This is a genomic window from Romboutsia sp. LXY-2 (assembly GCF_056171995.1).
Genome location: NZ_JBKFGI010000011.1, coordinates 173015 through 226709, shown reverse-complemented (window position 1 = coordinate 226709; position 53695 = coordinate 173015). Strand labels below are relative to the sequence as shown.

Here is a 53695-nt window from a genome sequence, read left to right as displayed (position 1 = left end):
TTTAATTATAATTACTAAATTCAAATTGTTGGAACGCCGTATGAGGGGAAACTCTCACGTACGGTGTGAAGGAGGGGAAAAGATGGAGATAACTTCAAAGTCTTACCTATTCCTATACCGTTCAGTAGAACTAGAACTTGAACTTTCTCAAAAAGGGAAAGACGAGATGCTAAAAATGGTTCAAGATATATCTAACATGGTAAACATCCACTATATAAGACAAAAAGAACCAAAAGGATTAGGACATGCTATCCACTGTGCAAAGAGCTTCATCGGAAACGAGCCTTTTGTAGTACTTCTTGGAGATGATATAGTAGATGCAGATACTCCATGCCTAAAGCAACTTATAAACTGCTACGACGAATATAAAACATCTGTACTTGGTGTTCAACAAGTTAAAACAGAAGATACATGTAAGTACGGTATACTAGATGTAAAACACATAGAAGATAGAGTATACAAAGTAAAAGACATGGTCGAAAAGCCAAACGTAGAAGAAGCACCATCAAATATAGCTATACTAGGTAGATATATAATAACTCCAGCTATCTTTGATATACTAGAAAATCAAGAGCCTGGTAAAGGTGGAGAGATACAATTAACAGATGCTCTTCAAACTTTAGCAGATCAAGAAGCAATCTATGCATACGACTTTGAAGGAAGAAGATATGATGTAGGTGACAAATTAGGCTTCTTAGAAGCTACAATAGATTTTGCACTTAAGAGACCAGAACTTAGAGATGATTTAGTAGCATTCCTAAACAGTAAGTTTGAACCAAATAAAACAGCAAATAATGAAGATAGTGCAATAAAAGAAGTTGCAATAGATTCAGAATAAGAAATATATTATAGCTAAAGATCATATCTTTAGCTATAATATATTTTAAGGAAATTTATATTTCGATAATTTTTGATATAATACTAAAAAATATTTTTAAGTTATATCAGAACAAACTAATGTAAAGAGGGAGAAAAGATGAAGTCATTTAAAAAGATAGCTATAGCCCTAATCTGCACAATATTTGTCATAGGTCTTACTGGATTTGGGTATGTATACTACAAGTTAAACTCAATATATGTAAAAGAAGAAGCTATTAAATTAGAGAAAAAAGAGAAAGAAGAAGCTAAAATAGTTGATGGTGTAACTAACATATTACTTGTAGGTACAGATGGAGAAAAGGTAGAAAAAGGGAATAGATCAGACTCTGTAATGCTTGTAACTATAGATAGTGTTAAGAAAGATATAAAGATATCTTCTATAGCAAGAGATACATATGTAGATATACCTGGATATTCAACTGAGAAACTTACACATGCATATGGATATGAGGGGATAGATTTACTTAAAGAAGTATTTAAAGTAAACTTTGATCTGGATATAGACAAGTATATAGCAGTTAACTTTGTGTCATTTATGGATATAATAGATGAGCTTGGTGGAGTAGAAGTAACTGTTGAAGAAAAAGATATAAATGAAGTAAACAAATATATTGATGGATGTTTTGATTACTACTACAGTAGAAAAGATAAAATGGAAAAAGAATATATAACAGAAGCTGGCACTCAGAGATTAAATGGATATCAAGCTCTTGCTTTTAGTAGAATAAGATACACTGATAGTGCTTATGCAAGAGACAATAGACATAGAGAAGTAGCCGAAAGTGTATATGAAGAATTTTTAACAAAAGGTCCTAATGAATATAAAAGATGTGCTGATATTTTATTAGCTAATACTAAGACTAATATAAGCCCTATGGAAATGATGAACTTAGGATATACTGTATTAAAGATAAATGACAAAGAGATAGAACAGTTCCAATTCCCTATGGAAGAACACAGAAATGGACATATAATAAGCAAGGAAAAAGGCTGGGTACTAGAGTGGGATAAGGAACCTAACTTAGAAGCTTGGCACAAGTTTATATATGGTGAAGATAATAAATAATAATATAATTTTTAAAATAAGTCACTTAACATGTGTTTTGCTAAGTTCGTAGAAAAATATCTACGAACTTTTTTTATCATTTATTAAAGTATCAATATAAATATTAGATGAAGGAGCTAGAATATGAATAAAAAAATATTAATTACAGGAGGAGCTGGCTTTATAGGTTCTAACTTGATTAAGTATATGGTTAATAAATACCCTGAATATAGCATAGTAAATTTAGATTTATTGACTTATGCAGGAAATCTAGATAATTTATTAGATATTGAAGATAAGGTAAATTATAAGTTTATAAAAGGAGATATTTCTGATAAAAGTTTTGTATTTAACTTATTTGAGGAAGAGAGATTTGATATAGTAATAAATTGTGCAGCAGAGTCACATGTTGATAATTCTATAAAAGATCCTGGTATATTTATTATGACAAATGTTATTGGAACACAGGTATTATTAGATGCGAGTAGAGAGTATGGAGTTAAGAGATTTCATCAAATATCAACAGATGAAGTGTATGGAGATTTACCACTAGATAGACCAGATTTATTATTTACAGAGGATAGTATTATTAACCCTAGCTCACCCTATTCAGCATCAAAAGCTAGTGCTGATCTATTGGTTTTATCATATTTTAGAACTTATGGTATGGATGTTACTATATCTAGATGCTCTAATAATTATGGACCTAATCAACATAATGAAAAGTTAATACCTCTTATGATTAAGAAGATTATTAACGATGAAAAGTTACCTATATATGGTGATGGAAGAAATGTTCGAGATTGGTTACATGTTTATGATCATTGTAGCGCTGTTGACTTAATAATTCATAAAGGTAAGGCAGGAGAGGTTTATAATGTTGGTGGAAATAATGAAAAGACTAATTTAGAGATAGTAAAGATCTTGCTAAATGTGCTTGGAAAGTCTGAAGATTTAATTAGTTTTGTCAAAGATAGACCTGGTCATGATATGAGATATGCAATAGATGCTAATAAGATTAAAGAAAAACTTGGATGGAATCAAGTTTATGATTTTGATAAGGGTATACGTGAGACTGTAAAGTACAAATTAATCTAAACTAATTAAAGGACCCCTTATGAGTCGTTTTTTATTTACATCTATAAAGGTAGGCTTGGATTAGATACAGATGCTAAGGTGTTGTATACGTTTATTGATGGGAACTTGGTGTATAAAGCATTGTCAAAATATTAGTTATTAATATATCATTTGTGCCTTATTAAGACATAGGGGATTAATAATAGAAGATAAATAATTTTTTGTAGGAAAATATATACATCTAATAAATGTATATATTTTCATTTTATGATAAAATAATACTAAGGAAATGATTATAAATATATAGTAGTTGAGGGGTAAGATATGAAAAAACAAGAACAAAAGATAATAGTAGGAGGGGTACTAGTAACGGCTTTAGCTACAGCAGGATTTTGTACAAGCCAGGGTAGCTTAGCATCAGCGGATAACTACAAGAGTCCTCCAGCTCATGTATTAGAGGAAGAACCTAAAGTAGAAGAAGAAAAAGAAGAAGTAGAGGTAACTGAGGAAGAAGCGACACCGGAGGAAGAAGTAGAAGTAGATACAGAATCAGTAAATGATGACGATGAGAGCAATGAAGTGGTAAGGCCAGAGCAAAATGAGAGACCGAATCAAAGACCAACGCCAAACCCTACACCGACGCCAAATCCATCACCAAACCCTACACCAAATCCAACTCCGACACCGGATCCAGAGCCGACACCAACACCAACACCGGATCCAACACCAGATCCTACACCAACACCGGATCCAACACCAGATCCTACACCTACTCCGGATCCAACACCAACACCAGACCCTACACCAACGCCGGATCCAGTACCAACACCAGAGCCGACTCCACAACAATAAAGGTAAAAAATATAAATAGGGACTATGTTTTAACAGTTGACTCTTATAGAATAGAGTCGGCTGTTTTATTTTGTCGTATTTTAGGTTTAAAATGTATTATAATATTAAATTTATGCTATAATAAAATCATTATTATTAGACAGGGGGAGTAAAGACATGATAGATATACATTGTCATATAGTGCCAGGTGTAGATGATGGAGCGAAGACTTTAGAGGATGCACTTTCAATGTTAAAAATAGCAGAAAGCGAAGGAATAAAAAAGATAGTAAATACTTCGCATTATCATCCTCAATTTAAATATACTAAAGGGGAGGAGCTATTAGTAGAAGTAGAAAATTTTAATAAAATCATTAAAGAAAATGGAATAGATGTCGAAGTTATAATAGGTAACGAATTATATTTTGATGATAGTTTTTTAGAGTGTATTGAGAAAAAAGAGTTTTATACTTTAAACAACAGTAGATATGTCCTTGTAGAGTTTTCACCTACTAATTTTCCTAAGAAATTAAGCGAAGTGGTCTATGAGTTTAAGATAAGAGGTTATGTGCCTATACTTGCTCATGTAGAAAGATATAATGATATTCAACAAAATCCAAGCTTATTAACTGAGGCAATAAAAGAAGGGGCACTTATACAAATAAATGCTTCTAGTGTGCTAGGTAAAGGTAGTAGTGAAGCTCATAGAATAACTGAGCTTTTATTAAAAAATAGTATAGTACACTTTGTAGGTACAGATGCACATGGGCCTGAAAGAAGAAGACCTATGATAAGAGAGGCATATGATTATGTATGTGAAGAGTATGGAGAGAAAAAAGCACAAAGATTATTTATAGAAAATCCAAGTAGAGTCATAAATAACGAAGAAGTAGAAATAGTGGTAGAAGAAGAAGACATTAAAAAGAAGAAGTCCTTTTTCTCAAAGTTTTTTAAGAAAAGTAGTTAATTATTTTAGTATTTAATATTAAATATAATTTTATTCTACATTTTTCTACAAAAGCTGCAAAAACATATATACTTTTAAACAGTTTTAATATATAATTAATTTGTTATAAAATTAAATAGGCAAACTTAGAGAAATCCAAGGACGCAAAGCTAAAGGGGCTAAGGTAATATACTATGCTAGCCAGCTGCCGATAAGAGATAATCTTATTGAAGTAACACTTATTTGATAAGTGTTTGTTTTGATGGCAGCTACCTTTATATAAGGTAGTTTTTTTACGCTTAAAAACATGTTATAGGATTATAGACTTCTAAAGGGAGAGCCTATAAAAATATTAAGGAGAATAGTGTGAAAGATAATATTAAAAACATTAAAGCAATTATAATTAGTATAACTTTAACAATAGTACTAGTGCTGACTTTTGCTGCTATATTATTCAAATTGGAAGTGTTAAATCCAACAACATATACAAAAGCATTTGAAGAGAATAAGATATACAGTGAAATCTATGAGGATATAGAAATAGAAATTAATAAGTACGTAGCTGACAATAACTTACCTAAGGGTATTTTTGATGATGTTATTAGTAAAAGTGATGTAGAAGAGGTAGTAAATAATGATATATTCTCTGCTGTGGGATACATAAAAAACGAAATGAAAAAAGTGCCTCCAATAAATATGTCAGTTTATGAATCTAGAGTAGAAGAAAGTTTAAATGAGTATGTAGAATCTGATGAATATAAAGATATTGTAAGAGCAAATTATTATAACAATGATTTTGAAAAATTAGATGTAACTGTGGTAAAACAAGAGATATTAAATGATATTGAAGATAAATTAGCAATTATAGATAACAAAACTTTAGCTGATTCACTAGGAATAATAAAGATGTCTAAGTATGCAAATATATTGGATAGTGGATTAGTGATAATAGCATTAATAGTGGCTGTATTTGTTCTTTGTGGATTATACTTCCCTATTTGGAAGAGAAGAAAGAAAAGAAAGTTTGCATGGATGGGAGCAGCTATGATAGCTTCAGGACTTCTTATGATTATAATAGGTACTGTGGGCTCTATAACTGGAGTGTATGAAAATGTAGCTGTAAATGTGCCTTACTTAGGTACGGTTATAGGAGTTGTAATAAAGGGATTAATAGGTAAGTTTAGATTAACTGGAGCAGTGTTATTAGTAGTTGGGTTATTAACAGCTAGTGTTTATGTAAAGTCTAAGCTTAAGAGAAAAGAAGATCTTTCATTAAAATTTGGATAATATATAAATAAACTCTAGAAATAGAGTTTATTTTTTTTACTTATTAATGGTTAGAAAATTAACATTCAAAAAAATACAATTCAAACATAATATTACAAATATCGACAAATAAAAGTGGTAGAATAGACAAAGAAAATTACTTTTACATTATCAACAATTAGAATTATCAGCAAAAAGGGAGAAAGAAATGATTATAAAAAGAAACAAATTTGCAAAAGTAATCGGTGCAATTTCATTATGTTTAATAATGAACATCTCAGTAGTAGATGCACACTCAGGGAGAACCGATTCTAATGGAGGCCACAGAGATAATAAAAATGTATCCGGTCTTGGAAGTTACCATTATCACCATGGCTATGGTCCACATTTACACACAAATGGTTGCCCATATGGAGGTGGTACAACTAATGGTAGTGGAGGAGTAAGCGGCTTATCAACAGTAAATACAGAAGAAAAAGAAAAAGAATCAGCTAGAACAAAGGGATATAATGATGGTTATAACGCAGGTTATGCAGGGCAGTTAAGCAACAACTCTTACTCAGGGAATTATAGTGATTTATATTCATCAAAATACAGTGAAGGTTATACAGAAGGAACAAAAAAGCTAGAATCAGAAAAAGATGAAGCAAATTCGAAAGGCTTTGAAATAGGGGTTACAGGAGCAACTATAGATACTAGTATATATAGTAATGAGGAATTAAAAAAAGCATATCATGAAGGGTATAATAAGGGAATCAAAGAGTACAAAGATAATAAAATAAAAGAATATAGCGCTATTGGTCTAAAGGATGGTAAAGAGGATAAGCCAAGTATAAATTTAGAAAATATAGATGTAGCGTTTAAAAGAGCATATCAAGAAGCTTATGATAAGGGACAAGTCATATTATCAGAAACTTACATGGAACAAGGATATAAGGATGCATTTAAAAGTACCGAGTACAAATCTCCAGCTTATGAAAATAATAAATATAATAATTGGTACAAAGAAGGTTTTGATAAAGGGATTAAGGATATAGAGCATTTAAAAGAGGTTGGATATAGTGATGGTTATAATAGAAATGAACAGAGAGTACCTGAAGGATTAGGTTATGGAAAAGGCTTATATAATCATTATTATGCTAAAGGAGAAGAAGTAGCAGATAAAGAAGCTAAAGAGGCAACAATGACTTTTAGTGGTGTTGCAGTAGCTGGTTGGTTATTAAGAAGATTTTTAGTAGCTAAGAAAAGTATTATGTAAGTAGAGGTGAATAGTATGTCAATATATAGAAATGTATGTTATAAGGTTGAAAATTTCTTTATAAAGAGAATGAGTAAGAGTGAAAGTGATTTGAAGGAGAATATGAAAAAAGCTCAGCTTTTTAGAGAAAATAAAGAGCGGGATAAGATAGAGAAGAAAAATAGTAAGAGAAAAAATAAGAGATTAGCAGAAGAAGCTATTTAAATAGTAGGCATATTTGCCTACTATTTTTTTACAATCCTTACTCATACACCCTTCTTGCGAAAGTAGTAAACTTAAATCGATCAGGTCTATGCCTAGACTCAGTATACTCAAACAAACTCCCATTATCCAAATACACAAAATTACTAATCACAGCAACCAAATTATTATTCTTCAAATCCAGATATTTCTTATCCAAAACACTACAAGGAACCACAGACACTATCTTCTGAGCACCGCTTATTTTAAGCCCTAACTTGTTTTCTACATACTCATAAATAGAGTTCATAGCATCAGCCTTAGTAATATCTTTTACAATATTAGAATTTAAATAATTAATATCGAGTATAACGTTCTCTGTATCAATATTTCTCACCCTTACCATATATATCACTTTAGTACCAACAGTAAACCCCGATTTATTGCTAAAAGACTCATCTACAATCATCTCTTCAAATATAGGAATATCAGTACTATAATTCAAAGAATTATTAGATGAAACCTCTTTGAAACTTTGTAATCCACCTACTAAAAACTTAAGAGGTTGTTTTTCCATTACAAACACCCCTTTGCCATGTACACTAGTCACATATCCATCTAGTGATAGCATTCCAATAGCTCTCCTAATAGTATTTCTACTTACTGAAAACATATCTTTTAAGTCATTTTCAGAAGGGAGCTTTTGACCGGGCTCATATTCATTAGAGATTATTTTATATTTTAAATCATTATATATATCTATGTATTTACCTACAGCCATTAAACTTTTATTCCTTTCTATATATTTATAAAAGTAATTAATCTATTTTTTATAAAACTAATTAATCTATTATTTATAAACTAACTATTGAGCATTATAGACTTATTATAACAATTTTATGTAAAATAGTCATCAAAGGATGTAAAAAGGCTAAATATATAAACACAAAGCATTAGATAATAGAAAAAGTAGAAAAAAATAAAACTTGTTTAAACAAGTTGTTGACATACTTGTTTAAACAAGTTAATATAATAGTACAAAGAAAACGTTAACAAGGAGGTTTTGAGATGGGAAAATACAAAAATGATGCAATAGAAATCGTAAAACTAATTGGGGGCAAGGAAAACATAGTTAGTGGCTCCCATTGTGTAACAAGATTAAGACTAGTACTAAAAGATGAATCAAAAGCAGACACCAAAGAATTAGAAAAATTACCTATAGTAAAAGGAACATTTACAAATGCAGGTCAGTTCCAGATAGTAATAGGTACAGAGGTAAGTGATTTATATAAAGACTTCGTAGAAGTAGCAGGCATAGAAATAGTAAGTAAAGAAGAAGTAAAAAAAGCAGCGCAAGAAAATATGAACATAGTGCAAAGAGTTATCAGTGGACTAGCTGAAATATTTATACCAATATTACCAGCTATCATCACAGGAGGTCTAATATTAGGATTTAGAAATGTTATAGGTGACTTAGCGGTATTTGGAGATGGAACACAAACACTTACAGCACTGTACCCAACATTAGCAGAAATACACAGTTTCCTATGGATACTAGGAGAAGCGATATTCCACTTCCTGCCAGTAGCAGTAACGTGGTCAACAGTTAAAAAGTTTGGTGGTTCAGAAATATTAGGTATTATATTAGGTATTACATTAGTATCACCACAATTATTAAATGCTTATGGATATGCATCAGCTGCAGCAGAAGGTACTATACCATTTTGGGATTTTGGATTATTCACTATACAAAAAGTAGGATACCAAGCACAAGTTATACCAGCAATAGTATCAGGAATACTATTATCTAAAATAGAAACAAACATGCGTAAAGTAGTACCAGATGTACTAAAAATGATAATAATACCATTCGTAGCGCTATTAGTAACAGTATTACTTTCATACATTATAATAGGACCTATATCTCGTACAATAGGTGATGGAATAGCAATATTCTTCAACAGGTTATTAACAGGACCATTCAAGATAGTAGGAGCAATAATATTTGGTTTAACATATGCACCACTTGTAATCACAGGATTACACCACACATTCATAGCAGTAGACTTACAATTAATAGCAAACGGTGGAACAATGATATGGCCACTAATAGCACTTAGTAACATAGCACAAGGAGCTGCAGCATTTGCAATATACACAGTATGTAAAAATGATCCTAAGATGAAATCAATGTCACTATCAGCTACACTATCAGCTTGGTTAGGAGTTACAGAACCAGCAATGTTTGGGGTAAACTTAAAATATAAATATGCATTCTATGCAGCATTGATAGGATCTGCATCAGCGGCTACAGTGTCTATACTTACAGGAGTATTAGCAAACTCAATCGGTATAGGTGGATTACCAGGATTCTTAGCAATCCAACCGCAATACTGGGTATCATTTATAATAGCAATGGCAGTAGCAGTAGTGGTTTCATTTGTATTAACACTAGCTTTTCACAAAAAGCAACAACTATCAAATAAAAAAAACAAAGCAACAGTTTAATAAATAAAAAATAAATCAATAAATTAATATTAATAAAGATGCTACTATTTAATATTAAAAATATATGAATATATAGAAAAGATAATATAAGGGAACTATTGATATTACATCATTAGTTTCCGTATATTTGTTAATGGAGGACATAAATTATGAACAACAAAGAATGGTACAAAAATAGCGTAGTATATCAAATATATCCAAAAAGTTTTAAAGATAGTAATAATGATGGTTTTGGAGATATCAAAGGAATAATATCCAAATTAGAGTATATAAAAAACTTAGGAGTAGATGTAATATGGCTTACACCGATATATATCTCTCCTCAAAATGACAATGGATATGATATAGCAGACTACTACAACATAGACCCGTTATTTGGATCAATGGAAGACTTTGAACAGCTACTAAAAGAAGTACACAATCGTGACATGAAACTGATACTAGACATGGTAGTCAACCATACATCGATATATCACGAGTGGTTTAAAGAAGCGTTAAAAGGAGAAGATAACCCATATCATGATTTTTATATATGGAAAAAAGGTAAGAACAACTGTCCACCAAACAACTGGGCATCTAAATTTGGTGGCTCAGCATGGAAATACGTAGAATCATTGGATAAGTACTATCTACATTTATTTGATGTGACACAGGCAGACTTAAACTGGGAAAACCCAGAACTAAGAAAGAAAATATACGAAATGATGAACTTCTGGTTAGAAAAAGGAGTAGATGGATTTAGACTAGACGTAATAAACCTATTATCTAAAAACAAAAACTTCCCAGATGACACATTTGAAAGTCCAATGCATGACGGTAGAAGATTCTACACAGATGGACCCAAAATACACGAGTATCTACACGATATAAACAAAAACGTATTTGGAATGCATCCAGGAACAATGACAGTAGGAGAAATGTCATCTACTACAATAGACCACTGCATCAACTACACAAAACCAGAAAACGAAGAAATAAGTATGACATTTAACTTCCATCATCTTAAAGTGGACTACCCAAACGGAGAAAAATGGGCACTAGCACCAGTTGATTTTGACAAACTAAAGGACATCATATTCGACTGGCAAATAGGAATGGAAGAAGGAAATGGATGGAATGCAGTATTCTGGTGCAACCACGATCAACCTAGAATACTATCTAGATTTGGAGATGATGTAAACTATCCACTAGAAAGCGCAAAAATGCTAGCAACATCAATTCACATGCTAAGGGGAACACCGTATATATTCCAAGGTGAAGAAATAGGAATGACAAACCCATACTTTGAAAGCATAGATGAATATAAAGACATAGAAGCAATAAATGCATACCAGAACTTAATAAATAAAGGATGCACAGAAACAGAAGCACTAGAAATACTAAAAAGTAAATCAAGAGATAACTCTCGTACACCAATGCAGTGGGATGATACGAAAAATGCAGGCTTCACAACAGCAAAACCATGGATTAACCTAGCTAAAAACTACGACACAGTAAATGCAGCATCACAAATAAAGGATGAAGAGTCAGTGTATAACTATTACAAAAAACTTATACAACTACGAAAAGACTATGAAGCAATATCAGACGGAACAATAAGGTCAGTATTAAGAAATCATAAAAAAGTATTAGCATATACGAGAGAGTTAGAAGACACAAAATTACTAGTAGTATGCAACTTCTTCTCAGAAGAAGTAGAAGTAGAATTGGACGAAGTAAACATATCACAGAATAGTAAAATATTAATAAATAACTATAAAAATATAATACCAAACAAAAACATGAAGCTAAGACCGTACGAAACATTTGTAATACAAATATAAAAATATATAGCGTCAAAAGGGGCCTCTTGTTTTTAAGTGAAAATATAATAATCCACATATAGTTTGAATTTTATATTGTTAGAAATATAGACAATCTAAGCGGAAAAATGGTAAGATATAGGAGCATATTTTTTGCGGGCGGGCGAGGGAAAAGAAACAAGAAGGAAAGAGGATGGAACAACAATTAAAAATCAACAATCTTAACAAAGAACAAATCAAAACAGAAGTATTAGCAGGAGTTACTACATTTATTGCAAGCGTATACATAATAATAACGAATGCACTAATACTTTCTGATGCAGGGATAAGCCAAGATGCAGCTATGATTGCCACAATATTTACTTGCGCTATATCTACTGTACTTATGGGAGTCATTTCAAACAAGCCCTTTATACTTGTACCAGGAATGGGGATTAACTCTCTATTTACTTATACAATTGTAAATTCTATGGGGCTATCTTGGCAGGAGGCACTTGGTGCTGTAGTTATAAGTGGAATTATATTTACTATTATAGCTAGTACTAAGCTGACACCTATACTTATGAAATCTATACCAAATAGCTTAAAGCATGCTATTACTGTTGGTGTAGGATTTTTTATTCTATTTATTGGTCTTCAAAAAAGTGGATTAGTAGCAGTTAGTGAAAGTACTATGGTAGGGCTTGGTAGTCTAGGAAACAAAGAAACCTTATTAAGTGTAATTACTTTGGTGATTATTTTGACACTAAGTATTAGAAAGGTAAATGGTGGCTTACTTTTAAGTATTATTATTGGTACTGTAATATCTTTAGTTATGGGTGTTACAAGCTTTAGTAATTTGGATTTTGGAAGTTTTAATATGGGAGCTTTTAAGGAAGTGTTTTTAGCTATGTCTTTTGAAAACGCTATTAGCGTACCTTTTGTTATGGCTGTGTTTTCTATTACTATTGTTATAGTTTTTGAAAATATGGGAATTTTATATGGTCAATTAGGTGCTTTAGATGCTGAAGAAGATTTCCAAAAGAGCTTTAGTGTGGCAGGACTTTCAAACATTATTGCAGGTATATTTGGAACTAGTCCGACTATTGTTGCTGCTGAAAATTATTCTGGAATAAGTGCTGGAGCTAAGGGTAAGATTGCAGCTTTTACTTCTGCGGTGTTATTTTTACTGGCTTTATTTTTTATTCCTGTGCTTAAGTTAATTCCTGATGGGGTTATTAGTGCAGTGCTTATATATATTGGTATTTTAATGATTGAGACTTTCTTTGATTTAGAAAAAGGTGATATTGTTGACACTATTGGTGTTGTAATAATCATTAGTATGATACCTTTTACTTATAATATTGTAAATGGTATTAGCTTTGGATTTATTACTTACACAGTCCTTAAGGTATTAAGCGGTAAGTATAAGGAAGTATCACTTCCTATGTATGTGCTTACAGGGCTCTTTACTTTAAGTTTTGCACTTAATATTGTTATGGGTATTACTCATTAAATATATAGCTATGATAAAGAGCTGACCAAAAAAATGGTAGCTCTTTTTTATATATATAAATAAAGTATTATGCAAAATAAAAATATTATTATGCAACTATTAGTTAAATATATATCAAATATTTAAATATGTTCAAGTTTTAAAAATACATTATATATACTTTTGAAAATGTTTATATAATAGCATGTAATTGTTTAAATTGTATAAATAAGGTTAAAAATCTAAATATTTCGTGAAAACGTTTTTGTATTGTCAATCCTCGATTCTGATGATATTCTGTTAATAAATATACAAATTATAACATTTGTGTCTATTAATGACAAAGGAGTGGGGAGTATGTCGCAAAATAACAGCAACACAAAAAAACTTACGTTAGTTCCATTAATACTAATGATATTCACATCAGTATTTGGGTTCTCTAACATGCCAAGAGCATTCTATTTAATGGGGTATTCAGCAATACCTTGGTACGTATTTAGTGCAATATTTTTCTTTATACCATATGCTTTTATGATGGCAGAGTATGGATCTGCTTTTAAAAAAGAAAAGGGTGGAATGTACTCATGGATGGAAAAGTCAGTAGGTCCTAAATATGCATTTATAGGAACATTCATGTGGTATGCTTCTTATTTAATATGGATGGTAAGTGTATCTTCAAGTATATGGATACCTTTATCAAATGCAATAATGGGGTCAGATGTAACTTCAACATGGTCTTTATTTGGATTAAATTCTGTTAAAACATTAGGTATTTTAGGTGTTATTTGGATAGCTATAGTTACATTTGTATCAACAAAAGGGGTAGATAAGATAAGTAAAATAACTTCAATAGGTGGTACAGCTGTAACATTACTTAATGTAGTATTATTAGGTGGTGGTATTTTAGTAGTTGCTTTAAATGGAGGACTAGCAGAACCGATAACTGATATGGTAACTTCATTTACTGTTTCACCAAGTCCATTATACCAAACACCTGTAGCGGTATTATCTTTCTTAACATTTGCAGTATTTGCATTTGGAGGATTAGAGGTATTAGGTGGTTTAGTTGACCAAACTGAAAATGCTGAAAAGACTTTCCCAAAAGGATTAGCAATCTCAGCAATAGTAATATCATTAGGATATGCATTAGGAATATTTGCTTGTGGTATGTTCACTAACTGGGGTGAAGTACTAGGCGGAGATAATGTAAACATGGCAAATGCGACTTACTTATTAATGAGTAACTTAGGACTTCAAATAGGACAAGGCTTAGGATTAAGTGAAGCAGTATCTTTATCAATGGGTGCTTGGGTAGCTAGATTCGTAGGTTTATCGATGTTCTTAGCTTTAACAGGAGCATTCTTCACATTAACTTACTCACCACTTAAAACATTAATACAAGGTGCACCAAAAGAAGTTTGGCCTGGTAAATTAGGTGAAGTTAAAGATGGTATGCCGATAAATGCTATGAAGGTTCAAGCAACTATAGTTATAGTTATGATTCTTATAGTATCATTTGGTGGAGAAAATGCAGCAGAATTCTTTGCTATATTAACACTTATGACTAACGTAGCAATGACAATACCTTATATGTTCTTATCTGCAGCTTTCCCTGCATTCAAGAAAAAGCAATTAGCTGGTAAGTTAGATAAGCCATTTGTTGTTTATAAGTCTCATGGTTTAGCTGTTATTGTATCAGTAGTTGTAACTGCTGTTATAGGATTTGCAAATTTATTTACAATAATAGAGCCAGTATTATCATCATCTAAAGGACTGTCTAAGACATTAACAATGGTAGGTGGACCGTTAGTGTTCTCTATAGTTGGATTTATCTTATATACAGTTTACGAAAGAAGACATGGTAAGAATGATAATAATCCTAAGGTAGATAAGGCAAGTTAATAAATATAAAAATAATTAAATATATATAAAGCGAGAATAGGTAGTCAAAATTGGCTACCTGTTTTTTATTTCTTAATAAAAGTCAGTATACAAAACATGAATTCAAGAGAAAATAAATAAGAAATACATTTGATAATTTGATAAGGAGTTTCTCATATGGTCTTTTATATATCTGTGGTATTAATAGGATTATTCGTATTATGGGGGCTTGTATCCCCAACATCTTTAGCAAGCACAGCAACACTTGCTTTAGCTTTTACAACAAGTAAATTTGGATGGTTGTTTCTTATAGTAACATTTTTAATCTTAGTGTTCATGATATTTTTAGCTTTTAGTAAATATGGACATTTAAGACTTGGGCATGAAGATGATAGACCAGAGTTTAGTAATATAACTTGGTTTGGAATGTTATTTAGTGCTGGTATGGGGATTGGCCTTGTATTTTGGGGTGTAGCAGAACCTCTTGATCACTATTTGTATCCACCAGCAGGAATAGCGTCATTAACACCAGATGCTGCCAATGCTGCTATAACATTCTCCTTTTTCCACTGGGGTTTTCATGCCTGGGCCATATATTCTTTAGTTGGTCTTACTATAGCTTACTTTAGATTTAGAAAGGACAAAAAGTTACTTATAAGTCAGACCTTATCACCAATTATAGGGCAAAAGATAGATTCCATACAGGCTAGATTTATAGATATACTTGCAATAATCGCAACTGCATTTGGTGTAGCCACATCACTAGGTCTTGGAGCTATGCAGATTAATGGTGGTCTTAACAACTTATTTGGACTAAATATAAATATATTAAGTCAAATAGTAATAATAATAATAGCAACTATATTATTTTTACTATCTTCAGCGACAGGACTTGAAAAAGGTATAAAAATACTTAGTAATATAAATGTTGGTATAGCTATGCTTTTGTTAGTATTTGTATTCTTACTTGGACCAACAGCAAATATACTAGAGATTTTTACTAATAATTTAGGGAACTATCTTCAAAATATTGTATCTATGAGTTTAAGATTAACACCATTTAGAGATTCGACTTGGATTGCTGACTGGACATTATTTTACTGGGCTTGGTGGATAGCTTGGTCACCTTTTGTTGGAGTGTTTATAGCAAGAGTATCTAAAGGAAGAACCATAAGGGAGTTTATAGTGGGAGTATTATTAGTACCATCTCTATTTAGTTTTATATGGTTTGCTGTATTTGGCGGAACTGCCTTAAATTTAGAGATGAATACAAATCTTGCACTACTTGAAGCCTTAAAGGTAGATATGAGTTCAACTCTATTTGTAATGTTAAACAGTCTTCCTTTTGGATATATTTTAAGTATAGTAGCAACTGCTTTAATACTCACTTTTTTTGTATCCTCAGCAGATTCAGCTACATTTGTATTAGGAATGTTTAGTACTAAAGGTTCGATGGAGCCATCAACTAAAGTAAAATTAACTTGGGGAATACTTCAAGCATTAGTTGCAGTAGCACTACTTATTAGTGGAGGTCTGCAAGGGCTTCAGACCATGTCAATCGTTACCGCATTACCTTTTAGTATAATACTATTTCTTATGATGGTGTCTTTTGTAATGGAACTTAGAAAAGAGAAAATACATATTGTTCCAAAGCATCATAAAAAACATTAGTATTAATTTAAGTGATAATTTTTATAATTGAAAGTATTTTAATGGAGATAAGTTTGCATTAGAGTTATAGAAAAGTTAAATTTAGTCAGAGTATAGTTAGATATAGTATAAATACATGACAATATACGTGGTGGTATATTGTCATGGTAAGTTAGCGTATAATCAATCTTAAAATGAAGGTTTGTTCGATAGCATTTTAGCTGAATTATCTATGGTATAATATCATCATACCCAGTAAGCTTAGACATGTCATAATTAGCTAACTTTAGTTTAACTAATTCCACAGGAACCCCTAAATATCCAGCCACATTTTTTTCTGACCAGTACTTATATTCCTCAATAAAACTATCAGAAATAAAATACTCAGCACAAACGCTATTAGCCTCTCTCTCGTATTTACCAATATTAAACAAAGAGCGATTATCTAAAAAATGTATAGTTAGGAGATTTGGAGTATTAAATGGATAATAGAATTATAATTGCTTATTTGGATAAGTAAGTTATAGCTATGTATGATATAATTATTATAATATAACGGCAAGGAGTTGAAGATATGAGTGAATTGATATCAAAAGATAGTATACACAGGTCATCAATAAAGTCAAATATATTAAATAGTATAATAATAACATTTGAATATAAGGGACTAAATGATTTAGAAAATAATATTACTAAAATAATAAAAGGCATAGAGAATGAATTTGACTCTTATGATATTATGGAATTACAAGATACTAATATAGATATTAATGAATTTTTAGATAGGGGAAATGAAAATTTTTATAGGAGTAATTGTTTTATAATAAAAACTGAAGATGAAAATGAAGAATTAATAGTGAATAAATATTTCATACAATACAATATAAGTTGTAATAAGTATAAAAAATTCACACATTATAGAGATATAATAAATACAGTAATCTCAAATCTTGTAGAAATAACTCAGTTTTATAAGCCTCTTAGACTTTCACATAGAAAAATAAACTCATGTATAGTAAAAGATGTAAAGAGATTATATAATTACTTTGAAGAAGAATATTTTTATAGTCCGCATTTCAATAAGCAAATTTTAAATAATGATAAATTAGAAGATTTTATAAGTTGGGAGAGTTCTACAAAGGTTTATAAAGATGATCTTGAATTTGAGTTGATAAGTAGGGCTGGGATAGGTGAATACAAAGATAATTTAGCCGTTAGGGTTATTGCAGATATAAAAGGTAGCGCTGATTCTGAATTATTGATCAATGAGAGCGAGTACACAGATTTACTTGATAAAATAAATGAAAATATATTTAATATATTTAAAAATGTATTAACAACAGAATTTTTAAAATCAATGATAGATGAAAGTTGGAATAAAAATATTGTGGAAGGGGTGAATAGTAATGAGTGATTTTAAAGCTAAATCTATAAGCAAATATGATCGCATCATAGAAAAAAATAAAGCTAAAAGTAATACAATAGAGCCCCGAATGCAGAGTTTTAATCTTAACGAGGTGGTATCATACTCTGTAGGTCGTGTAGTACAGCCAAAATATAGAAAAAGAAATATTAAGGCAAGTATCAAGTTGAATAATGGGTAGAATTCAAAAAAAAATTTTAATTAAGGAAAAACTTTATATAGATATATATTTAGTAGGATATAGTGTAGAGGGCGAAAGTATTATATTTATAATATATACAGATGATGAAGTTGACTACGTTGGTGTTATTGATAGTTATGAAGTTGACGGTAAAAATGTAACTATAGATATACTAGAAAAATTAAATATTCAGAAGTTAGACTTATTATGTTGGACACATCCGGATAAGGATCATTCAATAGGTATAGACAAATTACTTAATTTAGTAGACAAAAATTCTAATATAGTAATACCCTATGGCCTTGATAGGATTAAAGGACAATTAAAAGATAATATATTAGATTGTTATAATAAGATAAATCAAATATCTATGGTAAATCAAAATTACTCTGTGATTGAGGTTATGCAAGATACAAAGATGGATAAGAAAAGGGTATATGAGTATATCAATGTAAAACCAACCGATTATGAATTTGATATTATTGCTCTATCTCCACATTCAACAATAAATAAAAAAAGATCACTTAGTAATGCTAAGAAAATAAAGGTAAATGATTATTCAATAGCTTTTTATATTAAATTAGGTGTATGTAATTTTTTATTCGCTGGAGATATAGAGAATCAGTCTCTTAATAGAATATATTTTGAGGAGATGCCAGAAAGCTATGAGTATGTAAAAATACCACATCATGCATCTAAAACATCAGAAGCAATATTTAATACTATATTCACAAGCAATACAATAAATGAAGTAGCATGTACTACTACAGCTACAGTAGGGGCGACTCGTTTACCTAATGAAGATATTATAAAAAAGTACATGGAATGCACTAATGAAGTATATTGTACAGATAATAATATGAGCTTTATTAATAAGAATGTTAGAGATAAATATAATAATGGAGTAGTATATTGTAGATTTGATATACTTAGTGGTGGAAAAAAGGTGGATACAAAGTTATTTGGAAGTGCAATAAAAATATAAATCTAAATATTATATAAAATAAAACCTATATAGTAGACTAAATAAATATATGTTTAGCTATATAGGTTTTTTATATATGAGATTATTGGTAAATTTTGCTGTAATGTAGCTATATATAGTATAATAGTTTTAGTATTTAATGATTAGGTTTAAAGATAGGGATACTATATAAGGGGTGAGTCAATTTAAATGATATTAAAAGAATTTATAGATGAAATATCTACGGATGTCTTAGTTAATAAAAAAAGGGTGACTTTATTTATAGGATCAGGTTTTTCTAGATGGTTTGGTTATCCGCTGTGGAATGGTTTATTAAAAAGCTACTGTAATAGCTTAATGTTGAAATATCCTAAAAAGTCAGAATTTATCTTAGGTATAAGAGATCATACAAAGGCAGGCGTTGGTAACGAACCAGAAGCATTTAAGAGCCTAATAAAAGACTTGGAACTAGATGCTTTAGACGTAAAAAAATTCATAAAATACAAATTTGAAGATATTAAAAATATTAATAAGGATATTAAGTTAAAGGATACAAACATAGATCTTATAAAATATAATAAGTTGTATAAATTATCCGAATATTGCAAGATAATAACAACAAATTATGATACTCTTATAGAAGATATTTTTAAAGAAAAATATAATATTAAAACAAACGTATATTATTCAGATGACATTATGTTAAATAGAGATTTTTTTAATAGTGGAAGCAAAACTGGTTTATTAAAAATGCATGGTTGTGTGAATCGAGAAGATCTTATGATAGTGTTAGAGGACGATTACACAGAAATACGATTTGATGATAAATTTAAGATCTTGAGACAATCACTAAAAAATGATTTTTCGAGTAATATAACAATATTTTTAGGATATAGCATAACTGATGAAAATATAAGGGAACTTTTGATAGAGAATAAAGAGATATTTGGTGATGATAAAGAGAAGAGTTATGTCTTTAATACTAAAACATTAGAAGAATTAAAATACATTATGGATAATCCTGAAAAATTAGAGAGTATATATAAAGATATAGGGGTAGAAGAAATAGTTATAAATGATCATGATGAACTTATAACAGTATTAGACACTTTAAGTAATTTATATAATATTACTAATAGTAATAAAATAGAAAACAACAATAACACTGTATGTGAAAAAGATGAAAGTGTAGATGTAGAAAAGGTTGGACTTGTAATTTACTGCTATAACAATAAGTTATATAATCAGGCGCGAATTTTAGCTGAAGAAATATTGGAATATGCGGGCAATATTACTAATAAATATATGAAAAGTACTGTGTATATGTATATCGGAGCTATATTAGCTATTACTTATCAAATGTCGACAGATCAGGATCTAAAAAATAAAGGTAATATAATAATACGTAGTTTATGTGAATTTAATAGTAACAATGATTTTATATTAGAATTGATCGGTAATTTATATCTATGTACATCTGCAGTTATAAAATATGATAGTACTATTTATAATACCTTTGGAGTAGAATCAAGACATGATATTAATGCTATTAATGAAGGATTAAAGTATTTGGAGCAAGTAAAATCCAAAAGTGATGAGATAAATTTTAATATAATGAGAGCTTATTGTATCAAAGGGGATTTATCAAAAGCAAATAAATTTAGTAAACAAATAAAAAATACTTCGAAATATTATATAGAAAAAGACTTAATACTTGGTCACTGTTATTTCCAAAAATATCGTAGTGTGTATACTTTAGATGGAAAAAATAAAAAATTAAGCAATCAGTATATTAGTACATGCATAAAATATTATAGTAGGTACTTGGATAATATAGAGCTAGAAAAATACGATAGACTTAGTATTGCAGACATTTTTTCAAAACTTATAGAGTGTAATATTAAAATCAATAATTATATTGAGGCAAGAAAGTACTGTAATATATTAATTGACTTCAATCCTCAAGACAGATCTATATATAAAAGCATAATACTAATATCTGCTAAAGAGGGAAAATATGAAGAAGCTATAGAGGCCTGTAATTATGAACTTAATCATTTGAAAAATGAGGATATACAAAAACATAGGATTAATTATATTAAAGCTCAATGCATTTTTGCCAAAGCTAAGTATAAACATGAAGTAGAAGAAAGTATTCAAATATGTAAATATATACAGTCTAGATTTAGGTATTTTGATGTGGCTGTAAGTATGTCTAATATGTATAAAAGCATAGGGTACTTGGAAGAAATGAGAAATGCTTGTATAGATGCATATAAAATATATCCACTGAATAAAAATATTTATAATGCTACGAAAGAGTATATGTTGGGTCACTTTGCAGGAGAAGAAGGAAATTATACTCTTGAAAAATCTTTTGATGGTATTATGTGGATGGAAAAATATAAGTCAGATTTTCTAAAAAGTAATAATAGTAAGAAAGAGATTGACTATATACTAGAAGGGGACAAATTATATACAAAAGTGAGTTCAAGTATAGGCAATAAGACAATTGAGGAAGAGATAAATATTGATGATTTAATTATGTCTTTAGGACATCAATTATCAGAGGATGATATACAAATATATACTCATATAATAGGAGACTATAATAATTGTAAGTACAATATGGTCTTGATGAAAATAAATGAAAATGGAATTGACGTAAATAATTTTATAATTAAATTTATTTACGCTAATTCTTTAGTTCACGAGAAAAATTATGAAAAGGGACTAAAAATATATAAAGAAATTAGTAAAAATTATATGCACCTATTTAAAAATGATAAAAAGAAAGTTATTTATTTGTATCAAGGTCATTGTTATCTTGAGTTAGGCAGATATATAGAAGCAAATAATTCATATTTTGAGTCATATAATTTGGATAAAGAGTTTTCAAGTGCTATATTTGGTATAGCTGTATCCAAATTACAACTTTTTAAAACTATGGTGGAACCTGGTAGAATTAAACAACTTCAAATGAGTAAAGATTTATTTCAAGAGTATTTAAGTATTGAAAATTATAATCCTACTGTATATATTTATTTGAGAGATATATGTTATATGCTAGGGGATTTAGATGGAAGTATATCTGCTGCAATAAGGTCTCAAATGTTTAACATTAACAATAATCAATTATTAAAAAGTTATATTATGATCATTTCAGGATATTTATTTAAGGAAGATAAAGAAAAAATACAATACTATGTAGATCTTGCTGAAAGATTAATATCAAATTATGGATATGATAACTTTGATTCTAAAATAAAATCAGATTATTATTGTATAAAGGGAGTATATTATAAAGGTAGTAACAGTGAATTATGCATAGACTCATTTAGATTAGCTTATGCATTAAATCCTGACGATTTTAATAAAAATAATTTAGATAATGAATTAAATGGGTGCAATCATATTGAAATAAAATATAAGGGACACCGCATTATATGTAATTAGAAATATTATGCATATATAATTAAGAAAAATAATATTAGCTATTTCAAAACGTTATTTTATTGTTATATATAAAAAATGGTTATACTTATTAATGTAAAATTTATTTATTAAACATAGTATTTATAAAATATATTTGTTAAGTTGAAAATAATATTTACATATTATTAAAAAGACATGAAATACATAGTAGATATATTATTAATAGTTATCATAAACAGTTTGTTTATGATAACTATTATATTGTTAAATTAAGTTAGCGTATAATCAATTTTAAAACACACCAGTTGGAGGCTGATATTTTTGAAGTAAATACAAGAATGTTTCCTCTTAGAACATCCTTTTCACATCTTACACCTACAACTTCATTTAACATACTAAGTCTCATTTGTGATCCATTATTAAGGTAGAGTATTATATAATTATCTTCAATATGAATTTTTTTGATATCTTCCATATCAATGTAAGTAGCTTGTTTATTATGATGAAGATGACATTTTATACTTGAAATACTTTGACCTAATGAATTTTTTTTCTTATATAGTAGTTTTTTTATATCTTTTGAATAGTTAACTTTTGTAATACTATCGTAATCAAAATATTCTTTATCCTGGATACTAGCAAATAAACTTAGTGGTATTGCATACATTCCCATTCTTTTAAACATTTTAGTTTCTTCAAACTCTTTTAAAATACCGTAGAATTTTTTATCATAATATCGAATTTCCATAGATTGGCCAGGTACACCGGTCCTATTTCCTATATTAAGTGTTGCCTCTGATTTTTCTAATATGTTTTTTAGTAATTCTTTATCTCCCATAATATCCCCCTTTATACTAGAACGTTTGTTCTTTTGAATAGAATATCATAAATTTAATGAGTTGTCTATATCAAAAAAGAATACTTGTTCGATAGGGATTTTAAAAAACTACCTATGGGATAATATCATCATACCCAGTAAGCTTAGACATGTCATAATTAGCTAACTTTAGTTTAACTAATTCCACAGGAACACCTAAATATCCAGCCACATTTTTTTCTGACCAGTACTTATATTCCTCAATAAAACTATCAGAAATAAAATACTCAGCACAAAGGCTATTAGCTTGTCTCTCATATTTACCAACATTAAACAAAGAGCGATTATCTAAAAAGTGAACATTAAGATCTGAATGAAGATTAGCATGTGCAAACTCATGGCACAGTACTACCTTTTGCTCATTCATATCCATATCATTGTTATAGTATATGTATTTTTGATTATCTTTCTTTGTATACATCCCTTTAAAAGTATTATGCAGATCGCCAGTAAGTTCTTTATCAAGGTGTACACCACATAGCACAGTACCAGATCCAATAATAATATCATCTATTTTATCTGTTCCATGAACTGATTTCCATCTTCTCACTAGTTCTTTAATTTTATAATTCCCCATTACATGTACCCCTTAATTTATTATTTTTTTATATCAATTACAGCAGCACCGACTTTGATTGCTGTAAGTAGTCTATTAATATCTTCTTTAGCTATTGGCTCTCCATAATAGAGAAGACCTTCTTGTGATAAGCTTTCGTTAGTATTTTCTAATATTTTAGTTACTTCTTTTTCCTTAAGGTGAGATGGGATTTTTTTAAATGATCCCATGTTATCATTTACTCCCATAAGAAAATCAAAAGAAACATCAAGTACTTCTGCCAGTGAAAAAAGGTTAGAGGCTTTTGGCTCTCTTTCGTTTTTTTCATATCTAGATAAAGTGCTTTCTTTAAGCCCTGATAACTTACATAATTCTTTCTGATTTATTCCCATTCTATTTCTAGCCTGTGTAATTCTGCTTCCGATTGAATCCATAACTTTATCACTCCCTTTTAATCATATTATAGTAACATTTGTTGGAATAAGTAAATGTAAAGTTGAAATTTTGGGACTAAAAGTATGAATATTGATACTTTCTCAAATATAAATTGACAACATATGTTTGGTAGACTACAGTTATATTACATAATTGCAATTAGGGAGGACGTATATGAAAAATATTCATCTAAAGCAGCTAAGGTTAGAGAAAGGACTTAATCAAGATGCTATGGCTAGAGAAATTGGAATGGCTAGAAGCACTTATATCTCAAAGGAAAACGGTAGATGTGATTTCACTGTAGGGGAGATAAAGTGTATTGCATTAAGGTTTGGGTTAGATATAAAAGATGTAAATAGGATTTTTTTCAGTGATATAATCCCATAATGGCAATAACCAAAATGGGACTTAAAATTTAATGTACAGGGGGATGAACAAAATGTCATTTGGATTTTATAAAACAGATAGACATGTTTTAGAATTTGACTGTAAAAATGAGATACATAAGATTGTATTTAATCATTATATTATGAGGAAGGTGAATTATCATAGGATGAAAGGTGATTTGCCAGAAGGTCAATTCAAGATTACAGCTAGAAATACTAGTGCGGATCTTAATCTTTCTAGAACTACGGCATCTAGGCTTATTGAAGAATTTGAAGATAAAAATATTATTGTAGCTATTAAGAAATCTTCTGCTGGAAGATCTCCGTCAATTTATGATTATAGGATTATGTCAGAAAACAAAGTTATGCAAAAAAAAGAGCCATTTGTTGGGACGGTATGTGGGACGGTAGATGGGCAATTAGAAATTAGTGATTTCAAGGAGTTGAGCCTATTCGATATACCACAAGATGGGACGGTAGATGAGACGGTAAGTGGGACATCTAAAATAGAGAATATAAATAGAGAATTAAATAAGAATAATATATATTGTCGAGTTGTTGAATACCTAAACAAAAAAACGGGCAAAAGATTTAAAAGCTCATCAAATAAAACAATGTCTATGATTACAGCTAGACTAAATGACGATTTTGTAGAAGAGGACTTTTACAAGGTTATCGATATTAAGTGTGATGAGTGGAAAGACACAGCAATGGAAATATATCTAAGACCTGAGACCTTATTTAGCAACAAGTTTGAGGGTTACCTAAACCAAATTGGAAATACAAACTTAAGAGAAGATGATAAGGCTGAGTCTTACAAAATAGATTTCAAATATTAATAAAAATAGGGGGGAGGTAATATAAAAATGCTAAGTGCAACAGAGATAGAGCGCTCAATATTAGGTTGTATCATGAATGAAAAATCTTTAGTTTGTAAGTTAGAAGAGCTACAAGAGGAGATGTTTTCTGGTGAAGACAACAAGTATATTTTTAATATTATGATGTATCTCTACAAGAATGACTCAGCATTAGATTTGGCAGGAATAATGAGCGTGGTAAAATCTAGAAAAAATATTGGCGAGGAATCCTGTAGAAAAATATTAGTGTTACTTACTGAAATGACAGCAGTTTATAACAGTGTTTATATAGATGAGCACATAAGTACTTTAAAGGAATTTTATAGAAAAAATAGTCTTGCAAAACTTGCAAACTCAGTACTTTTTAATATTGGCAATGGAAAAGATGTAGCAACTACACTAAGCATATTTGACAAAGGTGCTAAAAAGATCATGGAAGATGAAAGTGTTGAAAATGATGATATTTTCCATATTGCAAACGACATGTTGGATTTGTTAGAGAGTGATAGAGAAAAAGGCTTTAAGTTTGGAATTCCATTATTAGATGATGTAATAGGCGGGTTATATGAATGTGAGCTTATTACTATAGCGGGTAGAAGTGGATCTGGTAAGTCAGCACTTGCCCAACAAATTATGCTAAATGTAGTAGCTCAAGGAAAGAAGGTTTTGTTTGTTAGTAGGGAGATGAGTGCACTTCAGGTGCTAATGAGAAATATTACGAAGAAAACGGGGATAAGTAGTAAGAAGATGAAGTATAAAGACCTAGAAGTTGAAGACTGGGAAAATATTGTTGATTATATAAATGATGTTACCAAGGATAAGCTTATATATATTAATGACAGTATTTCTACTGTTGGTGGAATAAGAAATAGGATAAGACAGATTAAGCCTGATTTGGTTATTGTGGATTATGTCCAGCTTTTGAATCCTGAGGAAAGGTTACAAAGTAGGGAAAGAGAGGTGGCTACTTTGTCTAGGGAGCTTAAGAATATTACTTTGGATTTTGAGATTCCTGTTATTCAGTTAAGTCAGCTAAATGATGAGATGAAGGATTATAGACCTAGTGGAGAAAGACCTATGCGTGATAGCAAGGCGATTTTCCATGACTCAAATTCTGTGGTTTATGTTCATGAGCCTGTGGGCAATGATTTTGAAAAGGCTGTTGAAGCTTGTGAGCTTGATAGGTATAGGGTGAAGCAGATGAAGAAGGAGGGGATTAAGCTTATGGATTTGATTGTTGCTAAGTGTAGGGATGGGGAAACTACCTTTAGGAACTACTGGTTCAACGGCCCTCGCCTCCACTTCGAAGAGATATTGGTGTAGTGGGTTCGACACCCTGCGCTGGGTTTGTCCTTACTACCCCGGAGGGGCATATGGCGAGAAAAGAGTAAAAAGATAAAATGAAAGAAACAAAAAGTAAAAAGAAAGTAAGTAAGAAAAGAATAAAATGACAGAATAACAGAATGATAAAAGTGTATTTAGAATCTAGACGGTAGCCTATAACATAGTGTAGCAATATTTATATAGAAAAAATATTGCGAACTTTGGTTAGGTGGATAGGTTTATTCTTATGTATTAATCTTATAATATAAATATTTTTTAGGAGGATTGGTTATGAGAGTAGAGATTTGTGATTTACCGGATAATTTACATAGTTTGTTTGAGATTGTTGGTGAGAATGGGATTATTGAGATTTGTAGGCTTTATGGTGGGGATGTGCTTTATTTACCTACTTATAAGAGTATTGTTAGGGCTAGTAGAAATAGGGAGATTAATAAAAGATTTAATGGTGTGAATGCATCTCAGTTGGCTAGAGAATATGGTGTTACTAGTAATCATATAAGACGAATAGTGAATTAGGATAAGGCTAAGAACTTTTTAAGGTTCTTAGCTTTATTTTTTATGATAAATTAATTAGTAAAAAAACTCTTCCAAGTCATATCTCCAACAATTCCATCAGAAGTTAATTTTTTATTTGATTGCCATGTTTTTACTAGTTTAAGGGTGTTGTCATCAAAAGTTCCAGTGATTTTTCCTCCAACCTTATACTGAATATATCTCACCGCAATACCTGTAGAACCTTTTTTACACAAAGGTTTATTTAGAATTTCCAAAATAGCTGAATTAGTTTTAGGTCCTAATATTCCATCTGGTTTCAGACCAACGGTTTGTTGGAATACTTTAACATCTTTGATTCCAATTTTTAATAACTGTTTTAGATCTTGAGATTTAGGAGCGTCTGATTGACTGTTATTGAAGTTTTGTGGAGGAGAAGGAGATTTTCCTCTTTGTAAATCACTTATACTTAGTCCTCCAGACCATTGAAAATGAGGTGTATCCTTGAAAGATGTCCAGCTTCCACCCCACTCTAATCCAACTGACTGTCCAATTTTACCCATCTTATTAAATAGGGCTTCATTATCCCAATCGATATCACCATTGACTATAGGGGCTGCGTCAAAAGCGAGACGATAGTTATGATAAGACTGTCCGCCTCTTGCATTAGTTACTATTTTACCTGGCTTTGTTCTACCTTGTGCGTATAGGTCATTTTGTTCAGCGATAGTTCTATAAGTAAAATATATTTTAACAGGGAAGTTTTGCTTATTACATTCTTCTAAAAATCTATTTGCTAGATACTTTACATATGGATTTAAATCATTTAAACTACTACTCATTTAAGTTACCTCCATAAAAATATACTTCGTTATAATATATGGAAATTGGTGAAATAGGTGATAGAATCGATGAATATAAAGAAAAAAGTCATATAAATACTTTAAATACAATGTGAGTTATGAGGCAATTGGAACAATAAAGCCACCAGCTTATATATGTGAAAATTGAAGTGAAAAAATAATATATGCTATAATTAAATAAATAATAAGAAATATGGAGTGTAAAATGAGGAGATTAAGAGATGTATTTTATATCAATGCATTCCCAGAAAATAATGAGTTAGTATATTATGGAATGCAGTTAAATGAATTTATTAAATCTGCTCCTGTGGAGATTAATAAATTATTAATTATTGAAGGGGAATATTTTGGCAGAGGTTTTAGTTCAAAAAGTAAATTGCAAGCAGTTGATAAAGATGAAATGGACGATTTCTTAGGCGAAGATATATATGGCTATGGCGATTTTGCATGGGTAGATTTTGATGAAAGAGATAATGTAGAAAATCTTGAACCCACTGAACTTGCAGAATTGCTATATCTTGGACATATGTTTGAACCAGTTAAAAGTCCTTTTTTTGATAAAATTCAAAATAGATATGCTTATCTAGCACATGATGATGGATGGTTCTGTAAGTTATATTGTAGAGAATATTTAGATTTTCAAGAGATAATAGCTAATAAAATAGTTGATACAGTATCAACCTCAAAGAGAAGAAAGATATATCCTTTTTCTGAAGAAGTAAAAGAAGAATTGCTAAATCTTGCTAAGGATGGGTTATTAATTGATTTTAATAATTTTCTTAAACTGGAGAAATCAATTGAAGTTCCAATTTATTGCATAGGTAAATTTCTTAATATGGATGAAATGTATAATAATTTACAACGTCATATTAGTCAGGCGAAATATTCAGCTTACCTAGTTCATAAAAATAAAAAGTGGGTTATTGATTATATTTCTGAGAAGTAGGCTTATTCTATTAATACAGTATAGCTAATTCCTACTTTTAGTGTTCAAAAAATAAACTTGATGCTTTTGAACAGAATAATATATGAACAATATTAATATATTGCAAAACATAATGGTAGGAGCATAGCTCCTACTTTTTTTACGATTAAGGATATTGATATTATAATACTTCGAATTATGTGAAGCATGGCACATATCTTGAGGAAGAAATGTGTACATGTGAGGAAATGAACATAGGAAGTATGAGATTATTCCCAGGTAATTTAGGAATATTAGATATAGGTGTATATAACGAGAATGTTACCTTAGGACATAAGGTAAGGCAAAGCGGGGCTGAATTATTTTTTATTGAATCAAAGACTGATGAAAATGATTTTTTAGAGATAAAAATAGAGATAACAGTAGACCTTAAGTGATTTTTAAAATGATATTATTTAATTTAATGAAAAAAATAAAATATACAATACTTTACAAATTTAAACACTTATATTGATGTATAATGTTAATATCATATTGGCGAAATATCTATAAATATAGGGAGAAGTTATATAATGAGTATAGACAATATATTTTTTAATCAGTTTGAAGCAAATAATAGATTTATAGATGCAGCAATTTCTGATATTAGAAATAATATAGAAATATCTGATATAAATAGTTTAACAGTATGTTGTGAAGTTATATCTAGAAATGAAGATTCATTTAAGAGAAATACAACGATATTAAATGATGTTAAGGAAAAAATGGAGCTTATGAATTCAAGGTTTAATAAGTTAGACGTACAATTCTACATATTTGATACAGAACAAGTATTTAGGTTATTAGTTGGTTATTCTAAAGCTGTAATAAATGGGGATTCAGAAGAAAGAATAAATGCCATATATAAAAATCTAATGTATATGTATGATAAATATCTAATGTATAAGAGTAAATTTATATAATTAGGAGCAAATTTAAAATATGAGAACGATAGAACAAATAGGAGATGAATTTTTTTATGCAGTAGATGAGAGTTTGACAGGAGCAGTTGTTGGTTTACATACACAATTAGCACAAGGTAATGCAGAAGAACTTGTTAACTTATGCAATGCAATAAAGGATACTGAAGAAGATTTATATAACATGGCAAATAAATTAAGTGAACTATCAGATAGATTAATGATGTCTGAGTACTTAGATAGAGTAGTTGCATACAAAAGTCTATCATTTAGAATAGAATCTTTAATTGATAAATTAATAGATTTTGTTGATGTAGCACAATTAGAGTTTATTAGTAATGATATTAAAGCGAATGCATTAGATGATTTAAATGAACAATATAAGAAGTATGTAGAAACTAAAAATGAATATAACTTATAAAGTTTAGCACCTTGAAATAGAGGTGCTTATGTTTTAAATTAAAGATTATAATGTGTTAATTTTTTTATGCTTAATATACTAAAATATTTGTTAGATAGAAAAGCTAAGTTTATGACTTACTATATAAATTAGTAATAAAAATTAAAAAATATAGGAGGTTCATATGAGTAGTGAAATACAAAGTCTTATAGCCAATGTTGGTTTTCCTATTGCTATATCAATGTATCTGTTGATTAGAATAGAAGGAAAGTTATCGCAACTTACAGATAGTATAAATGAACTATCTAAAAATATTGTTAGTATGAAGTAGCTAACTTGATTTAAAGCTAGGAACATTATATCCAATACTAAAGTCAATGGTAGGGGAAGAATAGGTAAAAAAGTAGATAATAATAGATTAGAAATTGACAAAATAAAAAATACTAGTTAATATATAAACTTAAGTTAAAATTTGATAACGGAAAAATTTAATAAAGAAAGAAGAACATCTATGAGGCAAAGTAAAAAAGAATGGTTAGGAAATATTAAAGGAGACTTATTAGCAGGTATAGTTGTTTGTATGGCACTTATACCAGAAGCAATAGGATTCTCTATAGTAGCAGGTGTTGACCCTATGGTTGGAGTATATGCTTCATTTTGCATATCATTAATCACATCAATATTTGGAGGAAGACCTGGACTTATATCAGCAGCAGCAGGAGCTACGGCATTAGTACTTGCTAGTTTAGTAAGAGATCATGGTGTTGAATACCTATTTGCAGCAACAATACTTACGGGAATTATACAAGTGGTTCTTGGATATCTAAAAATAGGTAATTTAATGAAGTTTATACCAAAACCAGTTATGATCGGATTTGTAAATGCTCTTGGTATATTAATGCTTCAATCTCAATTAGGCCATTTTAAAGGTCCAACTATATTATTAGTATTAGGAGCTATAGGAGTAGCTATTATTTACTTATTACCTAAGATAACGAAGGCCATACCATCTCCAATAGTAGCAATAATTACTATTACAATAATAGTTAGTATATTTAATATAGATATTAAGACTTTAGGAGATATGGGAAGAATAACTAGTGAATTACCAAAATTCTTAATACCTAATGTTGAATTTAATATGGAAACTTTAATGATAATATTACCTTATTCAATATCTGTAGCATTAGTAGGAATTGTTGAATCACTACTAACAGCTCAATTAGTGGATGATTTAACAGACACTCCTAGTGATAAGAATAGAGAATGTGTAGGACAAGGATTAGGAAACGTAGTTGCGGGATTCTTTGGAGGAATCGCAGGTTGTGGAATGATAGGGCAAACTATAATTAACAATAATTATGGTGGTAGAGGACGATTATCTACTCTTACAGCAGGTACGGCAATGTTATTTTCTGTAATTATATTAAATAAGTTTGTTGTTCAAATTCCAGTAGTATCACTTGCAGCAGTTATGGTTGTTGTATCTATATCAACATTTAACTGGGGTTCTTTAAAGAGAATTGCAAAAGTTCCAAAATCAGATACAGTAGTAATGTTATCAACTGTTATAGTAGTTTTACTAACTCATAACTTAGCTTATGGAGTTATTGTTGGAATAATAATAAGTGCTATAGCATTTGCATCTAAAATATCTGAAATAAGTGTTGAAAAACACGAAGTTCATGGATATGTTAAGTATGAAGTTAAAGGTCAGTTATTCTTTGCATCTACTACTAAATTTATGAATAGTTTTGATTATAATGAGAGTTGCGATTCTATAGATATAGATTTTACAAATGTAAAAATTTGGGATGAATCAGCAGTTGATGTTATAGACAAAGTAGTTATTAAGTATCATAAAAATGGTATAGAAACTAATTTAATAGGATTAAGTGATAACTGTTTAGACTTAATAGATAATATGGCAGTTCACAACAAACCAGGCGGATTAGAAATGGTTAGTGGACACTAAACAAACAAAAACTCTAAAGTATATGTAAATATATTTTAGAGTTTTTATTTATATAAAGTATATTAAACATTAAATCTTAATTATAAATACGTGTAGAATGTTTGAAAATTAAGTTGTGAATTGTTATATTTTGTAACAATACTATTTTATAAACATATATATATCAATATGGAGGTGATTGTATGGAAAGACTATTTTTCTTTAAAAAAAGATTTATTCGTTGTAACAGATGTAGAAGATGGTTTCGTAGAAATTGCATATGTACTAGATGTAGATGTTGTTCCTCATGTTGCAGATGTAAGCAAAAGTGTAGGTGATAGTTTATTTTTTACTAGTATTTTTAAGCAGATCACGAATTTCTTCTAATAGTGCAATATCATCAGGTTTAGAAGGCTCACCCTTTAAGCTAATTGCTTGCCCTTCTCTTAGTCTATTTACCATCTTTACAAATAAAAATAGTACAACAACTACTAAAAGCAGATTGATTAAGTTATCTATAAAATTACCTATAGCAATAGAAGCGCCATTATTGCCAATAGATATTGTATAATTTTTATAATCATTAAATTTAAAAATCATACTAATTATAGGCATGATTAAATCAGAAACTACAGATGAAATTACTTTAGAAAAAGTATTACCAATAACAACACCTACTGCTAAATCAATGACTTTACCTCTCATAGCAAAATTTTTAAATTCTGTAATAAATTTATTCAAAATTAAAACCTCCAAAGTTAAGCATTTAATATTGATTATATACAAAAATATAATTATTATTCATGAGAAAAGACCATAGAAATTGTGCCAGCAATGAACTTATTAAGAATAAAATGTTTTTGAATAATAGGAAATTTATATAAATTTTTTAAAAACATAGAGTTGCAAAATCATGAATAGAAATAATAATCCAGTGGGAGTTTAAATAGTGGTATATAGCTAAAAATGGAATTATTCATGTAATCGATACAGTATTAATTCCAAAGTAGTAAAATAAAGAGTAAGTAAAATAGTAAAATTATTTTACTTACTCTTAGTTAAGAAATGTACATATTTACAATTGATTACATTAAACCAATCCTAAATAAGGAGCAAAAGATAATATAACAGCTCCTATTAAAAGAAGTGGTAAAAGGTGCTTCATCATAAACTTAAGGTATCTATCATAAGGAACATTTACAAGTTCTAAAGTACCCATAGTTGTTGCACCTGGATATATACCTGACATAAAGTTAAGTCCTAAAGTAAAGGCAGATATAAGAATAATTTGTCCACCTTCTGCACCTATAGCTGATGATGTAAATAGTCCCATAGCCACAGAACCGAGTATTGGCATTGTGATACCAGATACACCACTAGTAGACTGTAAGAATAACCCGATTCCCATATAAGCAAGTATGCAAGCTATTGCAAAGGCAAAGGTAGGAACCCCTTGTAAGGCTCCTTGAATCCAGTAAACAAAAGTAACACTCATACCTGAAGTACTTGTTCCCATTAATACAGATATACCTTTAGCTATACTTAAAACTAATACCACACCTAATAAATCTGCAGCTCCTTTAGTAAATTCTGATACAAATTCATCAGTTGAAAGCTTGTTTATCCATGCTATTATTACGCCACCAACTAAGAACAGTATAGAGAATTCATCAAAGTACCAATCCCAAAATCTAGTTAAATTACTAGCTCCTAAGAAATCTCCTAAAATAGGAACATTTGCTAATAAGTCAAATGGATAGTTTACTATTTCGTACATTGTAACATCACCAACTGGTAACGAATGCCATGGAACATATCCAAATACTAAGGCAATAACCATTATAATGAATACTACAAGAGACCACATTCTCTTTTTAGTTAATTGTTTTAATTCAGAGTTTCCATCTGTTAATGTTTTTATATCATTTAAATCGTGTAATACTGATTGTGATTTATCGTGTTTAACTTTTGTTGCATATTTTAATATTTGAAGAGTTCCTACTATATATAGAATTACAAATATTACTAATCTCAATGTTATACCAGAACCTAAAGATAGTGCATCGTTACCTATTGCAGCTACAGCAGCTCCAGTAGAGTAAGGATTTACAACACTTGCCATGTTACCTATACTAGCCCCAACAAATAGTACCGCAAGACCTGTCATAACATCATAGCCGGCTGTTACAAAGAGTGGAACTATTACCAGTGCACCTGCATCCAATGCCCCCACATATCCTAATACTGCAAGGAATCCTCAACTACGGCAGATGTTGGAACTAACCATGTTAGCCCTGCAACTATAATTAAGCAAATAAATACTATAATCATGGCACCGGGAAGTTTAAATTTTTTTAACATAATCATTATCCCCCCTTATGATAAATAATTAAGCTAGAATAGTAAGATTATAAGTGTTAAAAATAATACTCATAGTAGTAATTTTAGTATTATAAAGTAATAAATCTTACTATATGTACAATTGTAGTGACATATATAACAAATGTAAAGAATTATCCAAATTATGGATTTTATATTACTTTATATATATAATTGTTTTTGTAGAGAGAATTAACTAGGAGGTGGCAACATATGAAACTAAGGATTTTCGACAGTATTAGTAACATAGAAGAATCAATGATTAAATCAATTTCTGAAAGTGTGTCTATTGCAAGTGTAATAAGTGAAGAGGTAGATAACTGTCCTTTTGGTAAAGAAATTGATGATGTTTTAACTCATACTCTTAATTTATGTGAAAGTCTAGGATTTAAGACTTTCAAGGATAAGGAAGGTTATTATGGCTATGCTGAAATAGGTGAAGGGGAAGAGTTAGTTGGTATTTTAGGGCACTTAGATGTAGTTCCAGCAGGAGACCTTAATGCTTGGAATACTGATCCATTTAAAGCTACTATTATAGATGAAAAATTATATGGTAGAGGAACTCAAGATGATAAAGGTCCTACGATTTCAGCTATATATGCAGTAAAAGCCTTACTAGATGCTGGAATAAAATTAGATAAAAGAGTAAGATTTATATTTGGTACAGATGAAGAAACTCTATGGAGAGATATGGCTAAGTATAATGAAAATAAAGAAGAAATTCCTAGCTTTGGATTTACACCAGATAGCCAATTCCCTTGTATCAATGCGGAAAAAGGGCTGCTACAGTGTTTAATAAAATCCGATAAAGCTAGTCCTATAAGACTTAAAGGTGGAGATGCTTTCAATGCAGTTCCAAGTAAAATAGAATACACTGGTGAGAAGAAAGAAGAAGTTAAGGCAGAGCTTACTAGACTAGGATTTGAGTATACTTGTGATGAAAAATCTATAACTGTTATAGGTAAAAGTGTTCATTCTCAAAAATGTAATGAAGGTGTTAATGCAATAATTCGTTTATGTATAGCGCTAAATAATATTGGTATTACCTCTGATGCTATAAAATTTGTGACTGAGGTTATTGGTGAGGATGCACATGCAAATAATATTTTATCTAATTGTGAGGATGTATCAGGTAAGTTAACTTGTAATGTTGGTAAAATAGATCTTAGTGAAGAGGGACAAGTAATAAGCTTGGATGTTAGAATACCTGTTACTGTTGAAAAAGAAGCTTTTACTAATAATTTAGTCAATGTAGCGAGTAAGTATGACTTAACATATACTGAGTATGATTGGGCAAAATCAATATATTTACCAGCAGATCATTTTTTAATAAAGACTTTAAGAAAGGTTTATGAAGAAGAGACAGGTCTAGATTCTACTCCATTAGCTTCAGGTGGTGCTACTTATGCTAGAGCAATAGACAACTGTGTTGCTTTTGGTATGATATTCCCTTGGGGGAAAAAGACTGAGCATCAGCCAAATGAATATATAGAAATTAAGGACCTTATAAAAGCTACTCAAATATATGCACTTGCTATATATGAGTTAACTCGTTAGATGCTAGGGGTAAATTTAAAGAAGAATAGCTTTTATGTAAAATATTGAAAATGGTAATATAAAAAGTAATCAGATAAGTTAATTAATAAAAATTAAATTAAGTCTGAGTAGGGAAATTAATACTACTCAGACTTTTTATATACTAAGGCATTATAACTTATCTTGTTTGTAGGTTGATTATAATACCCACATCTTTCAACGTGTGCAGATAGATGTGAAGTAGTTTGCAGACGTATTCGCTCAAGTAAAGCGAATTTTTTACGTATAAGTAAACTATGATGGTCATAATCTGTGTATTAAGCGAAATAAATATATTGAAAAAAGTGCAACAAATTAGCAACCTAAATCGTTATATATTATGAGAGAAAAATGGATATATAAGAGGTGAGATGGATTGATTATTTTATGAATTTTTATTTGTTTATTTATTAATATTTTAGCAGTTATGTTATTCTTATATTTATATACAACCTACATAAAGAAAAGAGGTAATTGATTTTTTATTTTAAGGTTTTAACTAAATTATGGAAATATTCTTAGTTATAATTAAGGATTTATATAGTTGATTAACTGATAATTAATTGATAGAATTTTATATATATGTATAGTATAATTATTTTTTACTAGCATTTTTAATAAGAGGAGGTGGAATAGGTGTATGTATTAAATTTTGTTAGAGGATTTTGTATGGCACTAGCAGATAGTGTACCAGGTGTATCAGGTGGTACAGTTGCGTTTATTTTAGGTTTTTATGATGATTTTGTAAACTCACTTAATAATATAATATCTGGAGATAAGTTAGGGAGATTAAATGCCTTAAAGTTTTTATCTAAAATAGGAATTGGTTGGGTTGTAGGATTTATATTATCTGTATTATTTATTACATCTATATTTGAAAAAAATATATATGAAATAAGTTCTTTGTTTTTAGGATTCATAATAGTGTCTATTCCATTAATAATTAAATCAGAAAGAAAAACATTGATAGGGGATAAGAAAAGTATATTACTTTTAGTATTAGGTATAATTATTGTTTGTGCAATGACTTATTTAAATCCAGTTAAAGGTAGCGGGAATAGTTTATCAGTTAGGTTTGATAATTTATCTATAGCATTTGTAGGATATATATTTGTATCTGGAATGATAGCAATATCAGCAATGGTTCTACCTGGTATATCAGGTTCGACTATACTTTTAATATTTGGACTTTATGTACCTATACTTAATGCTATAAAACAAGTACTTAAGTTAAACTTTGAATATTTGCCGGCAATAATAATATTTGGGTGTGGAGTGTTAGTTGGAATTTTTGCAACGGTAAGGACAGTAAGATACTTACTTAGAAAATACAGATCACAAACTATATATTGTATTATAGGTCTTATGATTGGTTCTATATATGCTGTTATAATGGGTCCTACTTCTCTTGAAGTTCCTAAAGAGCCTATGAATTTATCTAGGTTTAGTATAGTATTTTTTGTTATTGGTTGTACGTTGGTTCCAGCTTTAGAGAAGCTTAAGGATGTTTTAAAGCACAGAAGTAAAGAACCAGATATGTTGTTGGATAAATAGTTAAGATATTAATTAGTAGAAAATACATTTTTACAGAAATGAATTTTTATAGTAAAATATAAGAGGATTTAAGAATTATAAATCTAGTTGTGAAGTGATATTTTTAAACAAAATTAATATATATAGGAGTTGAGCACCATGGCAGATACTAAAGTAGAAGATAGAGATGTATACATTGATGAGGATGCAAATAATATAGAGGAAACATTATTTGTGAATAATCACAATGAGTACTTTTTAAAGCAAGCTTTAAAGTTTATAAAAGTAAGTGATGAAGAAGAAAAGTAAATATTTAATGCTATTTAGATAGTTAAGAAGCTAGTCGTTATGACTAGCTTTTTTTACATACACTTCTTTTGAAATAGACTTTAATTATCTATACTTACGTCTAGAAGACCTTTCATCAGCTTTAGATTGATGTACTGTATTATAAGGATGCTCAGGTGGAGCATATATAGCATATAACTTGAGAGGTCTATCTCCCATATTGATTACATTGTGCCATTTGCCAGCAGGTATCATTATAGCAGATCCATCAGTTATGACTTTTTGATAATCTAAGTTGTCTTTGTTATCCCCTATTTGTACAAGACCTTGACCATCTTCAATACGAATGAATTGATCTCCTGTTTCATGAACTTCCAAACCTATATCATCTCCAACATCTATACTCATTATGGTTACTTGTAGATTCTCTCCTGTCCATAACACGGTACGGAATGTATTGTTTTGTTCTGTTGCATCTTCAATATCAATAACAAATGGATATGGACCATAGTCTTTTAGTTGTATACGTGGTTTGTCAAAATTTTGATTGTACATTGGTGGTACAGGCCAAAAAAAATATGGATTAATAAAGAAAGGGTACTGTGGCATATTATACATATTCGGATTTATACCAAAAGAGTATGGGTAGGGTTTAGGTAATTTAGCCAATCTAATCACTCCTTTTTAGACTTTATGATAGAATATGATATGATTCTAAATAAGGTGCATGGCCTATATATGGGCATATGTTTATAAATTATGTTTTAGCTGTAGTTCTTTCAGCCCATGTATTATTTAAGTATAAGCAAGAGAAATCCTTGCTAATAAATACTAAGGGGGAATGAACTATGGCTGTTACTGCTGTAAAAAATCCATCTGGATTAAGATTAAAATTTGACTGTGGAAAAGATGAAAATGGTAAGGCAATAAGAAAAACTAAGACTTTTTCAAGCTTAAGACATGATGCAAATGCAGAAGATGTATATGGAGTTGCTACAATGATAGCATCATTACAAGATCATATCTTAATAGATATAGCAAAAATGGATAATACAACTATCGCTCAATAATTAACTGTATTTAAGTAAAATATTAAAAGGGGGTATTTTAGAATGGAAACTAAAATAAAATTATTAATGACTTTTAAAGACTCTGAAGGTAAGAGAGTATCTATAAGCGTGGATTCACCAAGAGAAGGTTTGACTGAGGAAGAAATACATGAGGTTATGAACTTTATAATAGAGAAAGATGTATTTTCTCCTAATGGTGGAAAGTTTGAGTCTTTACTTGAAGCTAAGGTTGTTGAGACAAGTACTACAGTACATGATTTAGTGATTTAATAAAAGTAATCCGAAGGTAAATAATTGCCTTCGGATTATTTTTATTTATTTTTATACTTATAGTGTCATTTTTTTACAAATTTCATATATTAATATTGGGATAACCAAATCTCAATATTAATTAACTAGGAGTGCTGTGTTTTGGAAAATAAAAAGTTTATAAATGGATTGCAAGAATGCTCGCAAGACCTTATGAGTATGGTAGATATAGTAAGCTCAGAAAAACTTTACGGACAATATGATTTAACACCTTGCGATATATTTAATTTTATTAAATACATTTTAGTAGGAGGTTCTTCTCACCCTCATTGGATGCCAACTTCTGAGGAACAACTTGATGAAATGGGTATTAAACACGGGAATGGTGATGGAGGAATACTTGGTCATATTTGTGAAGAACTAAAAGAAATAATATGTTATGTAGATAATAATAAACTAAGAAAACAATTAGTAAGAGCTTTAGAGCTATGTAAATGTTTATCTCAAACATTAGAAACAATTAGCTGTATAGACTGTGCTTTCCATTTAGTAGGTAAATTATTCTGTCTATTATTAGAAATAATACTTGTTATAGTATCAATTATAGCAAAAATACTTTTACTAATAATTATATGTGATGAAAAATGTACAAGTGATAAGGTAAGAGGTTCATTCTGTGACTGTGTAATTTGTGAATTAGAAAAAGAATTAGACGACATTGAAGAATTGATTGAAGAATTAACAAATTTAGCTATAGCATTTATTAGATTTGCTAGTAAAGAATGTAAATGTAAAGATAGCTGGGAATGTAAAGACCATTGTGAATGTAAACATGACTGGGAAGACAAAGACGATTGCAAATGTGAATGCGATTGCAAATGCAAATGTGAATGCGATTGCAAATGCAAATGTGAATGGGAATGTAAACATGAATGGGAATGCGAAGATGATTGGGAGCATAAATGCAATTGGAAAAAGCAACATGGACCTAAGTGTAAAAAAGATTAAGGATAAAAGTATAAAACATTCAAATAGATAAAAATAAATATTAAGTTTAAAGAACAGAAGTATAAAGCTAGTCATAATGACTAGCTTCTTTTTATATAATTTAATATAAAGTATTTTACGATTTTCACACAAAAGAGGTGATATATATGAGATACAAACTGAAAGAAGGATACACACTTGTATCTACTAAGACGAGATACTTAACAAAGAAATACAAGTTAAACCAAAAGGAAGCAAGGCATTTATATAGAATATTGTTAGATATAGCAAAAGCTCATGGTGAGAAGTATAGCAAGAAATCAAGAATATGGCTTTTGAAAAAGAGCCTTATAGATGAAGACAAAATAATTGGACAAGTGCAAAATAGTAATAATCAACAAGTATGTTTCTTTAGAAAAAGTGAGGCAGAGTCACTTTAATAGAAATGTAGTAGTTAAAGTGGCAATAAAAAGAAGAAGAAATAAAGTAATAGATGCAAAAAGAACATGTAACTTGTGATGGTTTAGATGTTCTTTTTTGTATAGATTAAAGTATTAATAGTATTCAAAATGATTATATAGTTAAAAATTGGCTAAAATATCAATAGTATAAAATAACAAGAGGTATATATATGAAATTAACAGGAACATTAATAAACTACTACTTTCATTGTAGAAGACAGTGTTGGTTATTAGGAAATAGAATAAATTTAGAGGATAATAGTGAAGATGTCAGGATAGGTCGGGTATTGCATGAAATAAGAGCTGAAGGTGATAAAAGCAGAGAATTAGCTATAGGGAATATTAAAATAGACAAGTTAACCAAGGAGTACTTAGTAGAAATTAAAAAATCAGATGCAGATGTTGAAGCAACAAAATGGCAAGTATTATTATATTTAAAGATCTTAAAGGAAAAGGGGATAGCTAGAAAAGGGAAGATTGAATTTATAGAAAAAAATAAAACTAATAAAAAAATTATTATTATAGAGTTAGATGAGGAAGCTGAAAAAGAATTAAATAATATAGAAATAAAAATTAACGACCTTATAAATAATAGTATAGCACCAATGCCTGACTTAAAAAGAGGTTGTAAGAAGTGCGCATACTATGAATATTGTTTTATATAAGTAGGAGGATATAATTTGGGAAAAACAAAATATATTAGCTCGATGGGAGAGTTAAGTAGATAAGATAACTCCATATGTTTTAGAAAAAATGGTAAAAATGTATATATACCAGTAGAAAACACTACAGAAATATTCTGCTTGAATGAAGTTTCATTAAATTCAAAACTACTAGATTTCTTATCAAAATCAAATATAGTAGTACATTTTTTTAACTACTATGGAGGATATAGTGGAACATTTTATCCAAAAGAATACTTAGTTAGTGGAAAAGTAACTATAAAGCAAGCTAAGTTATTTGAAGAAAATAGAGAGATAGTAGCTAAAAGTATTGTAAATGGAATAAGAGAAAATATGATAGAAGTACTAATGCATTACTATAAACATGGAAAATCAGAAATAAAGCCAATCTTAACACATCTAAAAAAAGATTCCGTAGATAAATTAGAAAAAGCAACTAATATAAAAGAAATACTTTCAGTAGAAGGAGATATATGGCAAACCTTCTATTCATCATTTAATCACATCTTAAGAGAAGATTTTGTATTCAACAAAAGGGTAAAAAGGCCACCAGACAATCCTTTAAATGCAATGATATCTTTTGGAAACAGCATATTATATGCAAAGACTGTAACAGCTATATATAATACTCATTTAAATCAAAGCATTAGTTTTTTACATGAGCCTAGTGAAGGTAGGTTTTCATTAAGTTTAGATTTAAGTGAAGTTTTTAAGCCTGTTATTGTCTATAAAACTATATTTGATTTAGTTAATAATAGAAAAGTAAATGTTAATAAGCATTTCGAAAAAAATGTAAACTACTGCATGCTCAATGAGGAAGGTAGAAAACTTTATATAGAAGCATTAGAAGAAAGGTTAGAGTCAGTTAAGGAACATAAGAAACTTAAAAGAAGGGTAAGTATGAAAACATGTATCAAATTAGATGGGTATAAGCTTTTAAAGTTAATAATGGAAGATAAAGAATTTAAACCATACAGTATAAAGGATGGTATGTAGATGGCTAATAAAAATAAAAAAATTAATTATAATTATGCATTTGTATTTTATGATATAGGAGAAAAAAGGGTGAATAAGGTATTTAAGGTATGTAAAAAGTACCTTACACACTTTCAAAAGTCAGTTTTTAGAGGAGAGATAACACCATCTAATATTATAAGTCTTAGAAATGAGTTAAATAAAATAATAGATAAGGAAGAAGATTTTATTTGTATTATAAAAACCTTGAATGGAAGTGTTTTTGGAGAAGAAGTGATTGGGAAATGCGTAAGTAATGGTGAAGATTTAATAATATAAAATGATTAAAAATTATGAAAATATCTAATATAAAAGGTATTTATCAAAATATGTCGTATTCATTTTATAATCAAATAAACAAAAAGGAGAAAAATAGCTTGGAAAACACTATAGAACTACAAGTAAAAGTATTTTTACTTAAAGATATAAAGTTAGAAGATACATCAGATAAAATATGTAAGTTAATAGACAAAGTACTTGTTAAAGATGATAAATATAGCAGATTTCATAATGAAAATAAATTCAAGAATTACTCTTTTAATATGTTATATCCATTAGAGAATAATAGAATTTACAAAAAAGAAAATATGTATACATTTTTATTAAGAACAGTAGATGATGATTTAGTAAACTACTTTATGAAAGAGCTATTAAATGAATATACCGATGAAATAAAAGTGTTAACTATAAATAAAAAAGTAATACCTATAAAGCATATAGAAAGTATACACGCAATAACACCTATAGTTGCTAAGTTTGATAATGGATATTGGAAACAACATTCAAGTATTGAAGTATTAGAGAAAAGAATAAAAGAAAATCTAATAAAAAAATATAATGTTTTTTATGGGGAAAAAATTGATGAAGATTTTGAACTATTCACAACTATAAGTCTTATAAATAAAAAGCCTATAGCTACTAAATATAAAGATATTAGTATATTAGGGGATAAAATAAAGTTTATGGTTTCAGATAATGAACAAGCTCAAAAAATTGTAAACTTTGCACTAGGAACAGGACTTGGGGAGATGAACTCAAGAGGATTAGGGTTTATTAATTATAGATGGTAATAAAGGGGTGAGATAGTGCTAAAAGACTGTTTAGAAGTTTTTAAGAATATGTATGAAGAACATGGAGAAAGGCTTATTATAGATAGTTATATTTTAGGAGAAGGATCATATGTATTAGTAAAAAAAGATGGTAGTGTGGAAGTATTGGAAGTATCTAAAAAGGATACGGATAAAACTGATAGGTTGTATAAATATTTTGCACAAAGAGATTACTTATCTAAGCTTATAGATATGAATAAGCCTATTGATTCGAAAAAAGCTATACACAGTAATAACTATTTAACTTTTTTCGTTAAAAAAGAAACTATTCAAATCGATGAAAAAGGTAATAGAAAACTAACAGAAGAAATAATCGACAATTACTATGAAATTCTTATTAATCCAAGATTAAAGTATAAAGATAAAGAAAAGAAATCTATGTACGAAGAATGTGAAGTTAAGTATGGGCAAGTAGATAATGAGTGTGTAAATAAAAATAAAGATTGGATGAAAGAAAATTTATTTGAAATAATTGAAAAGCATTCGTTTAAACAAGATAAAAACTATCTAAAAATATTCTTTGAAGAAGATATAGAGCAATATTTAAATGAGAGCAACAAATATATAATTCCCAATATATACAATAGTACGGATTTTAATGTAAAAGTTAATAATGATACTTTTGGTTTACCAAACGATAATATGGGTCTAAATGCTAAAAAACCATATCTAGAGCAAAAAGGAAGAAAAAATACTATTCCTTATTTGATAAGTAGTGAGGAAGTATTATTACAAAAAAAGTTTTTTGACTACTTAATGAATAATGTAGCTATAGGTAAAAGACTAGTATACATAGATGATGAAATAAAATGCTATGAAAATGGTGATAGACCGAGAGGTAAATTCACTGGATATTTTATGAGGCTTCAAAAAGGCAAAGAAGTAGAAATTCATGACTTTGATAGTGTAGTAAACATGAACTCACAAATAAAAGAATTTAAAGTGCTAAAGCCTATTGAGATAGACTACAGTAAACATAGTCAAATCTTAGAATATAGTAATACAAATCAAATAAAAGATGTAGAGATGAATATAAGCAATGTATTCTTTAATAAATTCTTACATACAAATTACTTTACGGAACCTAAAGAGATAAAACTAAATGAAGGAAGATTAAAAGAAATATTAATACAGAATAGAGAAAGTTTATTTAGCTGGTTCTATAAAGGAAATATAACTTGTGCTAAGACAAACTTTAGTAAGTACTCACTAGATATAATAAAGAACACTATAATAAATTCAAATAAAAGCTTAAGAAAAGCACAAGAGCAATACAATCTAAGATACAGCTTATTAAACTATTTTAATGGAGGTAGTAATATGGGAGATATACTAAATGATACGAAAGTATCTTTAAGAGAAAAAATAAACTCTAAAGAAACGCAGAGCATACAAAATGATCAAGAATATTACTTTGCAATAGGGCAAATAGCAAACTACTTAATATCACTTAACAAATCAGGAAATAAGAATCATTCCTTATTAAATCCAATACTAAATACTAAAAGTGAAGCTAGATTAAAGGAAGAAATAATGAAGCTGTTTAAAAAATATAACTATACAATAAAAAAGGACAGTAAAAGATTTAATAATCTATACTCAATGATATTAGCATATCAATCAGAAGGAAAAATAAATGAAGATTTATTATTAGCGGGATATTTAAATTCGAGTTTAATATATGAAAAGGTGGAGGAAAAAATAGATGAATAAAAGAGTATACGGGGTAGTAGGAATAAAGTCTATAATGGCTAATTGGAATGCAGATTTTAGTGGATATCCAAAATCAATTTCAACAGGAGAAGTATTTGGGAGTGACAAAGCTTTAAAATATCCAATGAAAAAAATGTGGGAGAATCATGGAGAAAAGGTATTATATATAAAATCATTAAAAATAGATGAAGGAAAAAAAGGCGAAACAAAAGTAAGACCTAAGTCACTAAAAGAAAGATATGAAGAAATATTTGAAGTAGATGACCTAAAGAAAGAAAAAGATAACAAAAATGTATTAACAAATTTATTTAGAGCAATAGATGTTAAAAACTTTGGAGCTACATTTGCAGAAGAAGGAAATAACATAGGAATAACAGGAGCTGTTCAAATATCTCAAGGATTTAATAAATATGAATTTACAGAAGCTCAAGAACAACAAATACTATCTCCATTTAGAGATGGTAAAGCAAAAGAAAAAAGTAAAGATGGTGAAGATGCAAGCTCTACAACACTTGGAACTAAAATAGTAAGTAACGAAGCACACTACTTCTATCCATTCTCAATAAATCCACTAGCATATAAACAATTCATAGAAATGGGTGTTACAGAAGGATATACAGAAGAAGACTATAAGAAGTTTAAAGAAGTTGCATTAGTAAGTGCAACAGCATTTAATACAAACTCTAAAGTTGGATGTGAAAATGAACTAGCTATATTTGTTGAAACAGAAGAAGAGCTATACTTACCAGACTTAGCTCAATATATAACTTTTGAAAAAGAAGACAAAGATATAATAACACTTGGGTTTGATGAATTATTAAACTCTTTAGGAGATTCAATATCAAATATAGAAATATACTATAATCCATACAAAACTACTATTAAAGCTAATATAGAAAAAGCTAAATACTTGAACATATTCACTAGAAAAGAGGTATAAGATGAAAGCACTAAAGTTTAACCTAAGTGGTAAAACAGCTTTCTTCAAAAAGCCAGATGTAAACTCATATATGTATTTTACATATGGGAATATTCACAAAATATCTCTGATGGGCATTGTAGGTAGTTGCTTGGGATTTGGAGGATACAATCAACAAACCAAGGAAGATGACTATCCTGAGTTCTATAAAAAACTACATAGTTTAAGACTAGCCATAGTACCGAAAAATGAAGGTGGATATATAAATAAAAAAGTGCAAGTATTTAATAACTCAGTAGGATACGCATCAAAAGAAGAAGGTGGAAACTTAATAGTAAAAGAGCAATGGCTAGAAAATCCATCTTGGGATATATATATTCTATTAGAAGATAATGAACTATGTAAAAATATTGAGGAAAGATTTTCAAAAAGGAAATTTACATACATACCATACTTAGGTAAAAATGACCACGTAGCAACTATAAATGATATTAAAATAATAGAAAACATAAAAGAAGTAAATGATGTAGAACAAATAGATAGTATGTTTATAAAAGATGAGTTCGAATTTGTAACAGACTTTGGATTTAGTTTTGAAGACTTAGAAAAAGAAGCTGAATTTAAATATCAAGAAAAATTACCATATAAATTAGAATTAACAACAAACCAATACATACTAGAAACTTTTGTATATACAAATATGAAAATAAATAAACTATCAGATACTAAAGTATACAATATAGATAATTTAAACTTATATTTTATATAGGAGATAAACAATGTACTTCAAAAATATAGAACTGTTTGATATAGAAAAAAATATATCTGAAAATCAACATATATATGCACATATGATAAGTGAAAACAAAAAAGAAACTTTAAAAGAGCACTTAGATTTAGTTTATAAATACTTAATTAAATTATGTAATAAAAAAGACTTAAATAATGTATTTACAAGAATAGAAAATAGACTATTTAACAGCACATCTACAGAATGTAAGAACATTGTTAGAGAACTTATTGCTAATGCCATATATATGCATGATATAGGAAAAATAAATAGTGATTTTCAGTTTATAAAAATGAATAATGATAAATTTAAAAATACACCTAATGTAGATTCAAAACACTCTATGTTATCTTCTGTATTGTACTTTGATTATTACTTTGACAAAATAAGAAAATCAAAACTAAAAGGAGAAGAAAATATGCTTCTTCTTTTAATTTTGACTATAAACTCATATATAATATCAAAACATCATGGAATGTTAACAAGTTTTTATGACTATATTGAAAAATTACCGAGTGAATTTAATAATTATATTTCTTATAAAGAACTATATGAAAGTTATAATTTAGATATAAAGCTTAATCAAAAATCAGTAGAAAATCTAATGGATAAGTTAAAAGGTTATTTAAAAGAATTTTATAGCAAAAAAGGTTTAGATATAGAGATATACATATACTCAAGATTACTATTTTCATTAATAACAGCTTGTGATTTCTATGCGACTAGTGATTATCAAAATAGTTCTAACATAGATGACTTTGGGACAATAGATGATGTTTCAAAATACTATGATGTATATAAATCATCTAAAATATATAAAGGATTAGAAAAACATAAAAGCTATTTAAATGGAGATGGAGAAAAAGTATTTGAAGACAATGATATAAATAGACTTAGAACAGAAATGAATATAGAAGCTGAAGAAAATCTAGTAAAAGGATTTACTAAAAATATTTTCTATCTAGAAGCTCCAACAGGTAGTGGAAAAACTATTACTTCTATAAACCTAGCATTAAAATCATTAGAAATAGATAAATCCTTAAATAAGATTTTTTATATATTTCCTTTTAATACATTGGTAGAACAAACATATTCAACTTTTACCGAAGATTTATTTAAAAGTGTAGAAAATATAAAATCAGATATATCAATAATAAACTCTATAACTCCCATAGCTACTATAGATAAAGACGAAGATAATAAAGAAGTCAAAGATAATTACTCTAGTCAAGATATTGATTATGAAAAATCGCTGCTAAACAGACAATTTTTACACTATCCCATAGTATTAACTACTCATATTGGATTTTTCAACTATTTATTTGGAACAAGTAGAGAAGAAAGTTTTCCTCTAATACACTTAGCTAACAGTGTGGTTATACTAGACGAAATACAAAGTTACAAAAACTCTTTATGGAAAGAAATAATATTGTTTTTAGAAAAGTATGCTGAAATTTTAAATATAAAAATAATAATTATGTCAGCTACATTACCAAGACTAGATAAGTTAGGATTTGAAAATGGAAACTGTGCTTATTTAATAAAAGACAGAAAAAAATATTTTAATAATAAATTATTCAAAGATAGAGTAGAAGTTAACTTTGAAATGTTAGATGAAACTATCAATATTGAAGATTTATTAGAGAAGGTTATAGAAGCAAGTAAAACCAATAACAAAATTTTAATTGAGTTTATAAAAAAGACAACGGCAGTGGAATTCTTTAATCTTTTAAATGATGAACTTGAAGATGTTATGCTTATGAGTGGTGATGATAATAAGCTTGAGAGAAAAAAGATTATAAATAAGGTTAAAAATCAAGAAAATGTAATATTAGTGGCCACTCAAGTCGTTGAAGCTGGTGTGGATATAGATATGGATGTTGGGTTTAAAGATATATCTATATTAGATTCAGAGGAACAGTTTTTAGGTAGGATTAATAGATCATGTAAGAAACATGGGTCAAAAGTATATTTTTTTAATATAGATGATGCCAGTGGTATTTATAAGAATGACTTTAGGAAACAAAAACATTTGACTTTGATAGATCAAAATATACAAGGGTTACTTAAAGATAAAGACTTTGAAGCTTACTATGGAAAGGTTATAAATGATATTGAAGAAAGTAAAAGAGAATGTAATGATAATAATATAGATACTTTTTTTAAGGATAAGGTTGGAAGATTAGAGTTTGAAATTGTTAAAGAAAAAATGAAGTTAATAGATAAGGTGAAAGATTACACTATATTTTTAAATACAGATGTTGAATTAGATAATGCTAAGGTTATAAATGGGAATGAAGTTTGGGAATCTTATAAAAATATTTTGAAAAATAATGATATGAGTTATGCGCAAAAAAGGATAGAACTTTCTAGGATCATGGAAAATGTAGATTGTTTTACATATAAATTAAGGAAATTTACTAATTCTTACAGTGATTGTATTGGAGATATTTTTTATATTGATGATGGTGAAAAGTATTTTACTAATGGGAAATTTGACAGAAGTAAGCTTGGAGAAGATGTGAATTCTGAATGGATATAATATAAAAATTATCCCAGGTAAAGATAGGTTAATAAGTCATGAAGGTATTGATTTTACTATTATTGTCATAAAAAATATGATAGTATGTATAGAGAGCATTTTTAATTGGGATAAAGCTTTGTAATTAAGTAAAATACAAGTGTTTAAGTATCATGAGTATTTAAATATAGGTATTTTACAGTAGATTAACATTAACATAAGATGTATTTAAATGTCTTATTAGAATCCTTATTTTTAAAATCAAACATAGATTAACATTAACATAAGATGTATTTAAATAAGAGTACAGAATTTGTTAATGATTTGCTTTATCCTAATGATTAACATTAACATAAGATGTATTTAAATAGTTACTATTAGATTCTGCTCTATGCCTAATAACTCGATTAACATTAACATAAGATGTATTTAAATACTACAGAAGGTAATGATTCACCACTCTTAATTTTTGATTAACATTAACATAAGATGTATTTAAATGGTTTCCAACTTATACAAAGCCTTTCCCATGATAAGGATTAACATTAACATAAGATGTATTTAAATACTCCAATAATACCACCGCTTACTGGAAGTACCTTTGATTAACATTAACATAAGATGTATTTAAATTATATTCTTCGATTAATTTATGATATTCTGACAATTGATTAACATTAACATAAGATGTATTTAAATTATTGAGAATATTTATATCTGCACCATATTGCCCCGATTAACATTAACATAAGATGTATTTAAATGACAGTTTATTTATTTCTCCTGCTAATAACATTTTGATTAACATTAACATAAGATGTATTTAAATATGAAACCTTTGAGACAGTTATTAAAAAGCAATTAAGATTAACATTAACATAAGATGTATTTAAATTTAGTAACAACCAAATCTTCTGTATTAAGATTTCAAGATTAACATTAACATAAGATGTATTTAAATCTGTAAGTACCTTATTCATAATAACCTCCTAAATAAGATTAACATTAACATAAGATGTATTTAAATTGTATCTATAAAAGAGAAGGTACTTCCAGTAAGCGCGATTAACATTAACATAAGATGTATTTAAATCAATAAAGGCTTACGCTCAACCTACCGCACCAACGATTAACATTAACATAAGATGTATTTAAATTCAGTAACATTGTTACCAGTAAGTTGTTTGAGTTCTGATTAACATTAACATAAGATGTATTTAAATGTAGGTGGAGGTGGTAAAGGTTTATTAGGATCTAAAGATTAACATTAACATAAGATGTATTTAAATACATTATTTTGAAGACAAGTATAACCTCCAACTTCGATTAACATTAACATAAGATGTATTTAAATACATCAAAAATAGATAAAATACCTTTTATATCACGATTAACATTAACATAAGATGTATTTAAATAAGAAATACAAAGCATATGATAAATTATCCATAGATTAACATTAACATAAGATGTATTTAAATAGTAACAGCCAAAAAGGTAATAATAAAATTTCTAAGATTAACATTAACATAAGATGTATTTAAATGAGCTAGAAGTACCATTGAAATCCGAAGAAGTAATAGATTAACATTAACATAAGATGTATTTAAATATTGTTTTAACTAACACCTGGCATCTTTTATATATGATTAACATTAACATAAGATGTATTTAAATCCATATTTACGACGCAAACCCATTAATTCATAAGTCGATTAACATTAACATAAGATGTATTTAAATTTTAATAATTTAAGTTCTGTATATATATCATTAAGGATTAACATTAACATAAGATGTATTTAAATCTTTTTACCTTTATATTTATCTTGACCAAAACTATTGATTAACATTAACATAAGATGTATTTAAATTAAATTAATTATTGAACACCCGGTATCTTTTTGTATGATTAACATTAACATAAGATGTATTTAAATCCAAAAAAGCCACCGAAAATACCTATTACGAAATTAGATTAACATTAACATAAGATGTATTTAAATTAACATTATCCTTTCTTAGCAACATAATCCAATATTGATTAACATTAACATAAGATGTATTTAAATCCAATGAAAAAGTACTTGCTCCCATAAAATAAACCCGATTAACATTAACATAAGATGTATTTAAATAAATTACCTTTCTTCTTTTTATTATTATAGATATCTGATTAACATTAACATAAGATGTATTTAAATTGCTATCGAGAACCTAATACATGCGCTTAAAGATGAGATTAACATTAACATAAGATGTATTTAAATTCTCTTATTTGCTTTAATGTTAATTCCGCTTTTGGTGATTAACATTAACATAAGATGTATTTAAATTAATGATAATTATAATTTATTAAATTTTTATTAAATGATTAACATTAACATAAGATGTATTTAAATCGACTTCATGATATTCCCCGCACTCCTCACAATACTGATTAACATTAACATAAGATGTATTTAAATCTTTAAAAGTAGGTTAAACCATTGGAAAAACGAAGTGATTAACATTAACATAAGATGTATTTAAATTCCATAATTTGGTCGAAGAAGCCTGTCATAGTAATTGATTAACATTAACATAAGATGTATTTAAATTAACCATAAAAGCGATTATAAGGATAACAAGAAAGGATTAACATTAACATAAGATGTATTTAAATCCATATGCAACTCTAATATAACCAGCGCTTTCAAATAGATTAACATTAACATAAGATGTATTTAAATATACGTGTCGAGTGTTGCGCTTGCATATATATTTCAGATTAACATTAACATAAGATGTATTTAAATCCATGAAGAATGGGAGATATTCCGCACTAAATGTTCAGATTAACATTAACATAAGATGTATTTAAATCTCGTATTTGCTTAATTGTTAATTCTGCTTTTGGGATTAACATTAACATAAGATGTATTTAAATGAGCCACCACCCAAACCAATCAAATTATTAAAAGGATTAACATTAACATAAGATGTATTTAAATATTATAGATATGACAATAAAAAAGCAATGATTATAAGATTAACATTAACATAAGATGTATTTAAATATATACATAATAAAACAAACTATAGTATTCCTAGACGATTAACATTAACATAAGATGTATTTAAATCGAAGATAGTATATCTGATTATGATAGTAAGTTAGAGATTAACATTAACATAAGATGTATTTAAATGATGCGGATATACTAGATGAATTCGGTCAACCGATAGATTAACATTAACATAAGATGTATTTAAATATTAGCAATGATGATAAAGGATGAAAACTACGACAGGATTAACATTAACATAAGATGTATTTAAATTACTTCCCCCCTTTTATAACTTATCAATAAAACTTAGATTAACATTAACATAAGATGTATTTAAATATGTAATCTATATGCTCGATACAATACTCACATAAGATTAACATTAACATAAGATGTATTTAAATTCTGACATATGATACTTTATAGTGTCTAGTGATTTTGATTAACATTAACATAAGATGTATTTAAATTAACATACCACTTTTTCCATGCGGTCGTTTATGTCCG

53 protein-coding genes, 1 CRISPR repeat array and 1 riboswitch (1 of these 55 only partly in view) are annotated in these 53695 nt (G+C 28.7%); of the genes, 43 read left to right on the top strand and 10 right to left on the bottom strand.

All coding sequences use genetic code 11. The annotated features are described in order from the left end of the window. Nucleotides 1–82: 82 nt before the first annotated feature. From ACI48P_RS17095 to ACI48P_RS17060, 8 genes are all read left to right on the top strand, one after another. Complete coding sequence (locus ACI48P_RS17095; protein ID WP_475217966.1) at nucleotides 83–838, top strand: UTP--glucose-1-phosphate uridylyltransferase; 756 nt, start codon at nucleotides 83–85, stop codon at nucleotides 836–838. Nucleotides 839–976: 138 nt separating this feature from the next. Next, complete coding sequence (locus ACI48P_RS17090; RefSeq protein WP_475217964.1) at nucleotides 977–1945, top strand: LCP family protein; 969 nt, start codon at nucleotides 977–979, stop codon at nucleotides 1943–1945. 123 nt (nucleotides 1946–2068) lie between these two features. Then, entirely contained in the window at nucleotides 2069–3022 is a 954-nt protein-coding gene (gene rfbB / locus ACI48P_RS17085) for a dTDP-glucose 4,6-dehydratase (RefSeq protein WP_475217961.1), read from the top strand. 303 nt (nucleotides 3023–3325) lie between these two features. After that, nucleotides 3326–3853, top strand: a complete 528-nt coding sequence (locus ACI48P_RS17080) for a hypothetical protein (protein ID WP_475217959.1) — start codon at nucleotides 3326–3328, stop codon at nucleotides 3851–3853. 156 nt (nucleotides 3854–4009) lie between these two features. After that, complete coding sequence (locus tag ACI48P_RS17075; protein WP_475217957.1) at nucleotides 4010–4798, top strand: tyrosine-protein phosphatase; 789 nt, start codon at nucleotides 4010–4012, stop codon at nucleotides 4796–4798. Nucleotides 4799–4906: 108 nt separating this feature from the next. Beyond that, nucleotides 4907–4990, top strand: a riboswitch (cyclic di-GMP riboswitch). Between the two features lie 153 nt (nucleotides 4991–5143). After that, a complete protein-coding gene (locus ACI48P_RS17070) occupies nucleotides 5144–6064 on the top strand; it encodes a hypothetical protein (protein WP_475217955.1) in 921 nt (306 codons plus the stop codon). A 187-nt stretch (nucleotides 6065–6251) separates the two neighbouring features. Further along, nucleotides 6252–7301: a YHYH domain-containing protein gene (locus ACI48P_RS17065; RefSeq protein ID WP_475217953.1), complete on the top strand. Its 1050-nt coding sequence runs from the start codon at nucleotides 6252–6254 to the stop codon at nucleotides 7299–7301. Nucleotides 7302–7316: 15 nt separating this feature from the next. Then, nucleotides 7317–7505, top strand: coding sequence for a hypothetical protein (locus ACI48P_RS17060; protein ID WP_475217951.1), 189 nt, complete (start codon nucleotides 7317–7319; stop codon nucleotides 7503–7505). A 37-nt stretch (nucleotides 7506–7542) separates the two neighbouring features. Here ACI48P_RS17060 and treR read toward each other — a convergent pair whose 3' ends face one another. Further along, nucleotides 7543–8262, bottom strand: coding sequence for a trehalose operon repressor (gene treR / locus ACI48P_RS17055; RefSeq protein ID WP_475217949.1), 720 nt, complete (start codon nucleotides 8260–8262; stop codon nucleotides 7543–7545). Between the two features lie 287 nt (nucleotides 8263–8549). Between treR and treP the strand changes: the two genes are divergently transcribed. The 5 genes from treP to ACI48P_RS17030 all read left to right on the top strand — a co-directional run bounded on the left by treP (nucleotide 8550) and on the right by ACI48P_RS17030 (nucleotide 16817). Beyond that, complete coding sequence (gene treP / locus ACI48P_RS17050) at nucleotides 8550–9989, top strand: PTS system trehalose-specific EIIBC component (protein ID WP_475217948.1); 1440 nt, start codon at nucleotides 8550–8552, stop codon at nucleotides 9987–9989. Between the two features lie 149 nt (nucleotides 9990–10138). Next, nucleotides 10139–11812, top strand: a complete 1674-nt coding sequence (treC, locus tag ACI48P_RS17045; protein ID WP_475217946.1) for an alpha,alpha-phosphotrehalase — start codon at nucleotides 10139–10141, stop codon at nucleotides 11810–11812. 172 nt (nucleotides 11813–11984) lie between these two features. Further along, nucleotides 11985–13286: an NCS2 family permease gene (locus ACI48P_RS17040; RefSeq protein ID WP_475217944.1), complete on the top strand. Its 1302-nt coding sequence runs from the start codon at nucleotides 11985–11987 to the stop codon at nucleotides 13284–13286. 336 nt (nucleotides 13287–13622) lie between these two features. Then, nucleotides 13623–15167 carry a glutamate/gamma-aminobutyrate family transporter YjeM gene (yjeM, locus tag ACI48P_RS17035; RefSeq protein WP_475217943.1) on the top strand — a complete coding sequence of 515 codons (1545 nt, stop codon included), beginning with the start codon at nucleotides 13623–13625 and terminating at the stop codon, nucleotides 15165–15167. Between the two features lie 156 nt (nucleotides 15168–15323). Beyond that, complete coding sequence (locus ACI48P_RS17030; protein ID WP_475217941.1) at nucleotides 15324–16817, top strand: glycine betaine uptake BCCT transporter; 1494 nt, start codon at nucleotides 15324–15326, stop codon at nucleotides 16815–16817. Between the two features lie 209 nt (nucleotides 16818–17026). On the opposite strand, the gene ACI48P_RS17025 is transcribed toward ACI48P_RS17030, so the two are convergent. Beyond that, nucleotides 17027–17230 (bottom strand): hypothetical protein, encoded by a 204-nt coding sequence (locus ACI48P_RS17025; protein WP_475217939.1) that lies wholly within the window; start codon nucleotides 17228–17230, stop codon nucleotides 17027–17029. A gap of 140 nt (nucleotides 17231–17370) precedes the next feature. Between ACI48P_RS17025 and ACI48P_RS17020 the strand changes: the two genes are divergently transcribed. From ACI48P_RS17020 to ACI48P_RS17005, 4 genes are all read left to right on the top strand, one after another. Beyond that, nucleotides 17371–18210 carry a TIGR04255 family protein gene (locus tag ACI48P_RS17020; protein ID WP_475217937.1) on the top strand — a complete coding sequence of 280 codons (840 nt, stop codon included), beginning with the start codon at nucleotides 17371–17373 and terminating at the stop codon, nucleotides 18208–18210. After that, entirely contained in the window at nucleotides 18203–18400 is a 198-nt protein-coding gene (locus tag ACI48P_RS17015; protein WP_475217935.1) for a hypothetical protein, read from the top strand. Before ACI48P_RS17020 ends, ACI48P_RS17015 begins: the two co-directional genes overlap by 8 nt. Next, nucleotides 18393–19385, top strand: a complete 993-nt coding sequence (locus ACI48P_RS17010; protein WP_475217934.1) for a ComEC/Rec2 family competence protein — start codon at nucleotides 18393–18395, stop codon at nucleotides 19383–19385. The genes ACI48P_RS17015 and ACI48P_RS17010 overlap by 8 nt, the downstream gene beginning before the upstream one ends. Nucleotides 19386–19574: 189 nt before the next feature. Beyond that, nucleotides 19575–22820: an SIR2 family protein gene (locus ACI48P_RS17005; protein ID WP_475217933.1), complete on the top strand. Its 3246-nt coding sequence runs from the start codon at nucleotides 19575–19577 to the stop codon at nucleotides 22818–22820. A 253-nt stretch (nucleotides 22821–23073) separates the two neighbouring features. On the opposite strand, the gene ACI48P_RS17000 is transcribed toward ACI48P_RS17005, so the two are convergent. From ACI48P_RS17000 to ACI48P_RS16990, 3 genes are all read right to left on the bottom strand, one after another. Beyond that, entirely contained in the window at nucleotides 23074–23637 is a 564-nt protein-coding gene (locus ACI48P_RS17000; protein ID WP_475217931.1) for a hypothetical protein, read from the bottom strand. A gap of 112 nt (nucleotides 23638–23749) precedes the next feature. Beyond that, complete coding sequence (locus tag ACI48P_RS16995) at nucleotides 23750–24253, bottom strand: ImmA/IrrE family metallo-endopeptidase (RefSeq protein WP_475217930.1); 504 nt, start codon at nucleotides 24251–24253, stop codon at nucleotides 23750–23752. A gap of 20 nt (nucleotides 24254–24273) precedes the next feature. Then, nucleotides 24274–24666 carry a helix-turn-helix domain-containing protein gene (locus tag ACI48P_RS16990; protein ID WP_475217928.1) on the bottom strand — a complete coding sequence of 131 codons (393 nt, stop codon included), beginning with the start codon at nucleotides 24664–24666 and terminating at the stop codon, nucleotides 24274–24276. Nucleotides 24667–24841: 175 nt separating this feature from the next. Here ACI48P_RS16990 and ACI48P_RS16985 point away from each other — a divergent pair, with 175 nt between their 5' ends. The 4 genes from ACI48P_RS16985 (at nucleotide 24842) to ACI48P_RS16970 (ending at nucleotide 27770) form a co-directional block, all read left to right on the top strand. Beyond that, nucleotides 24842–25054 (top strand): helix-turn-helix transcriptional regulator, encoded by a 213-nt coding sequence (locus ACI48P_RS16985; RefSeq protein WP_475217926.1) that lies wholly within the window; start codon nucleotides 24842–24844, stop codon nucleotides 25052–25054. Between the two features lie 43 nt (nucleotides 25055–25097). Next, complete coding sequence (locus tag ACI48P_RS16980) at nucleotides 25098–25892, top strand: conserved phage C-terminal domain-containing protein (protein ID WP_475217924.1); 795 nt, start codon at nucleotides 25098–25100, stop codon at nucleotides 25890–25892. A 27-nt stretch (nucleotides 25893–25919) separates the two neighbouring features. Continuing rightward, nucleotides 25920–27233 (top strand): replicative DNA helicase, encoded by a 1314-nt coding sequence (locus ACI48P_RS16975; RefSeq protein WP_475217922.1) that lies wholly within the window; start codon nucleotides 25920–25922, stop codon nucleotides 27231–27233. A 291-nt stretch (nucleotides 27234–27524) separates the two neighbouring features. After that, on the top strand, nucleotides 27525–27770 hold the full coding sequence (locus tag ACI48P_RS16970; RefSeq protein ID WP_475217921.1) for a Mor transcription activator family protein: 246 nt from the start codon (nucleotides 27525–27527) through the stop codon (nucleotides 27768–27770). A 50-nt stretch (nucleotides 27771–27820) separates the two neighbouring features. Here ACI48P_RS16970 and ACI48P_RS16965 read toward each other — a convergent pair whose 3' ends face one another. Continuing rightward, nucleotides 27821–28588 (bottom strand): M15 family metallopeptidase, encoded by a 768-nt coding sequence (locus ACI48P_RS16965; RefSeq protein ID WP_475217919.1) that lies wholly within the window; start codon nucleotides 28586–28588, stop codon nucleotides 27821–27823. 226 nt (nucleotides 28589–28814) lie between these two features. On the opposite strand from ACI48P_RS16965, the gene ACI48P_RS16960 reads away from it, so the two are divergent. The 7 genes from ACI48P_RS16960 to ACI48P_RS16930 all read left to right on the top strand — a co-directional run bounded on the left by ACI48P_RS16960 (nucleotide 28815) and on the right by ACI48P_RS16930 (nucleotide 33234). After that, the gene (locus tag ACI48P_RS16960; protein ID WP_475217917.1) at nucleotides 28815–29555 is read left to right on the top strand and encodes a hypothetical protein; all 741 of its coding nucleotides are present in this window, start codon (nucleotides 28815–28817) and stop codon (nucleotides 29553–29555) included. 209 nt (nucleotides 29556–29764) lie between these two features. Beyond that, on the top strand, nucleotides 29765–29971 hold the full coding sequence (locus ACI48P_RS16955) for a hypothetical protein (RefSeq protein WP_475217916.1): 207 nt from the start codon (nucleotides 29765–29767) through the stop codon (nucleotides 29969–29971). Between the two features lie 135 nt (nucleotides 29972–30106). Then, nucleotides 30107–30496 (top strand): hypothetical protein, encoded by a 390-nt coding sequence (locus tag ACI48P_RS16950; protein ID WP_475217914.1) that lies wholly within the window; start codon nucleotides 30107–30109, stop codon nucleotides 30494–30496. 19 nt (nucleotides 30497–30515) lie between these two features. Next, nucleotides 30516–30914, top strand: coding sequence for a hypothetical protein (locus ACI48P_RS16945; protein WP_475217912.1), 399 nt, complete (start codon nucleotides 30516–30518; stop codon nucleotides 30912–30914). 163 nt (nucleotides 30915–31077) lie between these two features. Continuing rightward, a complete protein-coding gene (locus ACI48P_RS16940) occupies nucleotides 31078–31224 on the top strand; it encodes a YvrJ family protein (protein ID WP_475217910.1) in 147 nt (48 codons plus the stop codon). Nucleotides 31225–31404: 180 nt separating this feature from the next. Further along, nucleotides 31405–32868, top strand: a complete 1464-nt coding sequence (locus tag ACI48P_RS16935) for a SulP family inorganic anion transporter (protein ID WP_475217908.1) — start codon at nucleotides 31405–31407, stop codon at nucleotides 32866–32868. A 174-nt stretch (nucleotides 32869–33042) separates the two neighbouring features. After that, nucleotides 33043–33234 carry a hypothetical protein gene (locus ACI48P_RS16930; RefSeq protein ID WP_475217907.1) on the top strand — a complete coding sequence of 64 codons (192 nt, stop codon included), beginning with the start codon at nucleotides 33043–33045 and terminating at the stop codon, nucleotides 33232–33234. Here ACI48P_RS16930 and mscL read toward each other — a convergent pair. The 3 genes from mscL to ACI48P_RS16915 form a co-directional block, all read right to left on the bottom strand. After that, nucleotides 33190–33588, bottom strand: a complete 399-nt coding sequence (gene mscL / locus ACI48P_RS16925) for a large conductance mechanosensitive channel protein MscL (RefSeq protein ID WP_475217905.1) — start codon at nucleotides 33586–33588, stop codon at nucleotides 33190–33192. The genes ACI48P_RS16930 and mscL overlap by 45 nt on opposite strands. Nucleotides 33589–33937: 349 nt before the next feature. Further along, complete coding sequence (locus ACI48P_RS16920; RefSeq protein ID WP_475217903.1) at nucleotides 33938–35071, bottom strand: hypothetical protein; 1134 nt, start codon at nucleotides 35069–35071, stop codon at nucleotides 33938–33940. Between the two features lie 14 nt (nucleotides 35072–35085). Beyond that, nucleotides 35086–35208, bottom strand: a complete 123-nt coding sequence (locus ACI48P_RS16915; protein ID WP_475217901.1) for a hypothetical protein — start codon at nucleotides 35206–35208, stop codon at nucleotides 35086–35088. A 231-nt stretch (nucleotides 35209–35439) separates the two neighbouring features. Between ACI48P_RS16915 and ACI48P_RS16910 the strand changes: the two genes are divergently transcribed. The 3 genes from ACI48P_RS16910 (at nucleotide 35440) to ACI48P_RS16900 (ending at nucleotide 38643) form a co-directional block, all read left to right on the top strand. Beyond that, the gene (locus ACI48P_RS16910; RefSeq protein WP_475217899.1) at nucleotides 35440–36783 is read left to right on the top strand and encodes a M20 family metallopeptidase; all 1344 of its coding nucleotides are present in this window, start codon (nucleotides 35440–35442) and stop codon (nucleotides 36781–36783) included. Nucleotides 36784–37437: 654 nt separating this feature from the next. Next, nucleotides 37438–38355 (top strand): DUF368 domain-containing protein, encoded by a 918-nt coding sequence (locus ACI48P_RS16905; RefSeq protein WP_475217897.1) that lies wholly within the window; start codon nucleotides 37438–37440, stop codon nucleotides 38353–38355. Between the two features lie 138 nt (nucleotides 38356–38493). Next, nucleotides 38494–38643, top strand: a complete 150-nt coding sequence (locus ACI48P_RS16900) for a hypothetical protein (protein WP_475217895.1) — start codon at nucleotides 38494–38496, stop codon at nucleotides 38641–38643. Nucleotides 38644–38727: 84 nt separating this feature from the next. Here ACI48P_RS16900 and ACI48P_RS16895 read toward each other — a convergent pair whose 3' ends face one another. Then, a complete protein-coding gene (locus ACI48P_RS16895) occupies nucleotides 38728–39300 on the bottom strand; it encodes a cupin domain-containing protein (protein ID WP_475217894.1) in 573 nt (190 codons plus the stop codon). Nucleotides 39301–39470: 170 nt separating this feature from the next. Between ACI48P_RS16895 and ACI48P_RS16890 the strand changes: the two genes are divergently transcribed. The 12 genes from ACI48P_RS16890 to cas3 all read left to right on the top strand — a co-directional run bounded on the left by ACI48P_RS16890 (nucleotide 39471) and on the right by cas3 (nucleotide 50159). Further along, the gene (locus ACI48P_RS16890) at nucleotides 39471–39692 is read left to right on the top strand and encodes a DUF1659 domain-containing protein (RefSeq protein WP_475217893.1); all 222 of its coding nucleotides are present in this window, start codon (nucleotides 39471–39473) and stop codon (nucleotides 39690–39692) included. Between the two features lie 42 nt (nucleotides 39693–39734). Then, nucleotides 39735–39962: a DUF2922 domain-containing protein gene (locus tag ACI48P_RS16885; RefSeq protein ID WP_475217891.1), complete on the top strand. Its 228-nt coding sequence runs from the start codon at nucleotides 39735–39737 to the stop codon at nucleotides 39960–39962. A 141-nt stretch (nucleotides 39963–40103) separates the two neighbouring features. Beyond that, entirely contained in the window at nucleotides 40104–40949 is an 846-nt protein-coding gene (locus ACI48P_RS16880) for a hypothetical protein (protein WP_475217889.1), read from the top strand. 146 nt (nucleotides 40950–41095) lie between these two features. Continuing rightward, on the top strand, nucleotides 41096–41368 hold the full coding sequence (locus ACI48P_RS16875) for a hypothetical protein (protein WP_475217888.1): 273 nt from the start codon (nucleotides 41096–41098) through the stop codon (nucleotides 41366–41368). A gap of 191 nt (nucleotides 41369–41559) precedes the next feature. Further along, nucleotides 41560–42054, top strand: a complete 495-nt coding sequence (locus ACI48P_RS16870) for a CRISPR-associated protein Cas4 (protein ID WP_475217887.1) — start codon at nucleotides 41560–41562, stop codon at nucleotides 42052–42054. Between the two features lie 72 nt (nucleotides 42055–42126). After that, nucleotides 42127–43068 carry a type I-B CRISPR-associated endonuclease Cas1b gene (cas1b, locus tag ACI48P_RS16865; protein ID WP_475217973.1) on the top strand — a complete coding sequence of 314 codons (942 nt, stop codon included), beginning with the start codon at nucleotides 42127–42129 and terminating at the stop codon, nucleotides 43066–43068. Further along, a complete protein-coding gene (cas2, locus tag ACI48P_RS16860; protein WP_475217885.1) occupies nucleotides 43069–43365 on the top strand; it encodes a CRISPR-associated endonuclease Cas2 in 297 nt (98 codons plus the stop codon). Between the two features lie 98 nt (nucleotides 43366–43463). Further along, nucleotides 43464–44156, top strand: coding sequence for a CRISPR-associated endoribonuclease Cas6 (cas6, locus tag ACI48P_RS16855; RefSeq protein ID WP_475217884.1), 693 nt, complete (start codon nucleotides 43464–43466; stop codon nucleotides 44154–44156). Between the two features lie 15 nt (nucleotides 44157–44171). Next, nucleotides 44172–45908, top strand: a complete 1737-nt coding sequence (locus ACI48P_RS16850) for a CRISPR-associated protein Cse4 (protein ID WP_475217883.1) — start codon at nucleotides 44172–44174, stop codon at nucleotides 45906–45908. After that, entirely contained in the window at nucleotides 45901–46848 is a 948-nt protein-coding gene (locus ACI48P_RS16845) for a type I CRISPR-associated protein Cas7 (protein ID WP_475217882.1), read from the top strand. The genes ACI48P_RS16850 and ACI48P_RS16845 overlap by 8 nt, the downstream gene beginning before the upstream one ends. A 1-nt stretch (nucleotide 46849) precedes the next feature. Continuing rightward, entirely contained in the window at nucleotides 46850–47596 is a 747-nt protein-coding gene (gene cas5b / locus ACI48P_RS16840) for a type I-B CRISPR-associated protein Cas5b (protein WP_475217881.1), read from the top strand. Nucleotides 47597–47606: 10 nt separating this feature from the next. After that, nucleotides 47607–50159: a CRISPR-associated helicase Cas3' gene (gene cas3, locus ACI48P_RS16835; protein WP_475217880.1), complete on the top strand. Its 2553-nt coding sequence runs from the start codon at nucleotides 47607–47609 to the stop codon at nucleotides 50157–50159. A 183-nt stretch (nucleotides 50160–50342) separates the two neighbouring features. After that, a CRISPR array of direct repeats spans nucleotides 50343–53695; the repeat unit is 30 nt; unit sequence GATTAACATTAACATAAGATGTATTTAAAT; it runs 2401 nt beyond the window's last position.

What these genes read in the sequence shown, in the direction of transcription:
- ACI48P_RS16890 (WP_475217893.1), top strand. Translation starts at nt 39,471, where the DNA reads ATGGCTGTTACTGCTGTAAAAAATCCATCTGGATTAAGATTAAAATTT.
- ACI48P_RS16910 (WP_475217899.1), top strand. Translation starts at nt 35,440, where the DNA reads ATGAAACTAAGGATTTTCGACAGTATTAGTAACATAGAAGAATCAATG.
- ACI48P_RS16875 (WP_475217888.1), top strand. Translation starts at nt 41,096, where the DNA reads ATGAGATACAAACTGAAAGAAGGATACACACTTGTATCTACTAAGACG.
- ACI48P_RS17005 (WP_475217933.1), top strand. Translation starts at nt 19,575, where the DNA reads ATGATATTAAAAGAATTTATAGATGAAATATCTACGGATGTCTTAGTT.
- ACI48P_RS17095 (WP_475217966.1), top strand. Translation starts at nt 83, where the DNA reads ATGGAGATAACTTCAAAGTCTTACCTATTCCTATACCGTTCAGTAGAA.
- cas5b (WP_475217881.1), top strand. Translation starts at nt 46,850, where the DNA reads ATGAAAGCACTAAAGTTTAACCTAAGTGGTAAAACAGCTTTCTTCAAA.
- treC (WP_475217946.1), top strand. Translation starts at nt 10,139, where the DNA reads ATGAACAACAAAGAATGGTACAAAAATAGCGTAGTATATCAAATATAT.
- ACI48P_RS16940 (WP_475217910.1), top strand. Translation starts at nt 31,078, where the DNA reads ATGAGTAGTGAAATACAAAGTCTTATAGCCAATGTTGGTTTTCCTATT.
- ACI48P_RS17020 (WP_475217937.1), top strand. Translation starts at nt 17,371, where the DNA reads ATGAGTGAATTGATATCAAAAGATAGTATACACAGGTCATCAATAAAG.
- cas3 (WP_475217880.1), top strand. Translation starts at nt 47,607, where the DNA reads ATGTACTTCAAAAATATAGAACTGTTTGATATAGAAAAAAATATATCT.
- ACI48P_RS17015 (WP_475217935.1), top strand. Translation starts at nt 18,203, where the DNA reads ATGAGTGATTTTAAAGCTAAATCTATAAGCAAATATGATCGCATCATA.
- ACI48P_RS16870 (WP_475217887.1), top strand. Translation starts at nt 41,560, where the DNA reads ATGAAATTAACAGGAACATTAATAAACTACTACTTTCATTGTAGAAGA.
- treP (WP_475217948.1), top strand. Translation starts at nt 8,550, where the DNA reads ATGGGAAAATACAAAAATGATGCAATAGAAATCGTAAAACTAATTGGG.
- rfbB (WP_475217961.1), top strand. Translation starts at nt 2,069, where the DNA reads ATGAATAAAAAAATATTAATTACAGGAGGAGCTGGCTTTATAGGTTCT.
- ACI48P_RS16885 (WP_475217891.1), top strand. Translation starts at nt 39,735, where the DNA reads ATGGAAACTAAAATAAAATTATTAATGACTTTTAAAGACTCTGAAGGT.
- ACI48P_RS16935 (WP_475217908.1), top strand. Translation starts at nt 31,405, where the DNA reads ATGAGGCAAAGTAAAAAAGAATGGTTAGGAAATATTAAAGGAGACTTA.
- ACI48P_RS17075 (WP_475217957.1), top strand. Translation starts at nt 4,010, where the DNA reads ATGATAGATATACATTGTCATATAGTGCCAGGTGTAGATGATGGAGCG.
- ACI48P_RS17065 (WP_475217953.1), top strand. Translation starts at nt 6,252, where the DNA reads ATGATTATAAAAAGAAACAAATTTGCAAAAGTAATCGGTGCAATTTCA.
- ACI48P_RS16970 (WP_475217921.1), top strand. Translation starts at nt 27,525, where the DNA reads ATGAGAGTAGAGATTTGTGATTTACCGGATAATTTACATAGTTTGTTT.
- ACI48P_RS17090 (WP_475217964.1), top strand. Translation starts at nt 977, where the DNA reads ATGAAGTCATTTAAAAAGATAGCTATAGCCCTAATCTGCACAATATTT.
- ACI48P_RS16915 (WP_475217901.1), bottom strand. Translation starts at nt 35,208, where the DNA reads ATGTTAAAAAAATTTAAACTTCCCGGTGCCATGATTATAGTATTTATT.
- ACI48P_RS16975 (WP_475217922.1), top strand. Translation starts at nt 25,920, where the DNA reads ATGCTAAGTGCAACAGAGATAGAGCGCTCAATATTAGGTTGTATCATG.
- ACI48P_RS16965 (WP_475217919.1), bottom strand. Translation starts at nt 28,588, where the DNA reads ATGAGTAGTAGTTTAAATGATTTAAATCCATATGTAAAGTATCTAGCA.
- ACI48P_RS17040 (WP_475217944.1), top strand. Translation starts at nt 11,985, where the DNA reads ATGGAACAACAATTAAAAATCAACAATCTTAACAAAGAACAAATCAAA.
- cas2 (WP_475217885.1), top strand. Translation starts at nt 43,069, where the DNA reads ATGGCTAATAAAAATAAAAAAATTAATTATAATTATGCATTTGTATTT.
- ACI48P_RS17000 (WP_475217931.1), bottom strand. Translation starts at nt 23,637, where the DNA reads ATGGGAGATAAAGAATTACTAAAAAACATATTAGAAAAATCAGAGGCA.
- ACI48P_RS16945 (WP_475217912.1), top strand. Translation starts at nt 30,516, where the DNA reads ATGAGAACGATAGAACAAATAGGAGATGAATTTTTTTATGCAGTAGAT.
- treR (WP_475217949.1), bottom strand. Translation starts at nt 8,262, where the DNA reads ATGGCTGTAGGTAAATACATAGATATATATAATGATTTAAAATATAAA.
- ACI48P_RS16985 (WP_475217926.1), top strand. Translation starts at nt 24,842, where the DNA reads ATGAAAAATATTCATCTAAAGCAGCTAAGGTTAGAGAAAGGACTTAAT.
- ACI48P_RS16980 (WP_475217924.1), top strand. Translation starts at nt 25,098, where the DNA reads ATGAACAAAATGTCATTTGGATTTTATAAAACAGATAGACATGTTTTA.
- ACI48P_RS17080 (WP_475217959.1), top strand. Translation starts at nt 3,326, where the DNA reads ATGAAAAAACAAGAACAAAAGATAATAGTAGGAGGGGTACTAGTAACG.
- ACI48P_RS16995 (WP_475217930.1), bottom strand. Translation starts at nt 24,253, where the DNA reads ATGGGGAATTATAAAATTAAAGAACTAGTGAGAAGATGGAAATCAGTT.
- ACI48P_RS16955 (WP_475217916.1), top strand. Translation starts at nt 29,765, where the DNA reads ATGTGTACATGTGAGGAAATGAACATAGGAAGTATGAGATTATTCCCA.
- ACI48P_RS16900 (WP_475217895.1), top strand. Translation starts at nt 38,494, where the DNA reads ATGGCAGATACTAAAGTAGAAGATAGAGATGTATACATTGATGAGGAT.
- ACI48P_RS16990 (WP_475217928.1), bottom strand. Translation starts at nt 24,666, where the DNA reads ATGGATTCAATCGGAAGCAGAATTACACAGGCTAGAAATAGAATGGGA.
- yjeM (WP_475217943.1), top strand. Translation starts at nt 13,623, where the DNA reads ATGTCGCAAAATAACAGCAACACAAAAAAACTTACGTTAGTTCCATTA.
- ACI48P_RS17030 (WP_475217941.1), top strand. Translation starts at nt 15,324, where the DNA reads ATGGTCTTTTATATATCTGTGGTATTAATAGGATTATTCGTATTATGG.
- ACI48P_RS17060 (WP_475217951.1), top strand. Translation starts at nt 7,317, where the DNA reads ATGTCAATATATAGAAATGTATGTTATAAGGTTGAAAATTTCTTTATA.
- ACI48P_RS16845 (WP_475217882.1), top strand. Translation starts at nt 45,901, where the DNA reads ATGAATAAAAGAGTATACGGGGTAGTAGGAATAAAGTCTATAATGGCT.
- ACI48P_RS16960 (WP_475217917.1), top strand. Translation starts at nt 28,815, where the DNA reads ATGAGGAGATTAAGAGATGTATTTTATATCAATGCATTCCCAGAAAAT.
- ACI48P_RS17010 (WP_475217934.1), top strand. Translation starts at nt 18,393, where the DNA reads ATGGGTAGAATTCAAAAAAAAATTTTAATTAAGGAAAAACTTTATATA.
- ACI48P_RS16950 (WP_475217914.1), top strand. Translation starts at nt 30,107, where the DNA reads ATGAGTATAGACAATATATTTTTTAATCAGTTTGAAGCAAATAATAGA.